Annotated in this window: 42 protein-coding genes (2 of these 42 cut by a window edge); 27 read left to right on the top strand and 15 right to left on the bottom strand. The window is 56.7% G+C overall.

The window, feature by feature from the left end:
• Positions 1 to 292: 292 nt before the first annotated feature.
• Positions 293 to 2,407: an ergothioneine biosynthesis protein EgtB gene (egtB, locus tag E5201_RS14025; RefSeq protein ID WP_140987083.1), complete on the bottom strand. Its 2,115-nt coding sequence runs from the start codon at positions 2,405 to 2,407 to the stop codon at positions 293 to 295.
• A 177-nt stretch (positions 2,408 to 2,584) separates the two neighbouring features.
• Here egtB and E5201_RS14020 point away from each other — a divergent pair, with 177 nt between their 5' ends.
• Complete coding sequence (locus E5201_RS14020) at positions 2,585 to 3,088, top strand: DUF4126 domain-containing protein (RefSeq protein ID WP_246050807.1); 504 nt, start codon at positions 2,585 to 2,587, stop codon at positions 3,086 to 3,088.
• A 328-nt stretch (positions 3,089 to 3,416) separates the two neighbouring features.
• On the opposite strand, the gene E5201_RS14010 is transcribed toward E5201_RS14020, so the two are convergent.
• Both E5201_RS14010 and E5201_RS14005 read right to left on the bottom strand, forming a co-directional pair.
• Positions 3,417 to 4,748 (bottom strand): alpha/beta hydrolase family protein, encoded by a 1,332-nt coding sequence (locus tag E5201_RS14010; protein WP_219993647.1) that lies wholly within the window; start codon positions 4,746 to 4,748, stop codon positions 3,417 to 3,419.
• A gap of 69 nt (positions 4,749 to 4,817) precedes the next feature.
• Positions 4,818 to 6,707, bottom strand: a complete 1,890-nt coding sequence (locus tag E5201_RS14005) for a polysaccharide lyase family protein (protein ID WP_140987073.1) — start codon at positions 6,705 to 6,707, stop codon at positions 4,818 to 4,820.
• Positions 6,708 to 7,048: 341 nt separating this feature from the next.
• Between E5201_RS14005 and E5201_RS14000 the strand changes: the two genes are divergently transcribed.
• The 11 genes from E5201_RS14000 to E5201_RS13960 all read left to right on the top strand — a co-directional run bounded on the left by E5201_RS14000 (position 7,049) and on the right by E5201_RS13960 (position 13,589).
• Complete coding sequence (locus tag E5201_RS14000) at positions 7,049 to 9,256, top strand: hypothetical protein (protein WP_140987072.1); 2,208 nt, start codon at positions 7,049 to 7,051, stop codon at positions 9,254 to 9,256.
• 3 nt (positions 9,257 to 9,259) lie between these two features.
• Entirely contained in the window at positions 9,260 to 9,982 is a 723-nt protein-coding gene (locus E5201_RS13995) for an esterase/lipase family protein (protein WP_140987071.1), read from the top strand.
• Positions 9,982 to 10,137, top strand: a complete 156-nt coding sequence (locus E5201_RS14835; RefSeq protein ID WP_181404657.1) for a hypothetical protein — start codon at positions 9,982 to 9,984, stop codon at positions 10,135 to 10,137. The genes E5201_RS13995 and E5201_RS14835 overlap by 1 nt, the downstream gene beginning before the upstream one ends.
• Positions 10,104 to 10,430, top strand: a complete 327-nt coding sequence (locus E5201_RS13990; protein WP_181404656.1) for an SDR family oxidoreductase — start codon at positions 10,104 to 10,106, stop codon at positions 10,428 to 10,430. The genes E5201_RS14835 and E5201_RS13990 overlap by 34 nt, the downstream gene beginning before the upstream one ends.
• Before the next feature lie 104 nt (positions 10,431 to 10,534).
• Positions 10,535 to 10,939: a DUF2243 domain-containing protein gene (locus E5201_RS13985; protein ID WP_140987069.1), complete on the top strand. Its 405-nt coding sequence runs from the start codon at positions 10,535 to 10,537 to the stop codon at positions 10,937 to 10,939.
• 17 nt (positions 10,940 to 10,956) lie between these two features.
• Positions 10,957 to 11,292, top strand: a complete 336-nt coding sequence (locus E5201_RS13980) for a hypothetical protein (protein WP_140987068.1) — start codon at positions 10,957 to 10,959, stop codon at positions 11,290 to 11,292.
• Positions 11,293 to 11,581: 289 nt separating this feature from the next.
• Complete coding sequence (locus E5201_RS15155) at positions 11,582 to 11,698, top strand: DoxX-like family protein (protein ID WP_219993650.1); 117 nt, start codon at positions 11,582 to 11,584, stop codon at positions 11,696 to 11,698.
• Positions 11,698 to 12,162: a DUF2269 family protein gene (locus E5201_RS13970; protein WP_140987067.1), complete on the top strand. Its 465-nt coding sequence runs from the start codon at positions 11,698 to 11,700 to the stop codon at positions 12,160 to 12,162. Before E5201_RS15155 ends, E5201_RS13970 begins: the two co-directional genes overlap by 1 nt.
• A 13-nt stretch (positions 12,163 to 12,175) precedes the next feature.
• Positions 12,176 to 12,328: a hypothetical protein gene (locus E5201_RS14830; RefSeq protein WP_181404655.1), complete on the top strand. Its 153-nt coding sequence runs from the start codon at positions 12,176 to 12,178 to the stop codon at positions 12,326 to 12,328.
• Between the two features lie 285 nt (positions 12,329 to 12,613).
• Positions 12,614 to 13,126, top strand: coding sequence for a hypothetical protein (locus E5201_RS13965; RefSeq protein WP_140987066.1), 513 nt, complete (start codon positions 12,614 to 12,616; stop codon positions 13,124 to 13,126).
• A gap of 7 nt (positions 13,127 to 13,133) precedes the next feature.
• Positions 13,134 to 13,589: a YetF domain-containing protein gene (locus E5201_RS13960; RefSeq protein WP_140987065.1), complete on the top strand. Its 456-nt coding sequence runs from the start codon at positions 13,134 to 13,136 to the stop codon at positions 13,587 to 13,589.
• 309 nt (positions 13,590 to 13,898) lie between these two features.
• On the opposite strand, the gene E5201_RS13955 is transcribed toward E5201_RS13960, so the two are convergent.
• Positions 13,899 to 15,650, bottom strand: coding sequence for a ShlB/FhaC/HecB family hemolysin secretion/activation protein (locus E5201_RS13955; protein ID WP_181404654.1), 1,752 nt, complete (start codon positions 15,648 to 15,650; stop codon positions 13,899 to 13,901).
• 101 nt (positions 15,651 to 15,751) lie between these two features.
• Here E5201_RS13955 and E5201_RS13950 point away from each other — a divergent pair, with 101 nt between their 5' ends.
• Complete coding sequence (locus E5201_RS13950; RefSeq protein ID WP_140987063.1) at positions 15,752 to 15,991, top strand: hypothetical protein; 240 nt, start codon at positions 15,752 to 15,754, stop codon at positions 15,989 to 15,991.
• Here E5201_RS13950 and E5201_RS13945 read toward each other — a convergent pair.
• From E5201_RS13945 to E5201_RS13935, 3 genes are all read right to left on the bottom strand, one after another.
• Positions 15,969 to 20,027 carry a beta strand repeat-containing protein gene (locus E5201_RS13945; protein ID WP_140987062.1) on the bottom strand — a complete coding sequence of 1,353 codons (4,059 nt, stop codon included), beginning with the start codon at positions 20,025 to 20,027 and terminating at the stop codon, positions 15,969 to 15,971. The two genes, E5201_RS13950 and E5201_RS13945, sit on opposite strands and share 23 nt — an antisense overlap.
• The gene (locus E5201_RS13940) at positions 20,002 to 23,046 is read right to left on the bottom strand and encodes a YDG domain-containing protein (protein WP_246050808.1); all 3,045 of its coding nucleotides are present in this window, start codon (positions 23,044 to 23,046) and stop codon (positions 20,002 to 20,004) included. The genes E5201_RS13945 and E5201_RS13940 overlap by 26 nt, the downstream gene beginning before the upstream one ends.
• 339 nt (positions 23,047 to 23,385) lie before the next feature.
• A complete protein-coding gene (locus E5201_RS13935; RefSeq protein ID WP_140987060.1) occupies positions 23,386 to 24,522 on the bottom strand; it encodes a glycosyl hydrolase 53 family protein in 1,137 nt (378 codons plus the stop codon).
• A gap of 333 nt (positions 24,523 to 24,855) precedes the next feature.
• Between E5201_RS13935 and E5201_RS13930 the strand changes: the two genes are divergently transcribed.
• From E5201_RS13930 to E5201_RS13905, 6 genes are all read left to right on the top strand, one after another.
• On the top strand, positions 24,856 to 25,449 hold the full coding sequence (locus E5201_RS13930) for a biliverdin-producing heme oxygenase (RefSeq protein ID WP_246050806.1): 594 nt from the start codon (positions 24,856 to 24,858) through the stop codon (positions 25,447 to 25,449).
• Positions 25,418 to 26,221 (top strand): energy transducer TonB, encoded by an 804-nt coding sequence (locus tag E5201_RS13925; protein ID WP_181404652.1) that lies wholly within the window; start codon positions 25,418 to 25,420, stop codon positions 26,219 to 26,221. Before E5201_RS13930 ends, E5201_RS13925 begins: the two co-directional genes overlap by 32 nt.
• Positions 26,222 to 26,292: 71 nt before the next feature.
• Complete coding sequence (locus tag E5201_RS13920) at positions 26,293 to 26,799, top strand: RNA polymerase sigma factor (RefSeq protein WP_140987057.1); 507 nt, start codon at positions 26,293 to 26,295, stop codon at positions 26,797 to 26,799.
• Between the two features lie 101 nt (positions 26,800 to 26,900).
• Positions 26,901 to 27,860, top strand: a complete 960-nt coding sequence (locus tag E5201_RS13915) for a FecR family protein (protein WP_140987056.1) — start codon at positions 26,901 to 26,903, stop codon at positions 27,858 to 27,860.
• 113 nt (positions 27,861 to 27,973) lie between these two features.
• Positions 27,974 to 31,405, top strand: coding sequence for a TonB-dependent receptor domain-containing protein (locus E5201_RS13910; protein WP_181404651.1), 3,432 nt, complete (start codon positions 27,974 to 27,976; stop codon positions 31,403 to 31,405).
• A 267-nt stretch (positions 31,406 to 31,672) separates the two neighbouring features.
• Complete coding sequence (locus E5201_RS13905) at positions 31,673 to 33,823, top strand: catalase (protein ID WP_140987054.1); 2,151 nt, start codon at positions 31,673 to 31,675, stop codon at positions 33,821 to 33,823.
• 44 nt (positions 33,824 to 33,867) lie between these two features.
• Here E5201_RS13905 and hutC read toward each other — a convergent pair whose 3' ends face one another.
• Positions 33,868 to 34,584 (bottom strand): histidine utilization transcriptional repressor HutC, encoded by a 717-nt coding sequence (hutC, locus tag E5201_RS13900; RefSeq protein ID WP_140987053.1) that lies wholly within the window; start codon positions 34,582 to 34,584, stop codon positions 33,868 to 33,870.
• Positions 34,581 to 35,939 (bottom strand): formimidoylglutamate deiminase, encoded by a 1,359-nt coding sequence (locus E5201_RS13895; RefSeq protein WP_140987052.1) that lies wholly within the window; start codon positions 35,937 to 35,939, stop codon positions 34,581 to 34,583. The genes hutC and E5201_RS13895 overlap by 4 nt, the downstream gene beginning before the upstream one ends.
• Before the next feature lie 118 nt (positions 35,940 to 36,057).
• Between E5201_RS13895 and hutI the strand changes: the two genes are divergently transcribed.
• From hutI to E5201_RS13855, 8 genes are all read left to right on the top strand, one after another.
• Positions 36,058 to 37,269, top strand: a complete 1,212-nt coding sequence (gene hutI, locus E5201_RS13890; RefSeq protein ID WP_140987051.1) for an imidazolonepropionase — start codon at positions 36,058 to 36,060, stop codon at positions 37,267 to 37,269.
• Entirely contained in the window at positions 37,266 to 38,804 is a 1,539-nt protein-coding gene (gene hutH / locus E5201_RS13885; protein WP_140987050.1) for a histidine ammonia-lyase, read from the top strand. Before hutI ends, hutH begins: the two co-directional genes overlap by 4 nt.
• A complete protein-coding gene (gene hutG / locus E5201_RS13880) occupies positions 38,804 to 39,616 on the top strand; it encodes an N-formylglutamate deformylase (protein WP_140987049.1) in 813 nt (270 codons plus the stop codon). Before hutH ends, hutG begins: the two co-directional genes overlap by 1 nt.
• 49 nt (positions 39,617 to 39,665) lie before the next feature.
• Complete coding sequence (gene hutU / locus E5201_RS13875; protein WP_181404658.1) at positions 39,666 to 41,321, top strand: urocanate hydratase; 1,656 nt, start codon at positions 39,666 to 39,668, stop codon at positions 41,319 to 41,321.
• A gap of 15 nt (positions 41,322 to 41,336) precedes the next feature.
• Positions 41,337 to 41,906 (top strand): HutD/Ves family protein, encoded by a 570-nt coding sequence (locus E5201_RS13870; protein WP_140987047.1) that lies wholly within the window; start codon positions 41,337 to 41,339, stop codon positions 41,904 to 41,906.
• Between the two features lie 601 nt (positions 41,907 to 42,507).
• A complete protein-coding gene (locus E5201_RS13865; protein ID WP_181404650.1) occupies positions 42,508 to 44,778 on the top strand; it encodes a TonB-dependent receptor in 2,271 nt (756 codons plus the stop codon).
• 110 nt (positions 44,779 to 44,888) lie between these two features.
• On the top strand, positions 44,889 to 47,432 hold the full coding sequence (locus E5201_RS13860) for a M14 family metallopeptidase (protein WP_140987045.1): 2,544 nt from the start codon (positions 44,889 to 44,891) through the stop codon (positions 47,430 to 47,432).
• A gap of 154 nt (positions 47,433 to 47,586) precedes the next feature.
• Positions 47,587 to 49,176, top strand: a complete 1,590-nt coding sequence (locus E5201_RS13855) for an amino acid permease (protein ID WP_140987044.1) — start codon at positions 47,587 to 47,589, stop codon at positions 49,174 to 49,176.
• A 42-nt stretch (positions 49,177 to 49,218) separates the two neighbouring features.
• On the opposite strand, the gene E5201_RS13850 is transcribed toward E5201_RS13855, so the two are convergent.
• Positions 49,219 to 49,710 (bottom strand): hypothetical protein, encoded by a 492-nt coding sequence (locus tag E5201_RS13850; RefSeq protein ID WP_140987043.1) that lies wholly within the window; start codon positions 49,708 to 49,710, stop codon positions 49,219 to 49,221.
• 19 nt (positions 49,711 to 49,729) lie between these two features.
• The gene (locus E5201_RS13845; protein WP_140987042.1) at positions 49,730 to 50,464 is read right to left on the bottom strand and encodes a C39 family peptidase; all 735 of its coding nucleotides are present in this window, start codon (positions 50,462 to 50,464) and stop codon (positions 49,730 to 49,732) included.
• 7 nt (positions 50,465 to 50,471) lie between these two features.
• A complete protein-coding gene (locus E5201_RS13840) occupies positions 50,472 to 50,885 on the bottom strand; it encodes a hypothetical protein (RefSeq protein WP_140987041.1) in 414 nt (137 codons plus the stop codon).
• An 82-nt stretch (positions 50,886 to 50,967) separates the two neighbouring features.
• On the bottom strand, positions 50,968 to 51,939 hold the full coding sequence (locus tag E5201_RS13835; RefSeq protein WP_140987040.1) for a hypothetical protein: 972 nt from the start codon (positions 51,937 to 51,939) through the stop codon (positions 50,968 to 50,970).
• A gap of 208 nt (positions 51,940 to 52,147) precedes the next feature.
• Positions 52,148 to 53,428, bottom strand: the 3' portion of a protein-coding gene (locus E5201_RS13830) for a SlyX family protein (protein WP_140987039.1). Its footprint extends 3 nt past the window's final position; the window shows 1,281 of its 1,284 coding nt (coding positions 4–1,284); its start codon lies beyond the right edge, outside the window; it ends in the stop codon at positions 52,148 to 52,150.
• Position 53,428 carries a 1-nt sliver of a sigma-70 family RNA polymerase sigma factor gene (locus E5201_RS13825; RefSeq protein ID WP_140987038.1) on the bottom strand. It continues 554 nt past the right edge of the window, so a 1-nt sliver of its 555-nt coding sequence is all that appears in the window; the start codon falls outside the window, past its right edge — the gene reads right to left on this strand; the stop codon is cut by the window's right edge — 1 of its three bases falls inside, at position 53,428. Before E5201_RS13825 ends, E5201_RS13830 begins: the two co-directional genes overlap by 4 nt.

Raw genomic sequence — 53,428 nt, 5'->3', positions numbered from 1 at the left:
GGGTGGAGCAGCCCGGTAGCTCGTCAGGCTCATAACCTGAAGGTCGTCAGTTCAAATCTGGCCCCCGCAACCATTATCTCAGAAAACAATATCCTAGAAGCCCGCAAAAGCGGGCTTTTCTGCGTTTAGCGTGATGAGCCCGGCGGTTTCATGATCGACCCCCAACTCCCCCCCCAAGTCCAAAGCTCGCGTGGCAGATTAGTAAAACAGTTCGGTTTCATATGTTAATGAATTCACCTGCTTGAGGTTGAGTTTCGGATGCCGTGCAATCGTTCTGTACACCCGCTGGAAATCATGCCTGTCTTGAAGCCGCGATCAGATCGAAAACGCCGAAGGCTGGGTCGGCCGAGACCCAGTGATTGGCCCTCTCCCAGCCCGCCTCGCGAGCAAGTGCTGTAAAGGTGTCCACCGTGAACTTGTGAGAATTTTCCGTGTGCAGGCGCTCGCCGGATACAAAACGAAAGCAGTGTCCGGCCACTGTTACGATTTGATCGACCTGCGAAACCAGATGCATCTCCATGCGTTGATGTTCAGGATTCCAGACTGCTAGGTGGGTGAACGTCTCGACGTCGAAGGAGCCGCCGAGTTCCCGATTGATGCGAACAAGCAGGTTTTTATTGAACTCGGCCGTTACGCCGGCGGCATCATCATAGGCGCGCACCAGCGTGTCTTCGTCCTTGACCATGTCAGTGCCGACAATGAAATGCGCATTCGTTCCCAGAACACATCGGGCCGTTTTTAAAAACGCGATCGCTTCGCCGGGCGTAAAGTTACCGATTGTCGATCCCGGGAAAAATCCGACGCGCGGTCGATCCTGCAGTTCAGGCGGCAAGCTTACCATCGACGTGAAGTCGCCGACGACCGGCTGAATGGTCAAGTCGGGGTAGTCCGCCGACAGGCGGATTCGCGCGCCTTCCAGCGCGCTGCGGCTGATATCGATGGGTACATAGGCTTCGATCTGAGGCGCGGCGCTCAGCAAACACCGTGTCTTAAGGCTGGCGCCTGAACCGAACTCAACCAGCACGGCACCGGCAGGGATGACAGCCGCGATGGCTGGTGAGATCGCTTTGAGCAGAGCCGTTTCGGTGCGCGTCGGATAATATTCCGGCGTATCACAGATGGCTTCAAAAAGTTCAGAGCCGCAGGCATCGTAAAAATACTTAGGCGGCAGCGACTTCTGTCGTTTGCTCAGTCCCGCCACCACATCGGCGGCAAATCCGGCATCTAAAGGGATGTCTCGCGCCAGTCGAACACCGGCAAACATCCAGCGCTTTTCCGGATGGAAAAAGTTGCGATAGGTCGGACGGCTATGACCCTGAGGTGTCACCGAGGCACCCCCGCGCAGCACCATCTGCCCCACCATGAACTTGCCATTATATTCGCCAACCGCTCCGGCACCCGGCCGGAAACCGGGATAGGGGGCGTAGGCGCTTTGCGTCCACTGCCACGCGACGTCGTCCAGTTGCTGAAAGGGCGTCGTTGTTGCTGCGTGCTCCCACTCCGATTCGGTCGGTAGCCTCGCACCGGCCCAGGCTGCATAGGCGCAAGCCTCGTAATAGCTGACATGAACAACCGGCGCCTCCGGATCGACAGGCTGCAAACCATTCAGACCGAAGACCTTCCACTGGTCGCCTGTGCGTTCCCAATAAAGCGGTGCTTCCCACCCGTTGTCGCGAACCGCATCCCAGCCCTCTGAGAGCCAGTGCCGCGCCTGTTGGTAACCGCCGGCCGCCATGAAGGCCAGCCATTCGCCGTTGGTGACCAGCCGATCGGCGATCTCGAAGGGTTCGAGATAGACCTTGTGCCGCGGCCCCTCGTTGTCGAAGGCGAAGATATCACCCCTATGCCCGATCTCGACAAGGCCGCCCTCCAAGCGATGGAAGCCTGTCTGATCGGCATGTTTATCCGCCTGCCTGTTGGGATCGACCGTCGGCTTCAAGGGCGATTGCGCCATAAGATGAAGGACGTCCATCAGAAGAAGTTCCTGATGTTGCTCCTCGTGCGCAAGACCCAGCGCCACAAGCCCTTCGACCTCCGTCGTAAGAGGCTCTGAAAGACGACCCTCCATATGGCGGTCGACATAGCTGCGGTAGGCCATCACATCGCTCAGAGGCGGTCGTGTCAGAAGGCCACGCTGAGCGCGCGGTTGCCGCGGCCCCACGGCTTCGTAATAGGAATTGAAAAGAAAGCTGAAGTCCGGATCGAAGGGTTTATAATCGGACCAACCCGTTAACAGGAAGGTCTCAAAAAACCATGTTGTATGCGCCAGATGCCATTTTGCCGGACTGGTATCTGGCATGGACTGCACCACCATATCCTCGGGCGTAAGCGGGGCGACCCGTTTGAGGGTCTGGGCGCGTACCCGCCGAAATCGGTCAAGCCAGACACCACGCGCTGGCGGCAACATTGCGGTGGCCGGGGTCGGATGGTGACAAGTGTCCATGGGAGGCTCCGGGGGTGGCGGTGGCTGACCTTAGGGTGAGCGGATGTAAATTTTAAATGCGCGAGCGGTTTGACCAACTGATGTAATATTTATGGTTGGGGGACGTATCCCCCATTTTGCCGATGTAAAGACTATGCGCAGATGACACCTTCTTCAGGTCTGGTTTTGTCAGGAGTGATGATGATGTTGGCGCGCGCGTTTATAATTGGTGTCGTGGCCGGGTTACGCACCCTGACCGCGCCCGCAGTGATAAGTCGAACGACCACGCACGGCTCCGGAAAGGGGGTGGTCGGGGTTCTGGGGCATCCCGTGACGTCGGCGGCCTTGGGGCTGCTCGCCTCTGGTGAATTGCTGGGCGATAAGTCCTCTCAGGCCCCGAGTCGGAAGATACCCTCAGCCTTCATTGCGCGTATTGTTTCTGGTGCCCTGTCCGGATCCGCCCTTTGCGCCCGACGTCGGCAGGCGGTGCCGGATATGGTGTTGGGAGCCCTGGCGGGTGCGGGTGGGGCCGTAGTTGGCACGCTGGGCGTGGCGGCTTTACGGCAACGGCTGGCCGATGCCTTTGGCCGCGATTGGCCCGCAGCGCTCCTTGAGGATGTGGTGGCGATGAGCGCGACCGCCCTGATCGCTGGAAAGCGCGCATGACGCTGCGGTGGATATGACCCGGGTATCGGCCCGGACCGATAAGATCACGCCCGATGCCCGATCAGGCGTCGAGGCCGCCGGGGGCCTTCCTATGGTGATGAACAAAGCGATGGGCCGCCCGTCGGTTACGCCAATGCCTTCACCCAGCAATCGACGGCCATTATGGCCTGGAATTGAGGTTGCTTAAGGAGGTGGGCGGGATACCCTCGCACGGCAATGATCGAAATGCCTGAAAGGCTGGAGAACGCTTTGGCTACCGCCCTCCGGAAGGCACTATCAAACGGTAATATCCGCAAACCTCAGTCCGCGTGACAGGCGGGTGATTCCGTCAGTTCGACTTGAGGTGCGTCTTGAGGAAGTTGATAAACACGGGCCAGTCTTCAGGCTTAACGCCGTGGCCGCCGTCATGCATATAATAGACAAGATCGCCACCAACCGGCTGGCCCGGTTCAGGCCATACGTCAGTTCCCAGCCCCTGCTTGCCGAGAAATTCATAGACACGACTGGCGTCAACGGCTGACAGGAACTCACCCTTGGGATCAGACCAGTGATCCGTACTACCGGTCTGAAGCAACAGGGGCCGTGGCGCGATTAGGGCCACCAGCAGATTGCCGTCCATCGGCGCGCTTTTGGGTTCTGCCGCATAGCGGGCATAGTTGGCCGCATACTGATAGGGATAACGCGAAGGTGCCATATAATGGGCGATGGTTTCACCGAAGTTGCGGCGGCTGATGGCAGCACCTGTTTCGCCTGAAACGCTGGCTATAACGGCGGCCACGCGGGTGTCACGCGCCCCGGCCCACATTACGGTTTTCCCCAGACGCGAAACACCGGTAATAGCTATGCGTTCAGCGTCGACTGCTTTATCGGTTTCAAAATAATCAATAGCCCGGCTGATGCCCCAGGCCCATGCCGCCACGGCCCCCCATTCGTCCGGCGCATTATAGACCTGACCCGGCTGCATATAGAGTTGCCTTACGCCATGCGCGACCGCCCCATGATCATCTGGATCGATATCGCCATAGTAAAAGGTAGCAAAGCCCAGACCGGCCTCAAGGATCGGCAAAATATCAATTCGGCCAAAGGCGCGCCCCGGCTGTGGGGTTGGGGCTGGAATACGCGTCTTTTCCTTTGCGCTCCAGATCATGGCCGGGGCAATGCCCGCATCATCCACCGTTGTGCCATTGGCACTGAAGCTGAGATTAAGGAGCAACGGCACCGGCCCGGAGGCCTGTAACGGCGTATAGCTCAGAAGATTAAGCACCGGCCCTGAGCGGTCTTCGCGGAAATAAATCCGTATCTGTTTACGGATGGCCTTACCGTCCAGTGCCAGCGTGCCCGCGTCAAACACATCAAAGACCATGCCCTCAGGGCGACCCGGTGCCTTGCCGTGCTGATTTTCTTCAAACAGGGCCAGAATTTCGGGCCGTCGCGCGGAAAACCACGTTTCGGCATCCTTGACCGGTGTGCCATCTGACAGCGTCAGCGGATCAGGAAGGATGTAGGTGCCCACCTTCTCTTCGTCATAGTTGATCGGAATGCCGGCAACCATTTCTGGCGCGTTCGCCGCCGTCGCCGGACGCGGTGCCGGATCAGGCGTGGCTTGCTGCGACAGGGCAGGTAAAGCCGATAACCCGCACATCACAATAATGATAGACAAGTGCTTGAAAGGGGGCTGGGTGTTTAACATCTTTGTGTTTCCCACTGAGTTATCAGGGCGTGCAGGCGACTACGCTGTCGCCGTCTCATCAAGCTCAAGACGCAGATAGTCATAAACTACGCCGGTATTGAGAGAGCCAGCAGGTACGGTGATCACCAGACTGTTTTCACCCGCCTGAAGCAGGTCATCGTCAAAACTGTGCTCAAATTCATACCAGCGGGCCTGTATCTGATGACGCGTCAGCACACCATCGCCGGGCAGGGGTAAGGTGCCTGCGGGCTTGCCATTGACGGTAAATTCAAGCGTTGTCGCGCCACCGGTACCGCAGATCGCCAGACGCAAGGTCGCGCGACCTTTACCCGACGCGGACATCGGGAACAGTATCCGGTAAGGTGTTGCCCGACCGTCGCCCCGGTAACCAAAGAAGTCACGATAGATCGAATCCGGGCTTTCGTTATGCGGCGTATGCTGGAAAAACCAGTCCTTGGCCGGATCGGAAATGCCGGGACGGAAGGTGACGTCATTGGGGAACAACTTCGGATATTCAAGCGCCAGTGCCGTCAGGAAAAAGCGGTCACCATAGAAATATTCGGTCGCCGTCCGGTTAGGTGTACCGATTTCCCATAGCTGACGTCCGCGACGAACCGGTGTCCAGTCAATACGCCCGAGATCAAGGCTCTGACCGGCCGCAACCGTGACATCTGCACGATAAAATTCACCCAGAACGCCATCGGCATAGGCGTGCAGACTATAGGTGCCCGGCACGATATTCGGGATAATGAACCGCCCCGTCCGGTCTCCATTGTGCGTCCAGAACTGATAATCACGCCCTTCATTCTGCCAACCAATGATACGAGTCCCGCCCCTGGGCAGATCAACCGTGTAGGGGGCTTTCGATAACCCCACAGACAAACGTCCTGAAATTCCGGCCCCTGCGGGCGCAAGCGGATCGTTCAGCACGAACTGACCGGTAATTGTGGCCCGCTGTGCTTTGGGTACATAGGCCGGACTATTGACCCATGCGTAGGGCCATTGCTGCTCTTCGGACTTTAGTTTGGCTTTGGCGTCGTCCCACATGGCTTGGGGGGTAGGGCCTTCGTTGACATAGACCATCATCGGGCCAACGACGCGCTGCCAGGCCTCTCCGGCCTTAACGCTTACATTGGCACCGGTATAGTGGCTGCTGCGCCAGTACATTAACGCGGTCGGCTTCTCACCATGCGCCATCAGTTCGGGCTTGGTCGGCCCGCCGCTCAGATATTCCGGAGAAGTGACAAGGAAAAAGACGCCAAGCTTGCGGGCATCACTGCTGAATCCATAGGCACGATGTTCGGCCTGCAAGGCACTATAGACATACTTGTCACCTTTCAGGAGCGGGAAAGGTCCGCTGCGCAGATCATCAACATGGATATGGTCAAGGAAGGGCTGAAGTTTGGTGGCAAAGCGCGCCTCGGACATGGTCCAGCCATCATATTCGGGCGGATGATCAAAAATACAATAGGTATGTACCCCTTGCTCACCCCGACCCAGCGCGTAGCGAATTTCGATGTCGCAATTGATATCCCCATCAGCGGAAGCGCCGGGGCCTGTGCCGAGCTTGTTCTTACCTGCAATCCCCTTGACTGAAACTTCCGCGCGCGTCCCGCCATTGCTTGTCGGATTAATTGTAACACCGGTTATAATTGATTCAGCGCGTTTAACGTCATGCGACCAGTAGCCGAAGGGGTGTCCGCCTTCCTCACCGTACAGAACCTCGGTGCCTTTATAGACAAGGCTGATGAGGTCGCCGCTTTCCTTGGACACAATAGCCGTGACCATGCCGTTGTTCAGGATGAAACGGGTTTCATCCTCGGTGACCGTCACCGGCTGGCTTTGCGCCCAACCGGTTCCGGCCTGTGCAAGAAGGGTCGTGGCAGCAACGCCAGCCAACAGATGACGACGATTGAAGGTGGAAGTCATAGCAGCCTCCCTGACGGCTATATTATATTATTTTCAGCTTATACGGTTAGGCTCTCGCCAATCCGTCGGTAAGGCAAGGTTCGGCAAAAAGACGGGCTGTCTATGCGTCTGCCTGATGCTTAGGGATGACAGCTTGAAAGACGGGTGGCGCATGGTTACCCGCTTCGATCGAAAGCTTAGATATGCACGTTTGTATAAATGCTTATCGCACTGCTGACGCTGGCATCGCGTATGATCGATGTTTCGTTTAGTTTGTGCCGAACGAGCCATATAGGAAAATTATACGCTCAACGACCTTATGGAGGGCTTACCCAAAGCAGTCTTCCATCGGGAATAAAATCATGGCCAGTACCACCTCAAAACGGGATGTGCCCGGGTTTACGCAGGAAGTCCTGCAGGTTCGGGCAGACCTGAACCGCCAAAAAAAAGCCGAAGCCCGTTATCGGGCAGGCGAGTTGATCGTTGAGGCCCGCAAGGGCCGTGACACCTTGTGGTTCAAAGTCTCAAAGGCCGATAGCGGCGGCATTGCCTTACGGACGCTATTCGGCAGCGGTGATTATGAAATCAGCCATATCGAAACCACCGGTAGCGGTATTAATGCCGACATTGAAAACAATGCCGGTCAGTGGCACATCGAGCTCATCGGGCTTAGCGAAACGCTTATCCGGTTACGGGTAACACTGACCCCGACAATGGATGTGCTCATTCCCTTCTGGCCGCGCGATCTGTACGCCCTTGATGACAATGACGATCCGACGGCCACCAAAGGGCGGGTCGAAGCGGGGCAGCGCGGGTTCAATACAGGCCTGTGCTATTTTACGTTGCAAGAACCGGCGTTTGGCCGCGTGCTTTATGTGCAGAACCTGTCTGCGCTCAATGAATTCTTCATCGATACGGCGACAAAGCCTGATGGCGTGGTGGGAGGTGAATGGCCGGAACTCGGCTATCAGCCACCGGCGGCACCGAATGGTAATTCCCCGCCCGTGGCACCCCTTAAGACGGGTAAGGCCTATGTGATATCAGACGCACTGATCAATTTTCGTTCTGGCGATAATAAGGACGAAACCGCGAGCGCACGTAATTTCGTCGATATGATCGCCGACATCTATCCCTATCTGGATAAGCCCGAACCGGCGTTTCACGATTGGCCCGAAAGGGCCGAAAAAACCCTCAATGACCTTAAATCCGCGCCCGAAGCGACCATCAGGCATTATGGGCATGTCTATCTGCATCCTTATACGGCGTCCGAATATCCGGACTCTATGGTGCAGTTGAGCGTCGCCTCGGCCATAGATGAGCTTGAGGCCCTGACGGGGCGGCTTGAACCTTATAAGGACGAACTTCTTAAGGGCATGAACCGCTTTTATGACAAGGATCTTGGCACCTTACGGCGGTATCTGCCAAACGTCGGCGACGATAAAAATGCTGATGCGGTGGATTCTTGGTATCTCTATCACCCGCTGATGAATCTCGGGCGGCTGGCGATTGACGGACATGAGGCCGCAAAAGACCTGTTTCTCAAATCCCTTGACTATGCGGTCAGGTCGGCTCGCCATTTCAAATATCTGTGGCCCATTCAGTATGATATCAAAGACTTTTCAGTGATCACCGAAGCCCGAGGCGACGGCTACGGACAAACGGATGTGGCGGGGCTTTATGCCTATGTGATGCTGCAGGCCTATCAGCTTACCGATGACGCTCTCTATCTTCAGGAAGCGAAGGCGGCGATGGTTGTGGCAGAAGGCATGCGATTTTCGCTGCTCTATCAGGCTAACCTTACAGCGTGGGGCATAGCGGCCTGTGTCAAACTATGGAAGATGGAAGAGGACGAGCGTTATCAGGCGCAGGCGGAGGTGTTTCTCGCCAGCTTTGTGCATAATAGTCTGCTCTGGGACTCGCAGATCGAACACGCCCGTCATTACAGCAACTTCTTCGGCGTGACCTGCCTGCACGATGCGCCCTATATGGCGGCCTATGAGTGTTTTGAGTCCTTTTCAGCCTTTGACGAGGTTCTGCAATTTGCCGGTGAGGATTTGCCGCCCAAGATGAAGCTTTTACTGGCGGAATACCGGCGCTTTGCCTTTGACCGGAGCTGGGCCTATTATCCGGATGCCCTGCCCGAAGAGGCTCTGGCGAAGGATGATATTCGTAACGGCCATATTGATCGCAACCTGTCTTTCCCGCTTGAAGACCTCTATGGCGATGGGCAGCCCGCCGGACAGGTGGGGCAGGAAATCTATGGCTGCGGCGGTGCGTTTATCATTGCCGCCCGCGGGTTCCATGAGCGCGATATACCTTTCCGTATATTTGCCGACTATCCCTATACGGTGGTGATAAACGACAATGCCGTACAGATCAGCTTAAAAGGGCCAATGGATTATTCCGCCACGCTGCATCTGCTGCCAAAGGCTAAGGCGACCCTGCCTAATTTTACCGTATCGCAGGTCGGGCCGCAAACGCAGCGCGTGAGGGCGCGTAAGGGTATTGATGGCGGACAAGTCTATAGCGTACCGGCGCAATCCGTCATCCACATTATCTGGGAGGCATAGGCTATGCTCAATTTCTTTGCAGAGCCCGATACTAAAGACGCCACAGAGACGACGCTTCAGGAGCAGGTTATTCTGTTACACGGGCTGGCGGAATCGGCCCTGCACATGCAGGCCCTGGAATGGGACCTGCGGGCTGCAGGCTATGGTGTGCGGAACCTCGACTATCCGTCGACCCGCTTCGACCCTCAAACCCTTGCTGAAAACTATATCAGGCCAGTCATCCGTGAATATGCCTCGGCGGCCAAATTACATGTCGTCACCCATTCTCTGGGCGGTCTGCTGGCAAGATATTGTCTTCAGCAGGAACGGCCCGCCAATATGGGACGGGTCGTCATGCATGCCCCCGGCAATCACGGAAGTCCCATGCTGGAGTTGCACCGGCGCGTGCCCTTGCTACAGGCGCTCATGGGGCCGTCATTGATGGCCTCAGGGGTAGGGGATGAGAGTTTCGCACACCAGCTCACAACTGAAATTGACTATGAACTGGGTATTCTGGCGGGAACGGTTTCCACTGATCCGCTTGCCAATCTGGTGCTGCAATGGCCCCATGACGGCAAGCTTCAGATTGAGGATACCCGACTGGACGGAATGACGGATTTTGCCCTGATACCGGCGTCGCATGACGTGATCAGCTTTCATCCGCTGAGCCTCTGGCAGACCCGTCATTTCCTGAAAACCGGTCGTTTTGCATATATGTCGAATGCCTTTTTGGAGGCGCGTCCGTGATGACTGATGAAACCCTTGAGGGCAAACGCTTGCTGCTGACCGGCGGCACAACCGGCATAGGTCGTGAAACCCTGGCCATGCTGGTCAGGGCGGGGCACAGGTGGAGGGGCAAGGTGGCCATGTGGTATTCATCAGCTCGGTCAGTACCGACCTGAAGGTGCCCGGTGAAAGCGTCTATACCGCCTCGAAAGCCGGAGTCGAAGCCTGCGCGGAAACCCTGCGCAAGGAGCTTCAGGATCAGGACATAAAGATAACGATTATTCAGCCGGGTTCCGTCAGAACGCCAATGCAGGGAGAGGGACACGGAGAGAAGACCGAAGCCGTTGCCCGTCACGAAATGCTTGAGCCGCAAGAAATCGCCAAGGCTATACGATATGTGCTGACCCGTCCCGCGGGAACGATGGTCGCCAATCTGCGCATCGAGCCGCTGAAGCAGAATAGGGAATAACTATCGCCTGAACTTTGCATCATCTTTACAGGCCAGCGATCGGAGCGACTCCGTTTTTTGCATTAAATCAGCAAACTGGGGCTCCATTGAACCGTGAGGCGAGCATGCAAAGCGCCACCCGCAATCATCGCCAAATCTACATGGCCGGAACCCTGCTGGGCGTGGCTCTGGGCGGGTTTTTCGATGGCATATTGCTGCACCAGATATTACAGTGGCACCATCTGCTCAGTGGTCTGGAGGCCGCCGGTGCCGATCTTTCGCGCATGATCCTGTATGACGGCCTGTTTCACGCTTTGATGTACGTACTGATGCTTGCCGGACTTGTAATGCTGTGGCGACAACGCCCGCACCTTGATAACGGCAGCAGGGTCAGGGTCTTATCCGCCGTCCTGTTCGGTTTCGGGCTATGGCATGTTCTGGACGCCGTCCTGTCGCACTGGATTTTAGGGCTTCACCGCATTCATCCCGAAAGTGACAATCCCCTGTTCTGGGATCTGTTCTGGGGTTAGGGGTTTTGTGCATCGCCTTGTCGCGGCTCCGTCTGAGGCTGAACCGTGCCGCCTTGCCCGTAATCATTGCGGGCGTTATTGGGCTGGGAGTCGCCGCCTCGGTACCCTGGCGGCCAGCGGATACGGTAGCCGTAGTGTTTGATCCGGCCTCAAGTGCGTCTGAAAATCTGATGGCGGCGACGGCGCTCGGGGCTCGGCTGGTCTCAGTGACCCCTGATGGCCGGGTGTGGACCTTCCGCATGGATGATGCGCGAAGCGGCTGGCGCTTTTATGGGCACGGGGCGTGGCTGGTCAGCGGCACCTATGGCGGTGTGGGCTGTTTCGTTCCGAGGCCAGGTGAGGGCATAGGATGAAGATACTGATCACATGCGCGAACGGCTTTATCGGCTCGACACTGGCGGGCGCTGCAAAGCGACGGCCATGAGATTGTCAGGGTCGTGCGTCCGAGTAGACGCCGCAAGCCCAGGGCAGGCGTTTCAGGGACAGGCGTTTTTGAAATTGACATGGCGCAGGCCACCCGTCCCGAGGACTGGTTTTCCCTGCTCGAAGGTGTGGAGGTGGTCATTAATTGCGTCGGCACCCTTCAGGCCGTCAGCAAAACTGGGGCTTTATGGTGCCATTGCCCTGTGAGGCTTTTATGCGCTGTCGGGAACTTTTATCCGGCCCGATCTGTGGAGCGATCCGTTAGGGCCATTTCTTAAAATATTCCCGATAATTGTCGTTCATCTGTTTGCGCTGGCTGTACTGAAGGAACGCTGATGCTGTATCATGGCCTTTTATATCTGCACATCATAGGGGCCTGTGTGCTGCTGGGCACAGGGGCGGGCATAGCCTTTTTCATGCTTATGGCGCATCGAACCGGCAATGTCGCCCTGATCGCCGGTGTGGCGCGAATTGTGGTTATTGCCGACTTTCTGTTTACGGCAACCGCTGTGGTGCTTCAGCCCATCACAGGACTGGCTCTGGTCCATGTCGCAGGGTATCCGCTGACACAGTTCTGGATTATCGCATCCATATTTTTATATGTCATCACCGGTGCCTTCTGGTTGCCTGTGGTTAAGATACAGATGGACATGCGCAAACTGGCTGACGCAGCGCTTGCCTCGGGCACAGACCTGCCTGCGCATTATTATCATTTGTTCCGCACATGGTTTGTCTTCGGGTTTCCGGCATTCTTCGCTGTGGCGACGATTGTCTGGCTGATGATTGCCAAACCGGTATAGATGAGGGTGTGACATGTCAGGGGCAGATCGTCTCGGCACAAAACCAAACGAAAAACTGGATGTCTGGTTGTGGGCCGCGCAGTTTGGGTTGGCAACCATCTTTGCGGCTTATGCGGCCAAAGCCTTTGCTGACAGAAGCTGCACCTCACCCGCCGCGTCACGATAGCCTTACCCTTCTCAGCGTTATAGATCGCCCCCTGTGACGGTGCGAGTTCGTTGAGATCCGAGATTTTCGGCCTTAATGGTCTGAGCGTCGAGCTTTGAGGCCTTAAGCAGATGCCAGTTTAAGGCGTGCTGTACCACATTCCTGCAGGGCATAGGCTAAGACTACGATCCTGACACGTGGGCGAGGGCCATTTAGCCAGATTTTATAGATACCTCAGTCAATCGAATTTCAGAGCAATAGTAAAAGGTACAGCCTCTGACCGGTATGTTCGTTCCGGAACCGGGTTTGAAAATGAATTTTCAGGAGCCAAAAATCAGATCCGACGGGCTGCAGATTTCGGAAAGTCCGGCATTTCAACGCACATTTTGGCGGGTGGAAAGATTGGCCTGGATCGGGTTTGCTGTGATCATTGTCGCGGCACTTCTGGGTCTGACGGGATCAGGTGGCCCGCTGTCTCAAGGCAAGCTTCAGGTTGGCCCCGCAGATGTAACCTACACCCGCATCGTGCGATGGCAAACGGCGTCTCGTCTCTCGATCACTATGGCGAATATACCGCCAAACGGGGTCAATATTGTATTGGGCGATAGTTATAGTTCAGGATTTTCAATGGACAGCATAAGCCCTGAACCCAAAGCCGTTGATCTCATTGCCGATGGACATCAATTCCATTTTACAGGGCAGTCCGGTACGCGTGGCCGGATTGAATTTGATCTGACGGCCCGGTCGCCGGGCAGAGTAAGCTTCGACATGACTGTGGGTACAGAAACCCGTCCGGTCACAATCTGGGTTTTACCGTGAGGGTGTTATGGAAACCGTCATAAGAGGCGCCGTCATATATTTTGTGTTGCTGATTGTGCTGAGGTTATCAGGCCGTCGGACCATAACTCAGATGACGCCATTTGATCTGGTGTTGCTGCTTATCGTGGCCGAAACCACGCAGCAGGCCCTGTTGGGCAATGATTTTTCGCTGACTAACGCCTTCGTATTGATCGTTGTACTGTTTACTCTGGATATCGGCTTGTCCTACATCAAATTATGGTTCCCGAAAGCCGGTCTCGCTCTGGATGGCAGTCCTACGGTTTTAATCGCGCTCGGAAAACCTGACTATAAACAGATCAGGAAGTCACGTGTCACGCTTGACGACATCAGCGTCGCGGCGCGCGAGCAGCATGGTCTGGAGCGGCTGGATCAGATTAGATTTGCCGTACTCGAGGCAGATGGTGACTTTAGTATTATTCCCGAGTCCTCGGCAGAAACCTGATTAAGGGCGGGGCATTGAGGTGGATTCTCTCTGTCTGCGGAGCGCGTTATACGCAGCCTGAACCCAATCCAGATCCCGGTCGAGATGATCGGGAAATACTATGCTGCTCATATCAAGAACACCACGGGTCAAGAACACCACGCGTCAAGAACACACTGGATGCGGGGGCCATCAACCTTCGGCGGCCACGCCCAGTGTATTCAAGTCACCGCAAAGGCCACGCTGTCAAAGATATGCTCTTGCAAAGACACGCTCTTGCGTGTTCAGCCTGCGAGAGAAGCATTCGACAAGAAGCGTCGTTAAACAAGGTTAGTAAGAGAACGAAAGGACCACCGCGGCTTCGGCTCCGCGCTTACTTTCGCCGGGTGCGCGGTGCAACTGCTTACCGGCTTCGATTTGCAAATCCATTGTGCGGCCAAGCGCGTAGTGGACGTTAAAGCCGAAGCTGGACAGCTTTACAGTGCTGGCAATATCCGGCAAGGGCGTGCGCTGGCTCAGGCGAGCGTAGTCATAGAACACCCCGATCTGAAGCAGATCAGTACCCGAGGATTGCCCGAACAAAACCGAAGGCCGGAAAGCCGGTGTGCGCAGTTCGCTGTTAATCATCACCCCTTCACTGCCCAGGGCTGTATCGGGGAAATAGCCGCGAATACTGCCGATGCCGCCGCCGCCAAGCTGCTCACTATAGGGCAGGTTGCGATTGGTGGTCTGCACTGTGCCGCGCAATGACCAGATCATGCCCTCAGGGAGTTGGGTGGTGCGTGTAACCGACAGACGGTTATAGGTATAGTTTGCCCCTGAGCCGGGGACGAGCGCGCGAATGGCTTCGTCGGTATTGTGGTCACTCATGTCACCCGGCGCATGGACGAGCATGTTCTGCACGGTGGTTTGGCCGTAGCCATCGACCACGGTAAGATCATAGGTCAGGGGAATCTGTACGATCTCGGCGGCGGTTTCCAGAAGTGAGAAACCGGCAAATTCAAGGTTGTTATCTGTGCGCTTGAAATCGGCGCCGATCTGGAGGTCGTGCTTCAGATGTGCAGAATCAGGCAGGTTATAGACGTAGCGCAGGCTGATCTGGCCGGAATGGCCTTCGGATTTGAAGCCCGGTGCAATGGACGGTGTCTGGGTCGCATATGACCCGTAGGCAAGGATCTTGTGGCCGTGAGGCAGCGGTGTGACATGGCTCAGGGAGTGGGAAGCGTAGCGCCCCGTGAAACTGCGGGTATACTGATAGGACAGGATATGGCCTAAACCGAAGGCATTGGCCCAGTTAACCCCGATATTCCACTGGTCGCGCCCCAGTGAGCGCACACCCTGATTGTCGTAACCGGCATAAACGCGCCAGGGACGGCGGTCAGTGGCTTCGAGGATGATGTCGCTTTGGCCGGTTTCCGCGCCAGGCTGGATGACGGCATTGATCGTCAGGAAGGGGTTCTGGTTGAGGGTATCAATATCACGCCTCAACCCCTTGAGGGTCAGGCGCTCGCCACGCTCAAGGTCGCTCAGGTAACGGATATGATCTTCGGAGAAATAACGGTTGCCCGTCACCTTTACCTCACCGACGCGATATTCGGTGATGATGATCTGCACCACCCCGTTTTGCACGTTTTGCGGTGGCACGGTCACTTCGACGAAAGGATGCTCCCGCAACCGGTAATGTTCACGCACCAGATAGGTGATCTGCTCAAGGCCTGAGCGCGTCAGGGGGTTGTTAAGGTAGGGCTGTAATTGTGCGCGCAGGCTTGTGTCCACCAGCTTCACGCCATGAGCGGCAATGCCGCTGGGGGCGGCCTCAGCTGTAAGGCCGTCCTCGCTGATAGCATCGATGCTTTCTACGAACACAAGGCCTTTGAGTTCCGGAATCAGCACCGTCTGGTCGGTACTTACCGGCGCGGGCAGGGCCGGGGCCTCAGGCGGGGGCACTTCAACAGGGGCGGGCAACTTCGGGGCGACGCGCTCATAGTCCTGCGCAAAGCTTGCGACGGGTAATACTGAAGCGGACAGCATCAGAAGGGCCAGCCAGCGGCGGGCGAGGGGACGGGTGTAAGACTGTGACATTACGGATTCATCCCGACCTGCATTGACAGGGCAGCCGGTAGTGGAGGGGGCGGGCTGAATTCGATACGCCATTTTTTGCTCTTGTCGCCTTGTAACAGGATTTGTTCGGTAGAGTTGATGATCGGCATTACGCCGCCGTTTTGGCTGTCTTCGGCACTGGCCTGTACCTGCACCATGATGCTTGGCAGGCTGCCGAAGCCATTAGTGCGCCAGGTGGCCAGTGCATCCGGTGCCGGATAGGGGATATAGATACGCGGATTGGCGACAACGAAGGTCAGGCGCAGGGCGGTTTGCTTCTGGGTTTCAGTTGGCTTGTCGCTACCCCCAAGCGCGCGCGGTGATCGAGGCTATGTCCATGGTGGTCGGGGAAATGACGCCCTGACCCTCGGCGCGGGTTGGCAACACGTAATTGTCCAGCAAGGTGCCGGTATCAGCAATCAGGTCGGACGGGCTAAGGGTGGCGGATACGTCATGCGTGCCGACGACCGAACCCGCGAACTGACCGCTGGTCTGAATAGATGTCGCGCCTTCGCCGGTGATGAAGCCTTCAAACACGAAGTTGCTGCCGGTCAGGGGCGCGTCTGTGGTGCCATCATAGGGTTTGCTGACATTGACCAGTGCTGCCGACAGGTTTTTACGGCCGATCTGACCGGTACTGGTGATGCTGGCCGGTAAGTCATAGTTCGACATCAGGGTTGAACCATCGGTACGGAAATCGGCATCGGACACGGTGGTCGACACACCGCGCGCGCCGGCATTAGCGGAATCATAGGTGCCTGTGGTCTGGGTAACGCTTGCGCCTTCGCCAGTGACGAAGCCTGACAGGGTGAAATTAGCGTCGGTCAGAGCCGCGTCAGCATTGCCGTTATAGGTCTTTGTGGGTGTGCCTATGATAGCGGCGGTAAGTATGGCCTGATTGATCAGACCCGCACCGGTGGCGTCGGTTGGCAGGACGTAGTTCGACAAAAGCGTGCCGCTGTTGGCGGTAAAGTCGCCTGAGGCCAAGATGGCGGAGACGTTACGGTTACCGGCATTGACGGAATCATAGGTGCCTGTGGTCTGGGTAACGCTTGCGCCTTCGCCTGAGATGAAGCCTGACAGGGCAAAGTTGGCGTTGGTCAGGGCGGCAGTGTTGTTGCCGTTATAGGTTTTGGTTGGCGTGTTGATGATGGCTGCGGTCAGCACAGCCTGATTTATCAGGCCCGCGCCGGTGGCGGTTGTCGGCAGGGTATAGTTCGACAAAAGTGTACCGCTATTGGCCGAGAAATCACCGGAAGCGAGATTGGCGGTTACGTTGCGTGAACCGGCATCAGCAGAGGCATAGGTGCCTGTGGTCTGGGTAACGCTTGCGCCTTCGCCGGTAACGAAGCCTGACATGGCAAAGTTAGCGTTAGTCAGGGCCGCATTGGTGTTGCCATTATAGGTCTTTGTGGGCGTGCCGATGATGGCTGCCGTCAACGCCTTGGGTGTGATAGAAGCGCTCAGTCCCGTCGGCTGGGTGAGGATATAGTTCCCGGCATCTTGCCCACCGAGACTATAGCCGCTGGCATTGATCGTATAGGTGCCGACATTTGCCGTTCCAAAGGCAGCGGTTGCGCCCAGCGCACTTAATTCCAGATCATCGGTTCCCAGACGGCCATTAAGCGTGAGGCCGCTGTTGTCCAGCATCAGGTTTGTTGATCCGTCATATATTTTGCTGAGAGCCGCAATCCCACTTAAGGTAAGCGTTGCGGGGGTGATTACGCCGATCTGTGCATCGGTGACAGTAGAATTGATCACGTAATTATTGGCGTGGGCACCGCTAAGCGCCAGACCTGTGAGGCTCAGGCTGATACCGGTGTTGACATTTTTGTTAGCGAAGTTACCGGTGATCCCGCTTGTATTGACCCCGACGTCGTCACCGCCGATGACTCCAGCCAGAGTATAGGTGCTGCCCGCAAGGCCGGTGCCTGCATTATAGACGCGCTCGACACGCGTCAGGGTCAGGTTGGCGGTTGCAATATTGGCGCTCAGGCCCGTTGGCTGGGTCAGGAGGTAGTTGGTGCTATCACTCAGGGCAAAGCCCGTAGCCGTGACGGTGATGCCGGTACCGGCATCAGGGCTGGCAAATACAGCGGTCGCGCCCGAGGCATTGAGGGTAATCGTATCCCCTGACACTATGCCGTTAAGAGTGGCTGTGCCTGAAAGCGTGGCAGAGGTAGTGGTGTCGTAAATCTTATTGTTCGCCGTAAGGCCGCTGATGGTTACTGTGGCCTTATTGATTGTGCCCGCACCTGTGGCGGTCGTGGGCAGATTATAGTTCGACAGAAGTGTGCCGCCATTGGCTGTGAAGTCGCCTGGGGCCAGGGTGGCGGTCACGGTGCGCGAACCCGCATTGACGGAATTATAGGTGCCAGTTGTTTGGATGACGCTTGCGCCTTCGCCGGTAATGAAACCCGACAAGGTGAAGTTGGCGCTGGTGAGGGTGGCAGTATTCGTCCGGTCGTAGGTTTTAGTCGGGTTGTTGATAATGGCCGCGGTCAGGTTTTTCGGCGTAATGATGCCAATGGCCTCGTTGGTTACCGTTGACGCAATCGTGTAGTTGCCGCTTTGTGCGCCGCTTAGTGTAACGCCGGTCAGGTTGATGCTGATGCCATTATCAACTGATAAACCGTTCCACTGACCGGCAACATTTTTGTCGCCAAAGGCGCTGGCGTTGTTAGTGGCCGACATCGTAACCGTATCGCTGGAGATAACACCCGCCAAACGATAGGTGGCTCCGTTGTTTGCCCGATTGCCATTATATGTTTTCTGCACGGACGCAACGGTCAGGGTTTTAGGGGTGATATTAGCTGTAACACCTGTAGGCTGCGTGAAGGTATAGTTACCCATATCACTGCCGCTGATGCTGTAGCCGGATACGGTTACGCCTTTATTATTGGCGACATTGGCATTGCTGTTGAACTGACCTGTAACCGCACCCGGGTCGAGGATCACATCGTCTGATCCCAGCAGGCCGGACAGGGTGCCATAACTTGAGAAGGTGGCTGTTCTTAATCTGTCATAGACCTTATTATTGACCACCACGCCGCTGACGGTCAGGGCGGCTGGGGTGATCTGGCCGATCAGCGCATCGGTTACGCTGGAAGCAATCGTATAGTTGCCTGCCTGCGCCCCGCTCAGGCCGAGGCCGCTTAAGGTCACGCCTATGCCGGTATTGACGTTCTTGTCAGCAAACGTGCCGCTGATGCCTGCCGTGTTAACGCTGACGGCATCCGTTCCTATAACGCCATTCAATATGCCCGAAGCGGTATTCAGCGCGGCGTTTGTCGTGCCGTCATAGGCACGGTTCAGGGCCGTAATCTGGCTGAGGGTAAGGGCTTTGCGGGTAATGTTAGCGCTCAGGCCTGTAGGCTGAAACAGTTGGTAGTTATGGACATCCTGCCCGCCAATGTCGAAGCCGCTTGCGGTAACACCCTTGCCGTTTGCGGCATCGGCGGAGCCAAATGTCGCGATGACTCCGGAGGTGTCGAGAGAAATCACATCGCCGTCGATCAGGCCGTACAAACGCGCATTGCCGAGATTGAGCGTGGCAAGGGTGGTGGCGTCATAGACGCGGTTATTGGCAACGGCCCCCACCACTGTGACCGGTGCGCGGGTAATGGTGCCTGTGCCCGTTGCCGTCGTCGGCAATATATAGTTCAGCAGCAAGGTGTTATTATTGGCCACAAGGCTGGTGGCGGCGAAATTGACTGTGATCGTGCGCGCACCGGCATCCTTATGGTCATACCGGACATCAAGACCATTGGCGACCGTGACACCTTCTCCGCTGGCAAAGCCGGAAAAGGCATAGTTTGCCGCCGTCAGTTCGGCCGTACGCGTACCATTATAGACCTTGGTTGGATCACCAGAAATGGACGCTGCAATGAGAGCACGTTGTATCGTTCCTGTACCATAGGCTTGGGTCGGCAGGATGTAGTTTGACAGGTTTGTGCCCGAATTAGCGACAAAATCTCCCGCCGTCAGCGTGGCCATAACCGGTTGAACGCCGGCATTCTTGTTGCCGTAGGTGCCCACCGTCTGGGTGACTGTAGCCCCTTCGCCAGCCACGAAGCCCGTCAGATTGAAATTGCTCGCTGTCAGATAGGCGACGGTCGTGCCGTCATAGGTCTTGGTCGGATTGTTGATGATTTCGGCGTATATATGGCCGCCCAGCCTTGCCGGTGTGATCGTGCCAACCCCGAATACCAGTGTCGGGAAGCTGTAGTTAGACAGCAGGGTGCCAGCACTGGCGGTCAGATCGCTTTCGCTGATGCTTACGCTGACATCACGGAAACCGGCATCCTTGTCACTATAGGTGCCAACGGTCTGGTTAACCGTCGCGCCTTTCGCCGTCAATGAAGCCCCACAGAAGGAAGTTGGACGGATTAAGCGTCGCTGTCGTATTGCCGTCATATTCCTTGATCGGGTTCCCTTCGAGTTGCATGAGAATCGGCGCGCGGGTGATGGTGCCAGTGCCTGTCACCGAAGTCGGCAGGATATAGTTTGCCAGGCTGGTGCCGCTATTGGCCGAATAGTCCGAAGGGGCGATGGTGGCCGTAATCGTGTGCGTGCCCGCATTCTGCGAAGCATAATGGGCCTGCGATGTCTGGGTGATGGCCGCGCCTTCACCGGCGATGAAGCCTGTCAGTTCATAATGGGAAGCGTTGATATAGGCATTGGTCAGGCCGTTATAGACCTTAGTCGGGGTGCCGGTGAGGTTAAGGGTAAGGGCACGCGGGGTAATATCCGCCGTCAGGCTTGAGGGCTGACTGAGGCTGTAATTGTTGCGGTCGTTTCCGGTCAAGGTAAAGCCGGACGTGTTAACGCTGATATTCGAGCCTGCGCTGGAGAAAATGAAATTGCCACTGGCGCCGGTTGTGGACAGGGCGACATTATCGCCGCCGCTGACGCCGCTCAAACCGGCACTGCCCAGACTGAGCGTGGCGTCGGTCGTGCCGTCATATATCTTGTTCGAAGCCGTCACACCGGTGACACTCAGGCCAGCCCGGTTAATGGTGGCCTTAAGGCCCTGCGGCTGAATGAGGTAATAGTTAGCCGCCTCTGTGCCGTTAAGGGTAAAGCCACTGGCCATAACGACCTTGTCGGCTTCGGCATTATAATCGGCAAAAAAGCCTGTCGCGCCGCTGAGGTCGAGTGTCACATCGTCACCTACCAGAACGCCATAGAGCGCGGCATTGTCGGTGTTGAGAGACGTGGTGATCTGGCGGTTATAGGTCTTGTCGTCGGCAACCACGCCGGTCGCCGTGGTAGGCAGGACGTAGTTTGATAAAAGCGTATCCGCCCCGGCTGAAAAGCTGGTGGCGGCAAAGGTGGCATCCACGATCCGTGCACCGGCATCGGCAGAATCATAGGCGACGCTGGCGGCCTGACGGACGGTGATTGATTCTCCGGCGGCCAGTCCGTCAAAGGCATAGTTGGCGGACGACAGGCTGGCTGTGGTGGTCTTGTTATAGACTTTCGACGGCGTGCCGACGATCAGACCGGTCAGGATGGCCTGATCGATCGTGCCCAGGTTGGTGGTCGGGGTGGCATCTGTCAGGCTGTAGCCATGAACCGCTACGCCAGCGCGCTCGACTGTGAAATTGGAGCCGGTAACCGTCCGGCCCGTGCCTGCGTCCTTGTTGGAGAAGGTGCCGTCCAGCGTCCAGCTGTCGTCTGTGTGCAGGCCGGTGACGGTGGTATTGCTGTCGTTCAGCACGGCAAGGGTGGTGCCGTCATAGGTCTTGGTGATCGGCCCCAGTGTGATGGAAATGTTCGGGTTAATGCTGAACAGCATCCCGTTACCAGACCCCAGAACCGTTGAACCGGTCGAGGCATTATACTGATAGAAATCGGGCGTCATGCTTTCGGTGACATTGAGCGCCGGATCATTGGTGTAGACGAGCCAGCGACCACTGTCCGAATTGAGGTTTGCGCCGTGATTATCAAAGCGCGGCGCATTCAGGATGATGTCGCCGACGGCATTAAGGCTCCCGCCATGCAGGGTCAGTTGATTGTCGGCCGTAATATTGATGGTGCTGCTGGAAACGGTGCTGTGAACGTCAATATCATTGCCGGCAATCAGGGTGGTTGAACCGACGCCGGAAATGTCGGCACTGACGTTAATATTATTGAACGCCTCAAGCGTCAGGTTACCGGTGCCTGTCCAGATGATGTCCGAGGCCACGGTGATATCACCGCTGCCGCCCGTGCCGCCTGCCGTGGTCTGCTGGTGCACGTTCGTGTCTGCATTCAGCGTGTCGACAATGGTTTGTGCGGCGCCCGCATCGATCAGCAGATCATCGGGATCAAGCAGCCATTCGCCGCCCTTTCCGGCGCGAATATGTGCCTTTCCAATCTCAAGATGGCGCGCCGAGGTTTCGATGCGTCCGCCACCGGATGCCCCGCCTGCCAGCAGGCTGACCCCGTCCGCAAGGGTTGCGTGCGCTGCCAGCCCCTGAGCCGTGCCGTAAGCATCGGCACCGACGACGATTTCACCACCGGATGTGCCGCGTGCATCAAGTACGGCGCTGCTGCGTAGGTTAACAGTCTGACCATTGACGTTAATCCGCCCGCCGTTGCCGTCGTCGTTACGCGCAATCAGGTTGCCTGAAACCGCTACCGTGCCCGTGGGCGCAGACAGCCACAACTGACCGCCTATGGTTTGCGTGCCCGTAGCCTGAACCAGATTGTCGCGGTTGCCAGCCAGTGCGTAGATATTGCCGCCTGCCGATTGCAGCGAAGCCGCGGCGGCCGTAATGCGTCCATCCTGCGTGACATGGTCTTCGGTGGCTTGCGCATCGCCTAAGGCCACAAAGATGCGGCTGCCCTGATCCTCAAGCGTGGTCAGAAGCACATCATCACCAGCCACCAGTGAGGCCGTGCCGTTGTCAGCGGAAATGTGACCGCTGTTGGTGACGGAGCGTCCGATCAGCACCACACTGCCCTGACGGGATAATATTTCACCCTGATTGATGATGTCGCCGCCTGACGCACCCTGGGCACGCAGGCTGTCGCCGTTCATGAAGGCGTCGGTATCAAAGGGCCGTGACGAGGCCACGAAATTACCACCGGCCAGAACACGACCGCCCGCCCCGACGATCACCCCGTTGGGGTTCATGATATAGACCGAGCCGCTGCTGCTCAGAAGGCCGTCGATCTGTGAAATCTGACCGCCGAGTACGCGGTTAAGCGTCGCGCCGCTACCGTTGCGGATATCGACCTGATGGTTTGAGCCGATAGAAAAATCGGTCCAGTCAATTACGGCCCGTTGTGACGCCTGATCAATCGTCAGCAGATTGGGGGCAGGGCGGGAAAGTGTGGCTTCGCCGCGCACTACTGTTCCCCCCTGAGGCAGGGCCGCGTTTTGCGCCATCAAAGGCGTCGTCCCTCCGGCCAGGAGACTGAATACACTGACAAGCAAATGTCGGCGAAGAGGTGTGCGTTTAGGGAGGTGAACTGGCGTTAGATCGGCAACTGTAGCAGGTACGCGAAACGGAACAATAAAGCCAGCCATGGTATTCTATTACCAGAACTAAGGTTACCATCTGGCATGATATGATTAATCGTATGTTAGCAGAGTGAGGTTTTCGGGTGTTTTTTTGGCTAACACCTTAGGGTTGATGGCAATGCCCTGATTGCGTCGCTCAAGGACGTCACTCAGGGCACAAGTTCATCAATCGCTAGAGTTTCAACGGCACACAATGGCATCCGGTTACCTGTAGCTGTGGGCCATCTGCCGGTAGGTATCAAGAAAGGTATTACTGTCATAACGGCCGCCCGGGCTGCGCCATCTTTGAGGAGCACCCGTAGCCGGGGTTGAGCCGGGCGCTTCAGCCGCATTCAGACCCTGAGAGATAAGGTTGGGACGCGGGCCTTCGCCTGCGTTTTCGCCGTCTTTGTCAAACACAGCTTCCTGATGGCGGGTGGGCTCCCAGATATAGGCCCCCCAGCCCGACGGGTGCGCATGGGTGATCTCATTGACATAGGTTTTGCGGCTGGAATATTCCGCGACGAAGAAGCCGAGATCGGGATAGCGTTTTACATATTCGCGGAAGGTGCGTTCCCAGTCGCCTTCTTCTGCCTGCTGATAGCAGGAAAAGCCGGTGGCGTCGAAACGCACGTCACGTTTAAGCAGATTGTCTATCCAGTTTTCCACGATAGGCCAGTGACGGCCCAGATGATTATGAACCGCGGTTTTAGCTGTCGGTACGGTGTCGCCACAGGCCGACAATCCGGCCTTGAGCAGGGTGGCGAAATTATCAAATCCGCCCGCGGCATCGACTTTCATGTGGTTGGCGTCTGTGACCGGATTGCCGGTCGGAATGGTCAGGGGGACACGCCCGTGCGGCCATAACATGCCGAAGGTGGTTTCGTTGCCAATCAGAACGAGATCAGGGGCAACGTCTGCCGCTTTCATGGCCAGCAGGCTATCATGGGTGTGTTTATAGACCGCGTCGGTAAGCTGAGTGAAGGAAAAGTCCTTCCACGCTGCGGGCAGGCTCTGGTGTTCCGGATCGGCCCATGTATCGCTGTAGTGCAGGGTAAGCGACAGATGCATTCCGGCCGCCTTGATGCGTCGGGCAAAGGCGATGGTTTGATCGATGCCACACCATTTCTTGTCCGGCTGACGTCGGGAATAGCCATTTTCAGGATCGACAAACAGGCGCAGTTTTATAGCGTTAAAACCAGCGTCTTTGAGAATATCGAGCGGATCTTTCTGGATGCCCTTGTCGAAATAGACCGCGCCCTGCGCTTCGTCCTGAGGTATCCATGAAACGTCTGCGCCAATCAGAAACGGCCAGGGACGCCTGGCAAGGGTGGCGGCAGCCCGGTTGGGTAAGGCAGACATGAGGGGAAGGCTCAAAAGCCCTAACCCCAAAGCACTGTTCAGCTTGCGGCGGTTTAAACCCCTCCGGTCCATGACGTTTTCCCTTTTCCTGAGGCATATTGATTATTTGTGATCGATGGTGACTTATTCGCAAAGCTTTATCAAGGCAGATAATGAAGCTTTTTCAGGGGTGAGGGGCATCATCAGTGAAAAAGTAGCCTTAGGGCTGAATTATTCGTCCTGACAAACGTCTTACTCATATGAGGGCAGTTTTTTGCGTCTGCCTCTCAGATGCAGGCGGCGCATATTTAATGCCGCGGGTCTGTATCCGGTCATATTGCGGAGTAAGAAATAGTGGTGGAAGTTATTGAAAACGAGAGCCGTTCCAAGCGGTTAAAGGGCCTTACGACGGACACGCATGAGCGTCTGGATAAGACCATCATGGCGCATAACCCGTTTGCGAGTGTTGAAAACTATACCCGTTTTCTCAAGGTACAGTATCTGTTTCATCGTGATATCTATAGGCTTTATGATGAGCCTGTGCTGGACGCTTTGCTGCCGGACCTGAAGGGGCGTCGTCGTTTCGATGATATTGTTCACGATCTGGGGGATGTGGGGGCGGAATTGCCGGTTGCGGACAGGGCGCCCCATTTCCATGCCGGTGAGGTGGACCTGCCGACGGCGCTGGGCTGGCTTTATGTGGCCGAAGGCTCCAATCTTGGGGCGGCTTTCCTTCTGAAGTTTGCCGCAAAGCTGGGGCTGGATGCGGGTCATGGCGCACGTCATCTGGCACCGGCGGATGAAGGTCGTGGCCTGCACTGGAAGACCTTTACCAAGGCGCTCGATGAAATTGCCCTCACGACTGAAGAGGAGGCGCGGGTCACCGCTGGTGCGGAAACGGCGTTCAAACGTGTCCATGCGCTGGTTCAGGCCCAATACGAAGCGTGACGCCATGTTTGAGGCCGCCCTGCCTGTGACGCGCAATATCGTGACTGAGGTGAAACAACCATCCCTTACGCCGATGATGCTGGATCAGCGGCATAAGGCTAAGTCCCGCTGGGGGGCGGGGCTTAGCTGTGCGGTGGCCTTTCACATCGTGCCTGTGATGATGGTGGCCTATTGGAAGGTCAGCACGCCTGACCCTATGCTTTTTGAAGAGCCGTCCATTGCGGTTGAGATGGTTCACCTTCAGGCACCACCGGAACCGCCTTCGGAGCAACCGGAGGGGCCGAAGCAGGTTGAGGCGGCGGCGTCAAAGGCCAGACCGAAACCGATGGAGCGGATCATAACCCGTACCCTGCCGACGGATGTGAAGCCTATTCCTGCGCCGCCACCAGTGCCGGAGGTATCGCCAATGGTCGATGCTACGCCTGCGCCGGAAACGACGGCTCCGCTGTCACGTCCGGCCCCGCCGGCACCTTTGGCCTCAAGCTCGCCCCAAACCTGGCAAATGCGTCTGATGAGCCATCTGGAGAAGAACAAGCGCTATCCGGCTGACGCCCGGTCACGGCGACAGCAGGGCGTGGTCTGGTTACGCTTTTCAATGGATCGGGACGGGCGTGTTGTGACGTCTAAGGTCGATCGTTCATCCGGCTATGCCGCGCTTGATCGCGAAGCCCTGAACATGCTCAGGCGCAGTGTGCCCCTGCCGAAACCACCCGAAGATGTAACAGGCAACCCCATAGAAATCACTGTGCCGGTGGAATTTTTCATTCGATGACCGCGAAGTTATTGCGAATTATTCTCAATACATGTAGGGTCACGGCGTATCCCGTGACCTTCAGATAAGACATGCCTGCTAATTCCGCACTGCTTTCCCGATTGCTGATTTCGGAACGTCCGTCCCTGATAAGGCTGGCGCGACGAATTGTGGGCAGCCTGACGGCGGCGGAGGATGTCACCCAGAGCCTGTGGTTTAAAATCCAGCGCGTCGAAGATGATCCGCCGATCCTTAATCCCAAGGCCTATCTCTATCGGCTGACGTCAAATCTGGCGACCGATCGCCTAAGGGCTGACCGGCGGCATGCGGTTCTGTTTGAGAATGGCGAGATGCCTGATGCCATGGCACCGGTGGCCTCCGCAGAAAAGGCGCTGATTGATGAGGAAAACCTGCGCATTGTGTTGACGGCGCTTGAGGAACTCAGCCCGCAGTGTCGTGAGATATTCCGCCTGCGCAAATTCGAGGAACTGACGGTGGATGACATCGCCACGCGAATGGGTCTGAGCCGCAGCATGGTTTTCAAGCATCTGCGTACCGCTCTGTTGCATTGTGATACGCGCTTATCTTCGTATAATTAGCATTATTTCGTGTCGGGCTACACAGTTTGCCAGACGCAAGCGTCATAAGATATGAACACACCCCGCGATCCGCACGGGGCGGCGGGCAGGTACGGGATATTATGGTTATAAGGCAATCGCCAGAAACAGAAGCGGCGTCTGACGGAGATATCCGTCAGACGGCAGCGCGCTGGCTGACCGAGCGTGACGCCGGAACCCTGACGCCTGCGGAGATGGCAGAACTGGTGCGCTGGCTGGCGGCAGATGTGCGTCACCGGGCGGCCTTTGAGCGGCTGGAAACCGTTTGGGCGCAGATGGGGGCGGCACCGGTAGAGGGCGCTTTAGAGCGGCAGAGGCGCATCAGGCGTCGCCGCTTTGGGCAGGTTACAGGTGCGGCTCTGGCGGCCTGTCTGACCCTTGGGGTGGCTGGAGCGGCCTATGACCTGCCGACGCGGCTTGGGGCAGACTACATGACCGCGACGGGTGAAACGCGCCAGATCCGGCTTGAGGACGGCTCGGTCATCCATCTCAATAGTCAGGCCGCGGTGGCGGTAAATTATGCGCCTGAGCGGCGCACCGTGCGGTTGCTGAAAGGTGAGGCGGCCTTTACGGTGGCAAAGGATGCGGCGCGTCCGTTCACGGTTGAGGCAGGAAACGGCGCGACGACGGCGCTGGGGACTGAGTTCATTGTCCGGCACGACAGGGCACAGCATCAGGTCTTTGTCACGGAGCACAGTGTGCGGGTTGAGGCGGCGAGCCACCACATAACCCTTGGCGAGGGTGAGGGCGTCAATTACGGGGCGCAGGGTCTGACAAAAGCTTACCGGCTTGAGGTTGCGGATGCTTCGGCATGGATGCGCGGGCGTCTGGTCTTTGCCGATCGTCCGCTGGGTGATGTGGTGCGGGAACTCAACCTTTATCACAAGGGGCGCATTGTGATTACGGATCAGGCCCTGTCACGACAGCGTTTCAGCGGCTCGTTCCGCACCGATGACACGCGTGCCGCCCTGACCGCCATTGAAATGGCGCTTATGATTCGCACGACGCGTCTGCCTGGCGGGCTGGTGCTGCTGCATCCCTAAATAAAATGACCGGAGCGGTTACACAGACCTGCGTGCCGGACGTCTCTTAATATTGAGGGGCATTCGCAAATGGTGCGGTATGCCCGATGATGTTCAGGAGACAGGTTAAGATAATGGGTTCGGGTAAAAACAGCGTAAGACTGCGTGGGGTTCTGGCATCGTGCCTTCTGGCGACAACGGCGCTTTCGGGGTTTGTGGCTTTTCCGGCGCTGGCGCAGGCACAGGCTGGACACAGCTATGACATTCCTGCGGGGGGGCTGACGCAGGCGCTTAACCGCTTTTCCGAACAGGCGGGCATTGAGTTGTTCTACAGCGCTGAACTGACGCGAGGCGTGTCGTCCAAAGGTCTTAAGGGCAGCTATGGTGTGTCGGATGGTCTGTCGCGTTTGCTGGCCGACACCGGTCTGACCTATCGTCAGACAGGGGCGACGGCCTTTACACTTGAGAAGGCACCGGCCTCAGCGGGGGCATTGCAACTGGGGGCCATTCGGGTTGAGGGCACGGTGAACACCGCTGGTGGGATGGTTTCAGGATCGCGCGGGATATCTGACGAAGGCTTTGATGCCGACAGTCCATTTGCCACAGCGGGTTCAGTCAGCCACATCACCCGCGAGCAGATCGAGCGTATTCCGCCGACCTCAACGGGAGATATGTTCCTGAATACGCTGGGGGTAATTTCGGCAGGCAACCGCAATGGTCAGTCGCTTGATCTCAATATTCGCGGCCTTCAGGGTATGAACCGCGTGGCGACACTAATTGACGGCGCGGCACAGACGACCTCTACCTATCGTGGCTATGGCGGGGCCAGCAGCCGTACCTTTGTCGATCCTGACCTGATCGGCGGGATTGACGTTTCCAAAGGTCCGTCCGACAGTGCCTATGGTGCCGGTGCCATGGGCGGTGTCGTCAATATGCGTACCCTGATTGCGCATGATCTGGTGGGCGAAGGCAATCGTTTTGGTTTCCGTATTCGTGCCGGTGTGCATGACAATACGGTCGATCCGTCGCCCATATCCAACGGCAACCAGATTCAGCAGTTCGGTCGTGATCGGGGCCTGTCAACGGATGCGCGTAACCTTAGCGTGACCGGTGCCTATAAGGCTGACCGTTTTGAATTTGTCGCGGGCTTTGTCGAGCGGGTGAACGGCAACTATTATGGTGGTAAAAACGGCAACAGTACGATTGAACTGATCGCGCCACGTACCGGTGTGGTGACCGAACATCCCATGACGCGTTATCAACGGGGGGGTGAGATTTTCAACACCTCTCAGGAAACGCAATCCGTGCTTCTGAAGGGCACGGTGCGTTACGGGGATGGTCATGCGATTGAGTTGGGTTATATCCGCTACGACAGCCAATATGGTGAAGAATATCCGGACGCCAACAACCCCTTCAGTCAGTGGGCCTGGATCGCTCAGGAGCCGATCAGCGAGGTTCTGTCGAACGTCTACACGGCGAAATATCGCTGGAAACCGGCCGATAGCCGCCTGATCGACCTGCATGCCGAACTATGGGTCAGCGACATCGAAGACTACTGGGCGACGATGGACAGTCAGGTCTCAAGCGTCACCAGCGGTACAGATATATGGAACCGTGCCTTCCTCAATACGGGATTTGGTGAACTGTCGCTGAAATATGGCGCGCAATATTCGTTTGAGGAGTCACGGAACCGCGTTCGCAACCCTCGGCCATGGGGCGATAATACGGCGTTTGATGGCAAGCGCCACGTCAGCCGTGCCTATATTAATGCTGATCTTGATGTAAATGAATGGGTGCGTCTGTCGGGTGGCCTAAGTCAGGAAGCCTTCCGCACGCGCGGTGCCAACTGGCGTAATCAGGCCCCTTTGTCCTTGCGCGACAGTCGTCTTAACCCGCGTGTCGGGGTGACCGTTTCGCCAGCGGACGGTCTGCAACTGTTTGCCAGCTATGCCGAAGGCTGGCGTCCGGCCACCTTGCGTGAGACGCTTCTGGATATGGATGATCTGATCCGGCCCAACCCGTTGTTACGTCCGGAAGTGTCGAAAAATGTCGAATTCGGCTTCAATATTTTGCGCGACGGCCTGTTCTCGGACACGGATCGTCTGAAGCTCAAGCTTGCCTATTTTGACAACAGCTACGAAGACTTCATTATGCGCGAATATGGTACGGCCTTTGGTCTGCCGACCAATTACCGTACCTATACCAATGTGCCCGAGGTTCACTTCCGTGGCGTGGAAGTGGCGTTCGACTATGGCTTTCGCAATCTGTTTATCGAAGGCAATATCAATCGCTACACAGATGTGCAGTTCTGTAATGCGACCGGCGAAAACAGCTATGAGCCGTGCGGCGATTACACCAGCGGCAACGACTATATGTCCCAGGCCGTGCCGCCGGAATATGCCGGCAGCGTCACCTTTGGCGGGCATTTCCTGTCGGATAAGCTGACCCTCGGGCTACGTACCGTTTTTGCCGGTGAACGGGCCGTCGGGCGCAAGGCGATCTCGACCGGAAGCTCCAACCCGTCCGATTGGGTATCCTATGCGGTTTATGACCTGTTCGGCAGTTATGAGGTGAACGACCATCTGACGATCAATGGCAGTGTCGAAAATGTCGGTAATCGTTTCTATATGGATGCCCTGACACGGGCGCGCACCCCGTCGCCGGGACGCACCGTGCGCCTGAGCCTGACGAGCCAGTACGGTGGGCCGAAGTCAGCGTCAAAACGTCATCAGGCTCTGGGTTATGACAGCCGTCTGGCCGCTTTTGATGGCGACTGGTCGGGTTTCTACATCGGGGGACTGACCGGCGCGGTGAATTATGAATCCGACGCAAAGGTAACGCTGGGTGATGGCAGTTCTTCTGATGAAAGCGGCCTGTTCAAAGGGGATGGGGTCACGGGCGGCTTTGTTGCAGGCTATAACCGGCAACTGCAAAATCGCTGGGTCATGGGTGTCGAAGCAGAGGTGTCTTCGGGTACGGCTGAAGGGTCTTACAGCATTAAGACCGGTGAAAGCGCGAACCTGATCCGTAACCAGTCGGCGGAAGCGGCCTATCGCAGCGAAGCCAGACTCTATGCCAATCTGCGCGGGCGTGTGGGCTACGCCTTTGACCGGACACTGGTCTATGGCACCGCCGGTCTGGCGGCCTTGCAGACCGAAGAGACGCGTGAACAGTTTCGCGGTATGACCGCCGGCGTTAATCCGAACAACACGCAGCGCTATTTCAGCGAAAGCGATAAGGTCACGCGCACCGGCTGGGTGGCGGGTTTTGGGGCTGAGTTTGCCCTGAGCGATAACTGGTCGCTTAAGGGGGAATATCTCAACAGTGATTTTGGTAAAAAGAGCCACAATTTTGATGACGCGCGCACGGGGGTCATTCAGAACTATGTCACCCGAGTGGCTCAACGCGATCCCCTCACTAACGACTATGTTCGTGATCCAGACACCAATGCCATCATCTATGATGAGACAAATCACACCGGCTCAGCCGAGGTGGTAAATGGTCGTAAAGTCAGAAGTGACGTCAGATCACAGACCTTGCGTGTTGGTCTGAACTATCGTTTTTAAAGCGCTATAAACGCCGTCAGCTTTCGACCGAAGGCTGACGGCTTATGCTGGTATTGTGAGGCATAGGAGATACGGATTTCCGGCGTTTTGTGCCGTGGCGACGATTGCCTGCCCCGCCTGACCGGGGCAGGCCTTATGTATTCTTGATCCCTGTCGTGGTGGTGAGGGGACGCTAACTTACGGAAGGGCTGTTAGCTTCCACCGGTCACTACGGGCCTGCCTGACAGGTTTCCGAGCATTTCACCACATCATAAAGGCGGACAGGAAATGGCCAAGACCGAGGATCAGATTTTTACCAAAGCCAAAAACGTTGACCAGACCTTTCAGCAAGGGCCGGGCGGCGAAACCCACCAGCAGGCCGGTGCCGACGAGGTAGTGCTGACGACACAGACCGGGGTTCCGGTGTCGGATGATCAGAATTCGCTCAAGGTCGGTCAGCGCGGGCCGGTGGCCATGGAGGATTTTCATCTTCGTGAAAAACTCTTCCATTTTGACCATGAGCGTATACCCGAACGCGTGGTGCATGCCCGTGGTTATGGGGCACATGGTTTTTTTGAAACCTATGACAGTCTGGCGGACGTGACCTCAGCCGATCTGTTTCAGCGCGCCGGTGAACAAACCCCCGTTTTTGTGCGTTTTTCGACCGTTGTCGGCAATAAGGGGTCTTTTGATCTGGCGCGGGATGTGCGTGGTTTTGCCGTGAAGTTCTATACTCAGAAAGGGAACTGGGACCTGGTGGGTAACAATATTCCGGTGTTCTTCATTCAGGACCCGATCAAGTTTCCCGATCTGGTGCATTCCGTCAAACAGGAGCCTGACCGTGGCTTTCCTCAGGCGACGGCGGCCCATGACAATTTCTGGGACTTTATCACCCTTATGCCGGAATCTATGCACATGGTTATGTGGGCCATGTCTGATAGGGCCATTCCGCGTAGCTATCGCATGATGGAGGGCTTTGGTGTCCATACCTTCCGCATGATCAATGCAGAGGGTAAGTCCACCTTCGTCAAGTTCCACTGGCGGCCCAAGCTCGGTTCGCAATCGGTAGTGTGGAATGAGGCGGTCAAGATCAACGGTGCCGATCCGGATTTCCATCGTCGCGATCTTTGGAATGCCATTAAGGCCGGTGATTTCCCTGAGTGGGAGTTAGGATTGCAGCTGTTTGACGAAGACTTTGCCGAACAGTTCGATTTCGACGTGCTTGATTCCACCAAGCTTATCCCCGAAGAACTGGTGCCTTTGCGCATGGTCGGGCGGATGGTGCTTAACCGGATGCCGGATAATTTCTTTGCCGAAACCGAGCAGGTGGCCTTCTGTACGCAGAACATCGTGCCGGGTCTTGATTTCACCAATGACCCCCTGCTTCAGGGGCGTAACTTTTCTTATCTGGATACGCAGCTCAAGCGTCTGGGCAGTACGAATTTCACACAATTACCGATTAATGCGCCGCGCTGTCCGTTCGCTCATTTCCAGCAAGACGGGCATATGGCCTTTAATAACCCCAAGGGCCGCGTCAATTACGAGCCTAATTCCTGGACGCCGGAACTGGGGGCCGATGGTGGTCCACGCGAAACACCGGAAGGGTTCCGCAGCTATCCCGAAGCGGCGGATGGCCCGAAGATGCGTATCCGTCCGGAGTCTTTTGCGGATCATTACAGTCAGGCACGACAGTTCTACATCAGCCAGACCGAGGTTGAACAAATCCATATTCAGAACGCGCTTGTTTTCGAACTGAGCAAATGTGAACGCGAGGATATCCGTGCACGTATGGTGTCGCACCTTCTGAATATTGACGAGAAGCTGGCGCGTGTGGTGGCGCAAGGATTGGGGCTGGAAAAGCTGCCGAAAGCCGCGACGCCGAAACAGGCCCCGCGCATGGACTTACCCCCTTCGGATGCGCTGAGTATCCTCAAGAAAAATCCGGGGCTGCTTAAAGGGCGCAAGTTCGGCATACTGATAAGTGACGGGGCTGACGCCGCGCTTTATAAAGCCATTGTCGATACGGCGACAACGGCAGGAGCTACGGTTGAGGTTGTGGCTTCGACACCGGGACAGGTAGAATTGAGTGATGGCACGAAGATTCCTGTGCAGCATAAGGTCGATGGCGGGCCGTCTGTACTGTTCGATTTTCCGGTGATTCTGACCAATGGCCCCGGTGCGGACAAGCTTTCAAAGTTATCACCGGCACGTGATTTTGTATCCGATGCGTTCGCGCACTTCAAATTTGTCGCCTATAGTCCTGAGGCTGTTCAATTAATTGAAAAGGCAGGCATTATTGATGATCTTGACAGTGGATTCATCGAACTGGAGGGTTCGGGGGCGCTATCGGGGTATTTCGAAAAATTGCCGGAAATTCGCTATTGGGCGCGGGAAAAGGCCATGACGGCGCTCAATGGGGAATTACCTGACGCCCCATGATCTCCGCAGCCGGAAAGTCGTCGATAAAAGGCGACTTTCCGGCCTTAGTCATGATCAAAGCGGGCGGTGAAGCTGTAGCGGGCACCATCATAGATTTGCGTCACGGTGGTGATGCGCTCATAGCCCCGCCAGGTGCGCCGCTCAACCTCAAGGCAGGCCATGCCCTTATCGCCTTGCAGCCATGCGGCAATATCGTCAGTGGCATTTATCGCACTGATCTGGCTTTCGACCTGCGTCCAGGGCACGACCTCAAGCAGCCAATGGCCGGGGGACTGATCGGTAAAATCGACAGTCAGGGCAGCGGGAACGGTCTCAAGATTAATCAGGCGTTCTTCGACCACCAGTGGCCTGCCCGAAGCAAGGTGCAGGCCGCGCAGGAATAAGACCTGTCCGCCAATCCCCGCCAGTTCACATTCGTCAGGGGTGTCGGCCCGATGCACCGAACGATGCAGAAGCTCAAAGCCGTAGGTTTCGCCACGCGCCAGTATCTCGGCCTCAATGTCAGGAATATCTAGGACGGTGGAATCGAGTTTCGGCAGGCGCACAAAGCTTCCGGCGCGTTTGCGGCGTTCAATCAGGCCGGAGGTCGTCAGGCGGCTTAAGGCCTTGTTGACGGTCATGCGCGAGCAGCCATAGGTTTCCATCAGTTCGTGCTCGAACGGGATCTTGTCGCCGGGCGACAGAATGCCTGAGCGGATCTGTTGTTCTATGTCCTGATGGATCTGCTGATGCAGGGGCAGGTTGGAGACGGGCGCGTTCATGCCGTTAGCCTTTCCATCAGGGTGCGATAGGTTGAAACAATGCGCTCATGCTGGATATGTTTGCCGCCGCTGACCTGCTTCTGGCCGTGTCGCCAGACGCAATCAATCCCGTTACGGGCGCTGGCAAAGATGTGGCTGTCCAAAATATCATCCCCCTGACGGGCCGTCAGCGACGCGGAACGGGCGTCGAGACTGACTATATCGGCCACATGGTTTTCAGCAAGGCCTGCACAGCCTTTTAAAGCCTGAGCGCCGCCTTTGACGGCGTCTTTGTACAGTCTGGCACCGGTGGAGCCGAGCGGCGCGGCCAGCACATTGCGGGCCTTATGGATAAAGCGCTGGGAATATTCCAGCAGGCGCAGTTCTTCGGTGGCGCTGATCAGGACGTTCGAATCAGAGCCTATGCCGATGCGTCCGCCGGCGTTCAGGAAGGCTTCTGCCGGAAAGACGCCGTCCCCGAGATTGGCTTCGGTGATCGGACACAAACCGGCGACGGCACCAGATGCCGCCAGATTGAGTGTTTCGGCTTCGGTCATGTGTGTCGCGTGCACCAGACACCAGCGCCCATCGACGGGCATATTGGCCAGAAGCCATTCAATGGGGCGTGCGCCCAAATGAGCGAGGGATTGTTCGACCTCGCGCACCTGTTCGGCAATGTGGATATGGATCGGGCCTTCAGGGCAGAGCGGTAAAAGTGCGGTCAGTTCTTCGGGTGTCACGGCGCGCAAGGAGTGCGGGGCAATGCCCAGAACCGCATCCGGTAATCTGTTCAGGTGAGGCTGGCTGGTCTCAAGCAGGCGGGCAAAACTGTCGAGCGAATGGATAAAGCGCGCCTGTCCGGCATTGGGCGGTTGGCCGCCGAAACCGGCATGGGCATAGAAAACCGGCAGCAGGGTCAGGGCAATGCCGGTGTCGCCCGCAGCGGCGCACAGGGCAGCGGACATTTCCGCCGGATCGTCAAAGGGTGTGCCGTCCGTATTATGGTGCAGGTAGTGAAATTCACCGACGCGGGTAAAGCCGGTTTCGAGCATTTCCATATAGGCCAGTGCCGCGATGGTGCGCAGTTCCTCAGGCCCGATACGCGTCTGAAAGCGGTACATCTGTTCGCGCCAGCTCCAGAAACTGTCGGCTGACGGGCCGCGCCGTTCGGTCAGGCCCGCGATCACCCGCTGAAAGGCATGGCTGTGCAGATTGTTCATGCCGGGCAGGGCTATGGCGTGGCGTTCATCACCGGCTTCGGGAGGTGTGTCAGTCGTTAAGGACGCAATATGGCCGTCATGGAGTTTGATCTGCACCTGCTGTGCCCATCCGTCAGGCAGCAAGGCCTGAGCGAACCATAATGCGGCTGCGGCCATCGTATCGTCCTTATGAAAAAAGTTTCGTCTGGAACCATAATGCCTCTTGCCAAGTATAATGTCTATACATTAACGTTCATGTATATACATAATTCTTTCGCAGCCTTCGGACAATGACATGACCCCTTATACGGCATGGACAAATGCACGGCTTCTGGTGCCGCTGCCTGACCGGAAACGGTTTCAGGTGGTTGAGGACGGGCTTATTGCCGCGCGTGACGGTCGCATCCTTTATGCGGGCACGAAGGAAGGTGCGCCGCGCCTTAATTACACGCAGACGCATGACGTGGGGGGGCGGCTGATTACCTCCGGCCTGATTGATCCCCATACCCATCTGGTTTTCGGCGGTGATCGTGCGGCAGAGTTCCGTATGCGTCTTGAGGGGGCCAGCTATGAGGCAATCGCGCGCGCCGGTGGCGGCATTGTCTCGACCATGAAGGCCACGCGTGAGGCCAGCGAAGCGGAACTGGTCAGGACGGCGCTGACGCGCCTTGATGATCTTCTGGCCGAAGGGGTGACGACTATTGAGATCAAGTCGGGCTATGGCTTGCGGCTTGAGGACGAACTGAAGATGCTTAGGGCCGCGCGGGCCTTGGCCGGTCATCGTCAGGTGCGCATCAAGACAACCTTTCTGGGGGCGCATGCCCTGCCGCCGGAATATGCCGGTCGTGCGGACGCCTATATTGATGAGGTTTGTAACCGCATGATCCCCGCGGTTGCGGCGGAAAAGCTGGCGGATGCGGTGGATTGCTTCTGTGAAGGCATCGGTTTTTCACCGGCCCAGACACGTCGGGTATTTGAAGCCGCCCATCGCCACGGCCTGAGAACCAAGTTGCATGCCGAGCAATTGTCCAATCTGCGCGGCGCGGAGCTGGCGGCGCATTACGGAGCCTTGTCGGCGGATCATCTGGAATATCTCGATGAGGCCGGTATCGCCGAGATGAGCCGTCACGGCACGGTGGCGACATTACTGCCGGGGGCATTTTACTTCGTACGGGAAACCAGATTGCCGCCCATACAGGCCCTGCGTGACGCCGGTGTGCCGATGGCGCTGGCGACGGATTGTAACCCGGGTACGTCCCCGCTGACATCGCTTTTGCTGACCATGAATATGGCGGCGACCTTGTTTCGCATGAGCGTCGACGAATGCCTTATGGGCGTGACGCTTAATGCGGCCCGCGCGCTCGGTCTTGGTCATGAGACCGGCGCGCTTGAGGCCGGAAAGGCCTGTGATCTGGCGATCTGGGATGTCGAAGCCCCCGAACAGCTTGTGTACCGCATCGGCGCGCGTCCGCTGCATGCCCGCGTTTTTAACGGAGTTCCCCAATGAGTACCCTTACCCTCACCGCCGGTTCGGTCAGCCTGTCGCAATGGCGGGCCATTTATCGCGGGGCCGGGTTTCGCCTCGATCCGGCCTGTATGGAAGGGGTGCAAAAAAGCGCTGAGGCCATTGCGCGTATTCTGGCGAAAGGTGAGCCGGTCTATGGCATCAATACCGGATTTGGCAAGCTGGCTTCGACGCGTATCGAGGATGCCGATCTGGTCAGGCTTCAGTACAATATCATCCTGAGCCATGCCGCCGGTGTCGGCGCGCCGTCGCCCAAGGCGGTCATTCGTCTGATGATGGCGCTGAAGCTGACCTCGCTGGCGCAGGGCGCATCGGGAATACGGCCTGAAACACTTGAGCTTATGCAGGCCATGCTTGAGGCTGATCTGATACCGGTGGTGCCGTGTCAGGGATCGGTCGGCGCATCAGGCGATCTGGCACCTTTGTCACACATGGCGGCAACCATGCTGGGCTATGGCCATATCGATGTGGCGGGCAAGCCTGTTCCGGCGGCAGAGGCGCTTGAGGCGGCGGGGCTTAAGCCGTTTACCCCAGGCCCGAAGGAAGGGTTGGCTCTGCTTAATGGCACGCAGTTTTCAACGGCGAATGCGCTGGCCGGATTGTTTGAGGCCGAGCGCCTGATGCAGACGGCGCTGATCACGGGGGCGCTTTCGACCGAAGCTGCCAAGGGGTCGGATGCGCCGTTTGATCCGCGTATCCATATATTGCGTCGCCATCAGGGCCAGATAGATACGGCAGCGGCTTTGCGACAGTTGATGAGTGGTTCGGCCATTCGGGCTTCGCACATTGAAAATGATAACCGCGTTCAGGACCCCTATTGTCTGCGCTGTCAGCCGCAGGTCATGGGGGCGGCGCTGGATGTGCTGCGTCAGGCGGCCCACACCCTGTCGCTTGAGGCCAATTGTGTGTCGGATAATCCGCTGATCTTTACGGGTGAAGACGGTGACGAAGCGCTTTCGGGGGGGAACTTCCATGCCGAGCCGGTGGCCTTTGCGGCAGATATAATTGCTATGGCGATTTGTGAAATCGGGTCGATTGCCGAACGCCGTATCGCCATGCTGGTTGATCCGGCGCTTTCGGGTCTGCCCGCTTTCCTGACGCCGCGTCCGGGACTTAATTCAGGCTTTATGATCCCGCAGGTGACGGCGGCGGCGTTGATTTCCGAGAACAAGCAGCGGGCCTTTCCCGCTTCGGTGGATTCAATCCCGACCTCCGCCAATCAGGAAGACCATGTGTCTATGGCCGCACATGGGGCGCGCCGCCTGATGGATATGGCGAACAACGCCTTTGCCGTGATCGCCATCGAGCTTCTGGCGGCGGCGCAGGGCATTGATTTTCATGCGCCCCTGACCTCATCCGAAGTGCTGGAACGGGCGCGGGCCGCCACGCGCAAGGTCGTGCCGGCGCTTGAGGATGACCGGCATTTTCATCCCGATCTTGAGGCGGCGATAGGCTTTGTGTCGCGGGGTGAACTGGTGGCGGCGGTGACGTTTGAACTGCCGGAGGTAGGTGGCTGATGGCCGATTTTCTTGAGATCAGCAGAGGCCATGCGCCGGTTATAATCGCCTTTCCGCATACAGGCACGGATATCCCGTTCGACATAGAGGATCGTCTGGTGTCGGGCTGGATGGGGCGCAAGGATGCAGATTGGTGGATTCATCAGCTCTATGACTTTGCCGCCGGTATGAATGTGACCACGGTGCGTACGACGCTTTCGCGTACCGTGATTGATGTAAACCGTGATCCGTCGGGGGCTTCGCTCTATCCGGGGCAGGCGACGACGGAACTGTGTCCGACCGTAAGCTTTGATGGTGAAGCGCTTTACCGGTCGGGGCAGGCCCCTGACGAGGCGGAAATCACGCAGCGCCGCCTGACGTGGTTTGATCCCTATCATCAGGCGATTGAGGCGGAAATTGAGCGGCTGAAGGCCTTGCATCCACGGGTCGTGCTTTATGATGCCCATTCGATCCGCTCGCATATTTCACGTCTGTTTGAAGGTGAGTTGCCGCAGTTCAATATTGGTACCAATGGCGGGCAGACCTGTGATCCGGCCTTAAGTCTGGCTATCGCGCAACTGTGTGGCCGAAGCGGCTTCAGCCATGTGGTCAATGGCCGCTTCAAGGGCGGCTGGACCACGCGCCATTATGGACGGCCCATGCGCGGCGTCCATGCCATCCAGATGGAGCTGGCCTGTCGCGGATACATGGATGAGCCGTCTGAGGTCACGCCCGACAACTGGCCCACCCCCTATGATTCTGAGCGGGCGCAAGGTCTGCGCGACGTGCTCATGCCTCTGATCGACGCCGCGATCCATTTCGCCCGCGTTTAATTTTTTTTGTTTTCTGCGTAGCCCAAGGAGTCTGGCTGTGTCCTCCCAAATTGAAAACCGTCGCGTCATTTATCCGGCAACGGGTACGGAACTGAGTGCCAGATCCTGGCTGACTGAGGCCGCACTCAGGATGCTGATGAATAATCTGCATCCGGATGTTGCTGAAAACCCCGAAGAACTCGTGGTCTATGGCGGTATTGGCCGTGCGGCGCGCAACTGGGACTGTTATGACAAGATCGTTGAGACGCTGAAGCGTCTTGAGACCAACCAGACGCTTCTGGTGCAGTCAGGCAAGCCGGTCGGTGTGTTTGAAACCCACGAAAATGCGCCGCGCGTCCTGATTGCCAACTCAAACATTGTGCCCAAATGGGCCAATTGGGAGCATTTCAATGAACTCGATAAAAAAGGCCTGATGATGTACGGCCAGATGACGGCCGGTTCATGGATCTATATCGGGGCGCAGGGCATCGTTCAGGGCACCTATGAGACCTTTGTCGAGATGGGCCGTCAGCATTATGACGGCGACCTGTCGGGCAAGTGGCTTTTGACCGCTGGTCTTGGGGGAATGGGCGGGGCGCAGCCTCTGGCCTCGGTTATGGCGGGGGCGTCGTGTCTGGCTATTGAGTGTCAACCGTCACGCATCGATATGCGTCTGCGGACGGGGTATCTGGATCGTTCGACCGAAAGCCTTGATGAAGCCCTGCAATGGATCAGGGAGTCTTGCGAGGCGAAAAAGCCGATTTCGGTCGGTTTGCTGGGTAATGCGGCGGATATTCTGCCGGAGTTGCTGAAACGTGGCGTCCTGCCTGATCTTCTGACCGATCAGACGTCAGCCCACGATCCGGTCAACGGCTATCTGCCTTCGGGCTGGACGGTTGAGCAATGGATCAGCAAGCGTGAAAGTGATCCGGCCGCCGTAGCCAAAGCCGCGCGTACGACCATGGCGCAGCATGTGCGGGCTATGCTCGATTTCCAGAAGGCCGGTGTGCCGACGGTCGATTACGGTAACAATATCCGTCAGATGGCGCTGGATGAAGGGGTTGAGAACGCCTTTGATTTTCCGGGCTTTGTACCGGCCTATATACGTCCGTTGTTCTGTCGCGGGATCGGGCCGTTCCGCTGGGCGGCGCTGTCGGGTGATCCGGAAGATATCTATAAGACCGATGCCAAGGTGAAAGAGCTTTTGCCGGACAATGCGCATCTGCATAACTGGCTGGATATGGCGCGGGAGAAGATTCAGTTTCAGGGCTTGCCGGCGCGTATCTGCTGGGTCGGGCTTGGGGATCGTCACCGTCTGGGGCTGGCCTTCAATGAGATGGTCAAAAATGGGGAACTGAAGGCACCGGTGGTGATCGGTCGTGACCATCTGGATTCCGGTTCTGTGGCGTCTCCGAACCGTGAAACTGAGGCCATGAAGGATGGCTCAGGCACAGTATCTGACTGGCCATTGCTCAATGCGCTCCTGAACACGGCATCGGGTGCCACATGGGTCAGTCTGCATCACGGCGGTGGCGTCGGCATGGGCTATTCGCAGCATTCCGGTGTTGTCATCGTTGCCGACGGTACTGACGAAGCGGCCAGGCGTCTGGGGCGTGTATTGTGGAATGATCCGGCGACCGGCGTCATGCGTCATGCCGATGCGGGTTACGAGATTGCACTCGATTGCGCCCGTGAAAAGGGTCTCGATCTGCCGGGCATACTTTAAGGGGGGTATATTGGGATGAAACTGACGCTTCTGCCCGCTGCCGATCGTAAAACCGTCTCGTGGAAAAACGGTGGCGGGCAGACGCAGGAACTGGCGGTCTTCCCGTCCGGTGCGGGGATGCATAATTTTCAGTGGCGCATCAGTATGGCGACGGTCGATAAGGCGGGGGCGTTCTCCGTCTTTCGTGGCATAGACCGGCATCTGACCCTGCTTGAGGGGCGAATGCGGCTGGAGGTCAATGGCGTCTGGCATGAGCTGGGGGGCGGTGACTCTCTCCGGTTTGACGGCGAGTTACCGGCATTCGGTGCGCCGGTCAGTGCTTCGGTTACCGATCTGAATATCATGACCCGCAGAGGACGCTTCAGTGCCGAAATCATCGGCGGGGAAACGGGTGACGTGCTACCGGTCGAGGCAGGGGAGGGGTTTGTATTTGCCCTGAAGACGGCTGAGGTTTCAGGCCATGTCCTGTCGGCGTTTGATCTGCTGCATTTTGAAGCAACGGGGCCGAAAAGCCTTAGGGTGGGTCATGGGGCGGTTTTGCTGATCCGGCTGATAAAAGCCGTCTGGCCTCAGGGGAAGTTATAACAAGCGCCATTCGCATACCCACTCAGGTCAACACGGTCAGAGTAAATTCTGAACAGAATTTGCTCTGATTTTTGTTTGTCGCTCTTTCTTATCCAATAAGTGCGGCACTTATTGGGAAAACGCTCCGATCTCCTGACCTGTCACCTTGCCCCCGCCTGTGCGGGGGCTTTTTTTATGTCGCCGTTGTGGTCATGGATGACGCAACGGAAGGTGGAAGGACTCTGTAAAAAGGAAATGGTTTCATTAGTAATTAATATTCAAATGGGTGTAACAAATTGAAATATGTTGAAATTAAGACAAATAACATCAGTGAAGTTATTGGTAATATTGCGTGATTAAGTGCATTTTGCACCAATTAATATATTGTATTTTATAATTAAATATAAATATCAGCGCTACGTCAAAAAGACTCGAGCCCGGCTTTTTCCATTTCGCATGTGCGTAATGCACGGTTGACGACGCGGCCATCAGCAATAAGTCTATACATAATTCAGCTGCCCTGGCTCAGTGGTCAGGCTCCCAAACAGCTAGAATTCTGAAAAGGGATATTCAGATGGCACATAAAGATAACCGCTCGTCCCGCCGCACTCGGGGCACTTCCATGCGTACGCTGCTTTTGGCAACCACCTTACTGGCTGCAAGTGGTTCAGCTTTTGCAGCTGACGACGCTTCAGATGCCGCCGAGGTCATTGAGGACACCGGCATAACCGAAATCACGGTTACATCGACCAAGCGCAGCACGCGCATTCAGAAGACACCTATGGCTATTTCCGCTGTCACCGCCGAGACACTGGAAAAGACCGGTGCGATGACCATGCAGGACTACGTCAAGTTCGTCCCCAGCCTTAAGGTATCCGATGACGGCCCCGGTCGTGGCCGCGTCAGTCTTCGGGGTATTCAGGGCACGGGTGAAGCGCTGGTTGGCGTATTCTACGACGAAACGCCGATCACCGGTTCGGTCGGCGTGTCTTCGGACGCCGGTGGCCGTAACCCCGATACGACGGCTTCGGATGTTGAACGTATCGAAGTTCTGCGCGGGCCTCAGGGGACACTGTTTGGCGGTTCGACCATGGGCGGCGCGGTGCGCATGATCATGAAAAAGCCACGGCAGGTATATGAAGGCTCTTTCAGCGCCGGTTACCAGACTACCGATGGCGGTGGTGACAGCTATAATTACAACGTCATGGCCAACGTGCCGCTGATCGAAGACAAGCTGGCCGCGCGCGTTGTGCTCTATGAACGTGATCAGGGCGGTTACCTTGATAACGTCTTCCTGGGTAAGGAGGATTATAACACCAGCAACGTAAAGGGCGGGCGCATCCTGCTGCGTTACAACGCCACCGATGCCCTGACGATCGATGCCGGTTTCTATACCCAGAAGACCGACGCGGTGGGTAACAACACCTGGTTCCCGGGGATCGGTGAATATCAGACCGACAACAAGCTGATCCTGCCCTATACCGAAGATACCAAGATCTATTCCCTGACGGCGAACTGGGATCTGGGGAACTACACCCTGACCGGCAATACCAGCTATTTCCGTGCCAACTCGGTTTATGCCGCTGATGATACGAACTATGTCGCAAGCTACCGTACCGTGGCCAGATGCTCGGCGTTTCTCGGAGTCACCTGCGTGGATGGTACGCAGCAATATGCGGACTATCTTGATTACGTGAACAGCTATTATCCGGCCGCGATCTATTATCCGGATGAGGTACGTAACTGGACGAACGAACTGCGCCTGTCGTCCAATTTTGAAGGCAACTTCAACTTTACCGTTGGTGCTTATTACGAAGACCGTAATCAGGATACCGTAGGCTCGGACGTTCTCGGTGATCTGGAAACCGGCCTGCTGCTTGAGCCGATCAAGTACATCTACTACCGCTATGTGGTCGATGAACTGAAGCAAAAGGCCCTGTTCGGTGAAATGACCTATGATTTCACCGACAAGCTGAAGCTGACATTGGGTGGTCGCTATTTCGAATACGAAAAAATGGTTGGCGGCGAGACCGTTATTCCGTGGGATCTGATCGGGGCAAATCTGCGTCCCTATTATGAGCGCAACACCAAGGAAGATGGCACCATCTTCAAGGCCAATCTGAGCTATGACGTCAATTCTGACATCATGGTCTACGGTAACGTGTCCGAAGGCTTCCGTCCGGGTGGCGTCAACCAGACCTTTGGTCTGCCGGATGCGCTGATCCCTTATGGTTCTGACAGCCTGACCAACTATGAGGCCGGTTTCAAGACCATGTGGTTTAACCGCAGTCTGGTGCTGAACGGTGCGGTCTATCTGGTGCAGTGGGATAATATGCAGGTGTCGGGCCGTACGCCGAACGGCGCTTTCAGCTTTATTTCCAACGCCGGTAAGGCCGAGGTCAAGGGCTTTGAGCTTGAGGGCACCTATGTGCCGGCGCAGGGCGTGACCATCAATGCCAACTACAGCTATAATGATGCGCAACTGACCGAAGACCAGATCAACGACTATGTGACTTCGGCCGGCCGCAAGGGCGACCGCATCACCTTTATCCCCAAGCACAAGGCCGCGATCTCAGGCAACTATCAGTTCCCGCTGACGGGGGCATATGAAGGCTTCCTGCGGGCAGACGTCAACTATGTTGGCCCGTCCTTCTCGACCCTTAATCCGAACGACACCTACGCCATGAAGAACCCGGCCTATACGCTGGTGAACCTGCGCGGTGGTGTCGTGAACGATGCCGGTGACTGGGAAGCCTCGCTCTACATCAACAACCTTCTGAATGATGTGGCGATTGTGCGTCTGACCAACTCATCGACGACGCCACTCGGCGGGTCTGCCACCAGCGCCATGCCGCGCACTGTGGGCGTAAGCCTGACCAAGCGCTTCAACTAAGTCAACTACCCCGCCCGGAGGGGCGCTCTCTCTCCCTTCGGGCGGTACTTTTCCGCTAAGATTTTGATGCTCATCCTGTTTGAATACGGATGTGTTTAAGGAAACCCCAGATGACGAAACACTTTAGCTTCAAGACCGGTTCGCTCATGGCCGCATCGGTTCTGGCTCTGGCCCTGTCTGCGCCGCTGGCGCAGGCCGAGGTGCCGACCGCAACCGCCGTGCTCGGTTATGAAATCGGTGATGACTATAAGGTGGCTGATTTCAAGGAAGCCATCAAATATATGAAGGCGCTTGAGGCCAGTTCAGACCGTATCAAGATGTTTGAGGTCGGTAAATCGACCCACGGTCAAACCCTGCAATATGCGGTTATTTCCTCGCCGGAAAACATCGCCAATCTTGACCGTCACATTGCCATTTCCAAGCAACTGGCCAATGCGCGTGGCCTTACGGATGCTGATGCGAAGGCACTGGCGGCAGAAGGCAAGATCATCATCCACATAGATGGCGGTATGCACCCGTCAGAAGTGGCGGCACACCAGACGGCTCTGGCGCTGGCCTACAAGATGGTCGCCACGCAAGGGGATGCGGAAGTTGACGCTATTCTTAATGATGTCATCCTGATCCTGTGGCCGTCGCTGAACCCTGACGGTCAGAACTGGATCGTTGACTGGTACAAACAGAACCTCGGCACCAAGTACGAAACCTCACGTATGCCGTACCTCTATCAGGAATATGTCGGCCACGATAACAACCGTGACGGCTATATGCTGAACATGACCGAAAGCCGCACGGTCTATGAAGCGGTGCAGGTTTATGATCCGGTGATCTGGGTGTCGCACCACCAGGTTGCACCAACGCCTGCCCGTATCTGGGTGCCGCCGTTCGCTGATCCGGTGTCAAATAATGTGCACCAGAACATGCGTATCTGGACCAATGCGCTGGGTACCAACATGATGGCGCGTTTCGAGCATGAAAATAAGCCGGGCGCGATTGCGCAGGCACGCTTTGATAACTGGTATGCGGGCTTCCTTGATTATACGCACGTGTTCCGCAACACCATTTCCTTCTTCACGGAAATTGCCCACGATTCGGCGACACCCAAGTTCTACGATCCGAAGGATTTCCCGGAAAATCGTAAGGATTTCGCGCCTCAGATCATGTATCCAAACCCGTGGAAGGGCGGCTGGTGGCGTCTGAAGGATTCGGTCGATTACGGTGTGACCTCGTCCATGGCTATCCTCGATACCGGTGTAAAGTATCGTGAAGTATTGCTGTATAACCGCTATCAGGCCGGTCGTGACAATATCCGCAAATATGTCGATGACGGGCTGCATGGTTATGTCCTGCCTGCCGGTCAGACCGACATGGTGGAAACCGCGCAACTGGCGCAAATCTTCATCGATCACGGCCTTGAGGTGCATCAGGCGGCTTCGGACATCACGCTGGGGGGCAAGACCTATCCGGCGGGGTCTTATGTCATGTTGACCGATCAGGCCTATTCCGGTCTGCTGCCGGAACTTCTGGAGGTGCAGAAATATCCTGACATCGTTCTGAGCGGTCAGGGCGGCACACCGGCTGACCTGCCATATGACGCGACCGGCTGGACCCTGCCCATGCAGATGGGCGTGACGTCTGAGGCCATCAAGGCACCGGTGGGCACCGCCGAGCGGGCAGCCCTGACACGTATCACCAAGGCGGAAGCCAAGGGCAGTGTCACGGGTGAGGGTAAGGTCTATAGCCTGAGCCGTAAGGTCAATGCCTCTTATGCGGCGACCAATGCCATTGTGAAGGCGGGCGGTAAGTTGTCGGCCACGCCTGATGGGGAAAGCTTTGTGGTGTCGGGTCTGAATGCGGCGAAACTGAACCCGATTGCCGTCAAGTACAGCGTCGATTTCACAGCCCTTTCGGCGGCACCGGAAGCGACGGCGGTCAAGCCTGCGCGTATCGGCATGTATCGTCCGTGGGGTTCCAACATGGATGAAGGCTGGTCGCGCTGGGTGCTTGAGCAGCACGACTATGCCCTGACAAGCCTGTACAACAAGGATGTCACCGGCAAGCTTTCGTCGAAATATGACACCATCATCCTGCCGGATATGGGCGGTCGTGGCCGCTCGGCGCTTGAGGTCATGAAAAATGGTCTGAGCGAAGAGCAGGCACCGCCGGAATATGCCGGTGGTATTGGTGACGCTGGTGGTGAAGCCCTTAAGCGCTTTGTTGCCGAAGGCGGTACGCTGGTGGCCATGAACGGGGCGTCCGACGGGGTTATCGAACTGTTCGATCTGCCGGTCAGCAACTTTGCCAAGGGCCTGACGCGAGACGAGTTCTTCAGCGCCGGTACTTTGTTTGAGGTTGAGCTGGCGGAAGCCTCTCCGTTCACGGCAGGCCTGTCAGCGAAGCCCGTCGTCATGTTCCAGTACAGCCCGGTCTTTGAGGTTAAAGATGGCTTCAAGGGCAAGGTTCTGGCGAAGTACAGCGACGACCAAAGCCCGCTGAAGAGCGGTGTGGCCATCCATCCTGAGAAAATTCAGGGCAAGGTTGCCGCACTTGAGGTCGAATATGGTAAGGGCAAGATACTGCTCTACGGTTTTGAACCGCAATGGCGCGGCCAGAGCCACAACACATATAAATTTGTCTTCAACGCTTTCTATAAGTGACCGAATCAACGCTCCGCGCACATCTCTGTTTCCTCCCCTCAAAGCGTGCGCGGGGCGTTTGATAAAACTTCGCTGTTACACTTCAGCAAGCGGCCCGGGAAGCGTCATGGGCCGCTTCTTTTTTTCCTAAATTTACGATGAGAGTGTCAGTTCAATGTCGAACCTCTTAACCCGTCTGGGGATGAAAAAACCCATTGCCCGGATTCAGGCGGAAGCCGCCGGAAGTCCGCTTAAACGGACACTTGGCCCGTTAAATCTTATCTCGCTTGGGGTGGGCGCGATCATCGGGGCGGGGATATTTGTCATCACCGGCGAGGTCGCTTCGGGCTATGCCGGCCCTGCGGTTATCATTTCTTTTGTGCTGGCCGGTTTTGCCTGCGCGCTGGCCGGGCTTTGCTATGCCGAACTGGCCTCGACCATGCCGGTTTCAGGCTCCGCCTATACCTATGCCTATGGTTCCATGGGGGAGATCGCCGCCTGGGTCATGGGCTGGTTGCTGGTGCTCGAATATGGCGTGTCGGCCGCGTCTGTTGCGGTGGGCTGGTCAGGCTATATGGTGTCGATCCTCAATGATTTTGGCGTCAGCCAGCACCTGTTCCCGCCCATAGAATATGCGGGACGCGAAGGTCACATGTGGGCCACGCCGCTCATTCAGTATGTGACCGACGAAAACGGTCAGGGCAGCTTTCCGTTTACCGGCACGTTCAATCTGATGGCGGCCATAGGTATTGCTTCGGTGACAGCACTTCTGGTGATGGGCATCAAGGAATCCGCCAATGTGAACAACGCCATTGTGGTCATCAAGGTTCTGGTGCTGCTGGCCTTTATTGCCGTGGGTATTGCCTATATCAATCCGGCCAACTGGCAGCCGTTTATTCCGCCCGCAGGTCAGACATGGGATCAGTTCGGATATGGCGGCGTGCTGCGTGGCGCGGCGATCATCTTCTATGCCTATCTGGGCTTTGAAGCGGTTTCAACCGCAGCGGCTGAATCCAAGAATCCGTCACGTGATGTGCCGGTGGGTATATTGGGGGCGCTGATTGTCTGTACGCTGATCTATATGGTGGTGGCCGCGGTCATGACCGGTATCGTGCCCTATCCTGAACTGGCCAGTCCGGCACCGATCGCCGTGGCGATTGACCGTATGGCGCTGACATGGGCGGATTTTTCTGCGCCGTGGGTCGAGGGTGGTTCGCTTAATGCCGTCAGCCTGATGATCAAGCTTGGGGCGGTTCTCGGCCTTGGGTCGGTGATGCTGGTGCTGGTCTATGGCCAGACGCGTATCTTCTATACTATGGCCCGTGACGGTTTGCTGCCGAAGGTATTTGCCAATGTGCATCCGAAGCTGCAAACGCCGTGGACGGGTACCATTGTGCTGGGGATGCTGATTACCATTGCGGCGTCTTTCCTGCCGATCCGTATTCTGGGGGATCTGGTCTCGATGGGCACAGCGCTGGCCTTTGCCATTGTCTGTTTCTCGGTCATCTATCTGCGGATCACCCATCCGGAGCTTGAGCGTCCGTTTCGGGTGCCGGGGGGTGTCTATACGGCAGGGGCGGGCATTATCGCCTGTCTGGGGTTGGCGGCCTTCAACTTTGTGCCGATGATCCAGCACGCCATGAACGATAATCCGCTGCCGCTGATGTTGCTGGGTGGCTATGCGGTGACCGGTGCGGCGATCTATGCCGCCTATGGCTTCTGGCATTCGCGTCTGGCGAAGGAAAATGCCGAAGACCCTGAGTAAAACCTAAGCGGCGCGTATTGCATCCAATATGCGCCGCATCGGCTAACGCACGGCATCTGTCAAAGCGCGTCCGACCGCGCTGTTGAGTTGCATCTCTACACGTTGACCGGAAAATTCAGACTGAAGGCCTGTGAGTTCCGGTATGCTCAGGGTGACCGCCGTATCCTGACGAATATCGCGGCCATCGGCACTGTTGAGCACCAGACTGGCGATGCGCTGGTCGGCTATGTCATGAATGATAACCGTTTCCCCATTCAGGCCGGGCAGGGTGACGCCGCCTGCGCTCAAGTCGCCGGAATAGGGGGTCTGGGTCTGCACAATGCCTTGCTCCGTCCAGGTGAGGCGCGTTTGCAGGGCCATTTCACCGTCCACATAGGTATCGACCGTCGCCCCAAAATTAAATTCGATACCTGTAGGGGTGCGCAAGCCACCTGTCTGCGCCGCCAGTTCCTGCGCGTCCAGACGCTCCTGAGCCCCCGACGGGGCCGAGGTCAGACATAACAGGCAGATGGCATAATATAGCGAAGGGCGCATGTTCATCTCGCAATACAGGTCAGGGGGTGCCGAGCATCGGTGACACCTGATAGATGGGCGGAAGATCGCGGGTAAAGCCCGAGAGAGACGCGTTGCCCATGGCCTGCCCCAGTGGCGCTGTGGCCCAAGGCTGCCATTCGGCGGTGTCATTATAGGCAAGCAAATCCTCGGGGCCGCTCTGAATAACAAAGATTATGCCGTTCCAGACCCGTGAAAATTCATCACGGCTGTAGGTTTTAAGCCCCAGCGCCGGATCCCCCACCAGTACTGCATCCTCACGCACCCCTTTGATAACCACAAAATGTCGATAGGTGCCCACCGTTATCACCGCTATGGCCGGTCGGTTAGTGCGGGCCAGCTGATCATAGGTGGCGCGGTAGCCGTCGGAATCAAAACCCTGTGTGGTCAGATAGCGTTTGATGTCGAGTAACGAAAATCCGACCTTGCGGATTTTGGCCTGATCGCCGACCGCATACATGGCTTTGAAGACCTCGGCTTCACTGACCCCTACGCCGTAATGATGGTGCAGTAGTGTAGCCACGGCAGCGGAGCCGCAGCTATAGTCGTACTGCTGGCGCACAACGGTACGGAACGGAATGTCGCGCATTGAGGTGACGGGCAGATTATAGAGCGTATCGCCATCGCTCAGAAAACTTTGTGACAAGGCGGGGCCGTTTGCCGCAAACGCAATGGCGGCGGCAAGAAGCGCAAATCCCAGAGGTTTCATAAGTGGTTTCACATATGTGGTGGTCATGGCCCGCTCACTGACGGGGAAGGTCGGCGGTATTAATCACCGTCACACTGACCGTGCCTTGCAGATTGTTGTTGTGGCCGGTGTTCATGACGAAATTGCCCACCCCGTTATAGCCCTGCAATGCCCCGCTGGTAAGGTTGATGCTGCCGGAACCGACGCTGTCTGCGGAAATGGAATTGCCGCTGTTCACAGCGGTAAGGTCCTGCTGGGTGATCACATCAATGTGGGTATCTGCACCGGCGCTGATGGTGCTCAGTTCTTCCGGATCCAGAGCCGCTGGCTTGAGGTCACTGACCGGATCGGGGCGTTCGGGCTGAAGCGGTGTCACCCGTATGGGATCGGCGGCATGGCCGGGCGCCGACAGGCTCAGGGTGAGCAGCATAACGGCGGGGGCAAGGCGCGATAAGGTCTGACTGGGCATCAGATTCTCCATCTGAAACATTTGGCTCCATCTAAACGTTTGGCGTCCGGGCCGGCCTTATGCCGACCCGGAGCCTGTGGGCTTAGTTGCTGCCGAACGAAATATTGGCATTAGCGGAAACGGCGGTGGCGGCCTGATTGATCGAGCCAACGCCTGTGTTCTGGCTATTGGTCTGGATGCCGGCAAAGTTGGCATAGGAGCCGCCGGAAGCCGTAATCTCGCCGGTGTTCAGGCTGCCTTCCTGAGCTTCACCGCCAAGGGCTACGGTGGTGCCGGTAACGCTGGCGTCAAGCTCCTGCAAGGACAGGCTGGAATAGGTTACAGAATTATCGGAATTATCGGAGTTGTCCGAGTTGTCAGCCCAGGTCGAGCGATTTGAGTTGTCGCTGTTGTTGCTGTTGTCCGAATTATCCGAGTTATCAGAATTGTCACTGTTATCGGAGTTATCCGAGTTGTCCGCCCAGCTTGAGTTGTCTGAACTATCGGACGTATTGCTGTTGTCAGAATTATTGCTGTTATCCGAGTTATTGGAATGGTTGGAATTATCCGCCCAGCTTGAGTTATCCGAGTTATCGCTGTTGTCCGAGTTGTCACTGTTATCTGAGTTATCCGTCGTCGAATTGTCTGAATTGTCAGCCCAGGACGAATTGTCGCTGTTATTGGAATTGTCAGTGGTTGAGTTATCGGAACTGTCCGATGTCGAATTATCAGAGCTGTCTGACGTTGAGTTGTCGGAATTGTCCGCCCAGCTTGAATTATCCGAATTGTCGCTGTGGTTGCTGTTGTCTGAATTATCTGTCGTCGAATTATCAGAACTGTCTGACGTTGAGTTGTCGGAATTATCGGCCCAGCTTGAATTATCCGAATTATCCGCCCACGACCGTGTCGAATTATCCGAATTGTCGGTCGTACGGGTACGGGTTGAGGAATCGGTGGATGAATTATCGGAACTGTCGGTGGCCGTCAGGGTTACGGTGCTGTCATTAATTTCCTGCGCCATGCTGCCGCTGGCCAGAGCCAGTCCGATTGCGAGCGCCGACGCGGAGACCAGCATTTTGGGTGTTGTCTTGTACATTAGCCTAAACCTCATGCATGAGTTAATGGAGGCCTCTCCTCCAGATCATACAATCCCGATCGCGATAAAATGTTCGGTGAAATTTTAGTTAAAATCAGAAAAAACTTTTTAAATACAAATATATAAAAAAGTGACAAAATTAGTGTGCAGTGCCGCAAGGCGACACCGCTATCTATATTCAACCCCCTTAAAAGCGATAGGGGGCACTGAAAACGACGCGCATATCCGGTGCATCACTGGTTACGCCAAATTCAAAATTGGTGCTCAGTGTATGGTGTTCGGTCAGGCGATATGACCAGCCCATAAACATCGACCCGACCTGAAGGCTGTTGGATTCCTGCCATGTGCCGCCGATCTGGGTTTTGGTGGGGAAAATATAGTTATGACTATAACCAAGCGAGACCGAAAAGCGCGGATTTAAGGACAGGCCGAACCCGAGATTAGCGCCGATGGAGTCACCAGGCTCTACCCGTCCGATGAGAACCTCGCCGATGGTTTTATCGACATCGCGCGGAATATTATGCAGATAGGTGAGGCCCGCAAAGATCACCGCCGGATCGGTGGGGTAAAGCATGCTTACGCCGCTTTCGACCGCCCAGAACCCTGAACCCGTCGCCAGTGTCGTGGCAATTCCGGCCTCGTCATAGCGAACATCATAAGGCCCTAGTCCGGTAGGCGGTTTGACACGCGCATTGCCGACAAAGATGGGGCGGCCGGGCTCAAGCTCATTCAGCTGATAGCGCATCGAAAATTCGACATCGCCAATATCCTGACCTTCCAGTTCCATGGTGCGGGTTATGGTCTCATCGCGCTGGGCGACCGTGGTGACACGGTCATGGCGATAGACATAGGGAATGCGGGCCTCAACCTCCAGCCGTCGCGTCAGACCATATCTCAGGGCAGCGGTGGCCACCAGTGAATCGCGGTCGGCGTCATTGGCCTCGATCACCCCAAGCTGAATGCCCGGCACGATTTCAACGCCCCGGAAAACCAGACGGTTATTACTGGTGCGGACATATTCGAATGAGGGGGTCAGGACGAAGCGGCCCTTAGGCGTCAGAACGCCTGCCCGTTCAGGGAGGGCGGCGACATCGCGCACCTGACGCTCTGAGGGGGGCGCTTCGCCAACAGGGCGCGCGGGAAGGTTTTCAGATGTCGGGGCATTATTTTGTGCAACGACAGTTTGTGGGCGCGGCGATATGGCGGCATTAGATTCGGGGCCAATATTTGCCGGATTAACCGCCTGACCGGCGCGTACCAGATCCCATAAGGCGTCACGCTCGGCCTTTAGCCGATCAAGCTCGGCCTGCTGTTCCGACAGTTGTTTTTCCTGCGCCTCAAGCCTCTGCTCAATGGCCGCCATCCGTGCCTCTGAGGTTTGTGCAAAGGCAGAGGTATGCAGGGCCAGAAGGCAGGTGCCTGACAATAAAATACCGGAAAGAGCGGGGCGTCGAAACAGGCGGAATGT

The organism is Asticcacaulis tiandongensis, from assembly GCF_006475605.1.
GTDB lineage: Bacteria > Pseudomonadota > Alphaproteobacteria > Caulobacterales > Caulobacteraceae > Asticcacaulis > Asticcacaulis tiandongensis.
The sequence above is the reverse complement of the archived record's forward strand: the minus strand, read 5'-3'. Positions and strand labels throughout refer to the sequence as shown.

Coding starts and splice junctions, on each gene's coding strand:
- hutH (WP_140987050.1), top strand. CDS start 37,266: ATGAGTACCCTTACCCTCACCGCCGGTTCGGTCAGCCTGTCGCAATGG.
- hutI (WP_140987051.1), top strand. CDS start 36,058: ATGACCCCTTATACGGCATGGACAAATGCACGGCTTCTGGTGCCGCTG.
- E5201_RS13935 (WP_140987060.1), bottom strand. CDS start 24,522: ATGTCTGCCTTACCCAACCGGGCTGCCGCCACCCTTGCCAGGCGTCCC.
- E5201_RS13960 (WP_140987065.1), top strand. CDS start 13,134: ATGGAAACCGTCATAAGAGGCGCCGTCATATATTTTGTGTTGCTGATT.
- E5201_RS13970 (WP_140987067.1), top strand. CDS start 11,698: ATGCTGTATCATGGCCTTTTATATCTGCACATCATAGGGGCCTGTGTG.
- egtB (WP_140987083.1), bottom strand. CDS start 2,407: ATGTTGCCGCCAGCGCGTGGTGTCTGGCTTGACCGATTTCGGCGGGTA.
- E5201_RS13870 (WP_140987047.1), top strand. CDS start 41,337: ATGAAACTGACGCTTCTGCCCGCTGCCGATCGTAAAACCGTCTCGTGG.
- E5201_RS13850 (WP_140987043.1), bottom strand. CDS start 49,710: ATGCGCCCTTCGCTATATTATGCCATCTGCCTGTTATGTCTGACCTCG.
- E5201_RS13915 (WP_140987056.1), top strand. CDS start 26,901: ATGGTTATAAGGCAATCGCCAGAAACAGAAGCGGCGTCTGACGGAGAT.
- E5201_RS14005 (WP_140987073.1), bottom strand. CDS start 6,707: ATGACTTCCACCTTCAATCGTCGTCATCTGTTGGCTGGCGTTGCTGCC.
- E5201_RS14020 (WP_246050807.1), top strand. CDS start 2,585: ATGACACCTTCTTCAGGTCTGGTTTTGTCAGGAGTGATGATGATGTTG.
- E5201_RS14000 (WP_140987072.1), top strand. CDS start 7,049: ATGGCCAGTACCACCTCAAAACGGGATGTGCCCGGGTTTACGCAGGAA.
- E5201_RS13905 (WP_140987054.1), top strand. CDS start 31,673: ATGGCCAAGACCGAGGATCAGATTTTTACCAAAGCCAAAAACGTTGAC.
- E5201_RS14830 (WP_181404655.1), top strand. CDS start 12,176: ATGTCAGGGGCAGATCGTCTCGGCACAAAACCAAACGAAAAACTGGAT.
- E5201_RS13925 (WP_181404652.1), top strand. CDS start 25,418: ATGCGCTGGTTCAGGCCCAATACGAAGCGTGACGCCATGTTTGAGGCC.
- E5201_RS13895 (WP_140987052.1), bottom strand. CDS start 35,939: ATGGCCGCAGCCGCATTATGGTTCGCTCAGGCCTTGCTGCCTGACGGA.
- hutC (WP_140987053.1), bottom strand. CDS start 34,584: ATGAACGCGCCCGTCTCCAACCTGCCCCTGCATCAGCAGATCCATCAG.
- E5201_RS13855 (WP_140987044.1), top strand. CDS start 47,587: ATGTCGAACCTCTTAACCCGTCTGGGGATGAAAAAACCCATTGCCCGG.
- E5201_RS13835 (WP_140987040.1), bottom strand. CDS start 51,939: ATGCTGGTCTCCGCGTCGGCGCTCGCAATCGGACTGGCTCTGGCCAGC.
- E5201_RS13840 (WP_140987041.1), bottom strand. CDS start 50,885: ATGCCCAGTCAGACCTTATCGCGCCTTGCCCCCGCCGTTATGCTGCTC.
- E5201_RS13865 (WP_181404650.1), top strand. CDS start 42,508: ATGCGTACGCTGCTTTTGGCAACCACCTTACTGGCTGCAAGTGGTTCA.
- E5201_RS13910 (WP_181404651.1), top strand. CDS start 27,974: ATGGGTTCGGGTAAAAACAGCGTAAGACTGCGTGGGGTTCTGGCATCG.
- E5201_RS13845 (WP_140987042.1), bottom strand. CDS start 50,464: ATGACCACCACATATGTGAAACCACTTATGAAACCTCTGGGATTTGCG.
- E5201_RS13920 (WP_140987057.1), top strand. CDS start 26,293: ATGCCTGCTAATTCCGCACTGCTTTCCCGATTGCTGATTTCGGAACGT.
- hutG (WP_140987049.1), top strand. CDS start 38,804: ATGGCCGATTTTCTTGAGATCAGCAGAGGCCATGCGCCGGTTATAATC.
- E5201_RS13995 (WP_140987071.1), top strand. CDS start 9,260: ATGCTCAATTTCTTTGCAGAGCCCGATACTAAAGACGCCACAGAGACG.
- E5201_RS13940 (WP_246050808.1), bottom strand. CDS start 23,046: ATGGCGCAAAACGCGGCCCTGCCTCAGGGGGGAACAGTAGTGCGCGGC.
- E5201_RS13985 (WP_140987069.1), top strand. CDS start 10,535: ATGCAAAGCGCCACCCGCAATCATCGCCAAATCTACATGGCCGGAACC.
- E5201_RS13860 (WP_140987045.1), top strand. CDS start 44,889: ATGACGAAACACTTTAGCTTCAAGACCGGTTCGCTCATGGCCGCATCG.
- E5201_RS14835 (WP_181404657.1), top strand. CDS start 9,982: ATGACTGATGAAACCCTTGAGGGCAAACGCTTGCTGCTGACCGGCGGC.
- E5201_RS13955 (WP_181404654.1), bottom strand. CDS start 15,650: ATGTCACAGTCTTACACCCGTCCCCTCGCCCGCCGCTGGCTGGCCCTT.